This is a genomic window from Pseudomonas sp. NPDC088414, from assembly GCF_044753325.1.
GTDB lineage: Bacteria > Pseudomonadota > Gammaproteobacteria > Pseudomonadales > Pseudomonadaceae > Aquipseudomonas.
The window spans coordinates 56,308-107,564 of record NZ_JBIVMY010000014.1 but is presented as its reverse complement, the minus strand read 5'-3'; the positions used below and the strand labels follow the sequence as shown (position 1 = coordinate 107,564).

The following is a 51,257-nucleotide window of genomic DNA, read 5'->3' as shown; positions in this document are numbered from 1 at the left end:
CGGCTCATCGGGCCCAGGTTGGAGGTGCCTTCAGTCAGCGCAGGTGGCGCGGTGGCGGAGCCAGCGGCCTGAATCTGGATGTTTACGTTCGGGTATTCTTTCTTGTAGTTCTCAGCCCACAGGGTCATGAGGTTGGCCAGAGTGTCGGAACCAACGCTGGACAAGTTGCCCGATACACCGGTGACCTTGGTGTAAGCCGGAATTGCCGGGTCAACGCCAGCGGCTACCGCGTGGGCAGTCGCAACGCCAGCAGCGACAAAAGTCATTGCCGCCATCAAACGCTTCAGTTTCATGCCTTACTCCTAGCAGATAGGGTGTGTTAATTCGGGGCCAAGTATCAGCAGGCCGTGTGAACACTCTATGGCTGAAATATGACAATTGGATGAAAGGCCAGCATCGAGGTTTTACTGAATGATTCGAGTCGCCCCATTCGCGAGCAGGCTCACTCCTACAATTGAAAATACATTCCAACTGTAGGAGTGAGCCTGCTCGCGATGGCGTCAGAACAGCCGATGCGGAACCTGAATCAGCGCCCCTTCCTCCACAGCCACGCCCCCACCAGAATCCCCATCGTGCACAGCACCGCCACATAGTAGGCCGGGCCCATCGCACTCTCTTTAAGCAGCAGGCTGACCACCATCGGCGTCAGGCCACCGAAGATCGCGTACGCCACGTTGTACGAGAACGACAATCCGCTAAAGCGCACCACTGGCGGGAACGCCTTGACCATCACGTACGGCACCGCACCGATGGTGCCGACCAGCAGACCGGTCAGGGCATACAGCGGGAACAGCCAGTTCGGGTGGTCGGCGAGGCTGTGATAAAAGGTCCACGAGCTGATCAACAAGCCCAGCGAACCGAAGACAAACACCCGGCCGGCACCGAAACGATCCGCCAGCGCACCGGAGATGATGCAACCGACGCTGAGGAACACGATCGCCAGACTGTTCGATTGCAGCGACTCGGTCGGCGTGAAGTGATAGACCGTCTGCAGCACGGTCGGGGTCATCAGGATCACCACGACAATCCCGGCGGACAGCAGCCAAGTCAGCAGCATCGAGACCGCAATCGCCCCGCGATGGTCACGCAGTACTGCGCGCAGCGGCACTTCTTCGGCCAGCGCCTTGCGCAGTTGCAGTTCGGCGAACACCGGGGTCTCGTGCAGCCAGCGGCGCAGGTACACCGAGAACAGGCCGAACACGCCGCCGAGCAGGAACGGGATCCGCCAGGCGTAATCCGCGACTTCCATCGGCGTATAAATGCTGTTGATCGCGGTGGCGACCAGCGAGCCGAGCAAGATGCCGGCGGTCAAACCGCTGGTCAGCGTCCCGCAGGCGTAGCCGATGTGCTTTTGCGGCACGTGTTCGGAAACGAAGACCCACGCCCCCGGCACCTCACCGCCAATCGCCGCGCCCTGGATCACCCGCATCAGCAGCAACAGGATCGGTGCCCACAGACCGATCTGCGCGTAGGTCGGCAGCAGACCCATGATCAGGGTCGGCACGGCCATCATGAAAATGCTCAGGGTGAACATCTTCTTGCGCCCCAGCAGGTCGCCAAAGTGCGCCATGACGATGCCGCCCAGCGGCCGCGCAAGGTAACCGGCGGCGAAAATGCCGAAGGTCTGCATCAGGCGCAGCCACTCGGGCATGTCGGCCGGGAAGAACAGCTTGCCGACCACGGTGGCGAAGAACACGAAGATGATGAAATCGTAAAACTCCAGCGCACCGCCCAGGGCCGATAGCGACAGAGTCTTGTAGTCATTGCGGGTCAGGGGGCGTGCAGGTTGCTCGGGCTGCGCGAGGCTCGAAGGCGCTGTGGTCATGGCAAGGGCTTCTCTTATAGGCGGATCTACCGCCACAACAACGCTGGCTGTGGCTTGGGCAGGTTCGGCACCATAGCAAATTGTTCGAAAAAGCACATAGAGGCGCGTATTTGCCGGTCAAAATCAGAACCCGATGGTCGTCGCGGAGTCTACCGACCGATATACTCGCAACCTTGCTCCGGTTTGTAGGGGGTTGCTGTGCGAAAACGTCGTTGGCCCGGCCTTTGAACGGGATCAGCCGGTTTCGCAGAGTTTCCCCTTTAGACGCCTATGGAAAACGTGACGAACGCAGTATGTTCGGTGCTGAATCGTTTTTCCTGAAGACGGCTACCACCAGCAATACCAACGAAGAGTCACGGGTCAGAGGCACCCCCGGCATGATAGAGCTCGAACAAGAAGATCCGATCCCGCAAGGCGACCTGGCCCTGCAAATTACCGCACTCCCGCGTGAAACCAACGGCTTTGGCGATATTTTCGGCGGCTGGCTGGTGGCGCAGATGGATCTGGCGGGCACCGCGATGGCCAGCCGCGTGGCCGGTGGTCGCGTAGCCACGGTCGCCATCGACCGCATGGCCTTTCTGGTGCCGGTCGCGGTCGGCGCGCAATTGTCCTTTTATACCCAGACCCTGGAAATCGGCCGCAGCTCGATCCAGATGATGGTCGAGGTGTGGAGCGACGACCCGCTGTCCAGCGAGTGGCGTAAAGTGACCGAGGCGGTGTTCGTCTTCGTCGCCATCGACGGCAGCGGTCGCACTCGCTCGGTGCCGCCACGCGCGCGTTAAACATCGCCGCGGTTTTGCGGTCGATAGTCGTCCCAAGTGTCTGATCGAGAGTTGCCCCATGAACACGCCCAACGTTGAAGCGGTGAAACTGGATGAACTGAACTGCTGGCGCATTCGCCACGGTCAGGCCGAAGTGCTGGTGGCCCAGCAAGGCGCGCACATCCTCAGTTACCAGATCGACGGCCAGCCGCCGATCATCTGGCTCAACGATAAGGCTGTGTTCAAGACCGGCAAGAGCATCCGTGCCGGTGTGCCGGTGTGCTGGCCCTGGTTTGGCATCTTCGAGCGCAACCCGCAAAGCGTCAAAGCGATGCGCGTCAGCGATGAGCCGGCACAGGCCCACGGCTTTGTCCGGGCGATGGATTGGGAGCTGGGCGGGATCGAAGCCGAAGACCATGGGGTCAAGGTGGAATTCAGGCTGCCGTATCCCGAAGGCGGATTCCCGGGCTGGCCGCATCAGGTCGACCTGACCCTGACCCTGCACCTGAATGATCAGCTCAACATCAGCCTGACCAGCCATAACCGGGGTGCCGAAACCGTCAGCCTCAGCCAGGCGCTGCACACCTATTACGCGGTCAGCGATGTGCGCAACGTGCACGTCGAAGGTGTTGAAGGGCTGGATTACATCGAGACCCTGGACAACTGGAACACCCACCGCCAGCAAGGCGAACTGCGCTTTGCGGGGGAAACCGACCGTATCTACCTTAACGCTCCGCCGCAACTGGGCATCGTCGATCCGGCCTGGGAACGGCGTATCGTGTTGAGCGCCAGCGGCTCACGCACCGCGGTGATCTGGAACCCGTGGATCGACCGCGCCGCCGCGTTCAGCGACATGGACAACGATGGCTGGCAGCGCATGCTGTGCATCGAGACGGCGAATGTGATGGATGATGTGGTCACGCTGGCCTCGGGGGCGAGCCATACCATGGGCGTCAGCATCGGCAGCAAACCGCTGTAACCAGCACCGCAATATCAATGTGGGTGAAAGCCTTTGTGGTGAGGGGATTTATCCCCGATGGCCTGCGGAGCAGGCCCCTGCCCTTGATGCAAAGCGGGGGTCGCTTCGCACCCCATCGGGGATGAATCCCCTCGCTACAATTGTTCAGATGTTAGAGATCGGACTCCTGCACCACCCGCACCTTGTCCGCTTCCAGCGCATACGCCGCATCAGCCAGATCATTGCTGACCTTCTCGATCTTCAGCGTGCCGGTCACCCACAGCGGCGTGTAGATATCGTCAAGTTTCAAACCTTTGGGATAACGCACCAGCACCAGTTGATTGGGTGGTGGCGGCGGCACGTGGATGCACGCGCCAGGGTACGGCACCAGGAAGAACAGCGTGCTGCGGCCCTTGGCATCGGACTCCAGCGGCACCGGATAACCACCGATACGAATGTGCTTGTCGTTCATCGCCGCCACGGTCTTGGTCGAATACATCACCGCAGGCAGGCCCTTGGCCTGTTTCATCCCGCCCTTCTCGGTGAAAGTGCCGGTGGCTTCCGGGGAGTTGTGGTCAATTTCGGGCATGGCCTCGAGGGCTTTCTGGTCCGACTTGGGCATCAGTTCCAGCCAGTCGGTTTCCGGCAGTTCGCCGGCGTGGGCCAGGCCGCTGCCCAGCAAAAGGAGAGTCAACAGAAGACGGCGCATGAAGGTGCTCGGTAAAAGATGCTCGGATAAAGGAAGGACGTTGAATCGCCGAGCATTCTAGCCCTCCCTGCCGCGTTGGCAGAGAGGACTTGGTCGCTTGGATCAGTTCTTTTTGATCAGGCCGTAGATCACCAGCAGCACGATCGCGCCGACCAGCGCACCGATGAAGCCTGCGCCCTGACCGGCCTGATAGATACCCAGGGCCTGGCCGCCGTAAGTGGCCGCCAGCGAACCGCCGATACCGAGCAGGATGGTCATGATCCAGCCCATGCTGTCATCGCCCGGTTTGAGGAAGCGTGCCAGCAGGCCGACGATCAAGCCGATAAAGATGGTTCCGATAATTCCCATGGCATTTCCCTCTGACTCTGAATGGTAGATATGCCAAAGCCTAGTCAGACTTTGGCATCCTGCCATGAGAGAACGGCGGCTCCCGAAGGTTCCGCCGCTGCCACATGAAACTGTTTACTCGGCGATCAGCGCTTCGACCTTGACGATCTGTGCCTGCAGCGTGGCCATGTCGGCGCAGCGCAGGTTGGCGTGACCGACCTTGCGCCCGGCCTTGAAGGCTTTGCCGTAGTGATGCAGATGGCAATCCTCGATGGCGATGACTTTCTCTACCGGCGGCACCACGCCGATGAAGTTGAGCATCGCGCTCTCCCCCACCTTGGCGGTCGAACCCAGCGGCAGGCCGGCCACGGCGCGCAGGTGGTTTTCGAACTGGCTGCACTCGGCGCCTTCGGTGGTCCAGTGCCCGGAGTTGTGCACACGCGGGGCGATTTCGTTGGCCTTCAGGCCACCATCGACTTCAAAGAACTCGAACGCCATCACGCCGACATAGTCGAGCTGCTTGAGCACGCGGCTGGAGTAGTCTTCAGCCAACGCCTGCAACGGGTGATCGGTGCTGGCAACCGACAGCTTGAGGATGCCGCTGTCGTGGGTGTTGTGCACCAGCGGGTAGAACTTCGTTTCGCCATCGCGGGCACGCACGGCGATCAGCGAGACTTCGCCGGTGAACGGCACGAAGCCTTCCAGCAGGCAGGCAACGCTGCCCAGCTCGGCGAACGTACCGACTACGTCTTCCGGTTTGCGCAGGACTTTCTGGCCCTTGCCGTCGTAACCCAGGGTGCGGGTTTTCAGCACGGCCGGCAGACCGATGGCAGCCACAGCGGCATCCAGGTCGGCTTGCGACTGAATGTCGGCGAAGGCCGGGGTCGGGATGCCCAGGTCCTTGAACATGCTCTTCTCGAACCAGCGGTCGCGAGCGATGCGCAGGGCTTCGGCGCTCGGATAGACCGGGACGAATTGCGAGAGGAACGCCACGGTTTCCGCCGGGACGCTTTCGAACTCGAAGGTCACCAGGTCGACTTCGTCAGCCAGTTGGCGCAGGTGATCCTGATCGCCGTAATCGGCCCGCAGGTGTTCGCCCAGTGCCGCCGCGCAAGCGTCCGGCGCAGGGTCGAGGAAAGCGAAGTTCATGCCCAGCGGAGTGCCCGCCAGCGCCAACATGCGGCCCAACTGGCCGCCACCGATTACACCGATCTTCATCTCAACAACCTCAGGCAATACGTGGGTCTGGATTGTCCAGGACGCTGTCTGTCTGCTCGGCACGGAAGGTTTTCAGTACCGCGTGGAACTGTGGATGCTTGGCGCCAAGGATGCTCGCCGAGAGCAGCGCGGCGTTGATCGCGCCCGCTTTGCCGATGGCCAGGGTGGCGACCGGGATGCCCGCCGGCATCTGCACGATCGACAGCAGCGAATCGACGCCCGAGAGCATCGACGACTGCACCGGAACGCCCAGCACCGGCAGGTGGGTCTTGGCCGCACACATGCCAGGCAGGTGAGCGGCGCCACCGGCACCGGCGATGATCACCTCGATGCCGCGGCCCTCAGCCTCTTCGGCGTACTGGAACAGCAGATCCGGGGTGCGGTGGGCAGAAACCACCTTGACCTCGTACGGGATGCCGAGCTTTTCCAGCATATCGGCGGTGTGGCTAAGGGTGGACCAATCGGACTTGGAGCCCATGATCACGCCAACCAGTGCACTCATCGTCGCGCCTCTTCTCTCTGGGCGCCCGCAGGCGCGTCAAAAACAACAAGCCACGCAGGATTGCGTGGCTTGATTGTACGAAAAATGGCCGGACGTACCGGCCGAAGGCCGCGCAGTATACCGCAAAGAAAGCAATAAACAGCCCCCGAAACGACCATCTGTCAAATCAGCGAAAGGCCCGGTTTTATTGACTTGAAGGTCAGCCAACAAACACCACAAATCCTCTGTAGGAGTGAGCCTGCTCGCGATGGCGGTGTATCAGTCACATCATCAGTGAATGTGCAAACGCTATCGCGAGCAGGCTCACTCCTACAAGGACTCCACGCAAGCTCAGGAAGCCTGTGCAGCGCCGCCTTCAAGCTTGCGCCACAACAACCGCACGTTGGCCTTGCGCACCAGTGCGCAGCGGTACAGGCGAATCTCCAGCGGCACGTGCCATTGCGGGCCGCCGCAGACCACCAGTTCGCCACGGGCCAGTTCGGCGCGCACGCTCAGTTGCGGTACCCAGGCGATGCCGAGGCCTTCCAGGGCCATGCTCTTGAGGCTGTCGGCCATGGCGGTTTCATAGATGGTGGTGAAGCGCAGCTGACGCTGACGCAACAAACCATTCACCGAGCGCCCGAGAAACGCCCCGGCGCTGTAGGCCAGTAGCGGCACGCTGGCCTCGCCTTCCAGATCGAACAGCGGCTTGCCATCGGCATCCGCTGCGCATACCGGAAGCATTTCGGTCTGGCCCAGGTGCAGCGACGGGAAGATTTCCGGGTCCATCTGCATCGCCGCGTCCGGGTCGTAGAACGCCAGCATCAGGTCGCAGCCGCCTTCGCGCAGCGCGTGCACCGCGTCGCCGACGTTGGTCGCCACCAGCCGCGTGGCGATGTTCAGCCCTTCATTGCGCAGTTGCGCGATCCAGCGCGGGAAGAAGCCCAGCGCCAGCGAGTGCGCGGCGGCGACCTGCATCACCTCGCCCTGCCCGCCTTCCAGGTGATGCAGATGCCGCAGCACTTCGCCGAGCTGTTCGACCACGGTGCGCGCGGTCACCAGAAACAGCTGCCCGGCTGCCGTCAGTTCGATCGGCGTGCGCGAGCGGTTGACCAGCGTCAGCCCAAGCGCCGCTTCCAGGCTGCGGATTCGCCGACTGAACGCCGGCTGAGTCACGAAGCGCCGTTCGGCCGCCTGCGAGAAGCTGCGGGTGGCGGCCAGGGCACTGAAGTCCTCAAGCCATTTGCTTTCCAGATTCATCACGTCCTCCCGGACACGCACCAAAACAGGTCACACGTCTGCCGCGCACGCGGCGTCACACGGGCATTATGCCGAATGTGCATAGGGCAGTGTTTAACAGCATTGGCCCAAAAAATCCCAGAAGCCTAGCATTCGCAGCGTTCCGGCACAGACCGGGTCCATATCGAGATGATTTCTATCATGTCCTCCGCTGCATCATTCCGCACAGAAAACGACCTGCTTGGCGCCCTCGAAGTACCGGCTCAAGCGTATTACGGCATCCAGACCCTGCGAGCGGTGAACAACTTCCGTCTCTCCGGCGTTCCGATTTCGCATTACCCGAAACTGGTTGTCGGTCTGGCAATGGTCAAACAGGCCGCCGCTGACGCCAACCGTGAGTTGGGTCATCTGAGCGAAGCCAAGCACGCTGCCATCAGCGAAGCCTGTGCCCGATTGATCCGCGGTGATTTCCACGAAGAGTTCGTGGTCGACATGATTCAAGGTGGCGCCGGTACTTCCACCAACATGAACGCCAACGAAGTGATCGCCAACATTGCGCTCGAAGCAATGGGTCACCAAAAAGGCGAGTACCAGTACCTGCACCCGAACGACGACGTCAACATGGCGCAGTCGACCAACGACGCTTACCCGACCGCGATCCGTCTGGGTCTGCTGCTGGGTCACGACGCGCTGCTGGCCAGCCTCGACAGCCTGATTCAGGCCTTCGCGGCCAAGGGCAAAGAATTCGATCACGTTCTGAAAATGGGCCGTACCCAGCTGCAAGACGCCGTGCCGATGACCTTGGGTCAAGAGTTCCGTGCCTTCGCCACCACCATGGGCGAAGACCTGGCCCGTCTGAAGACGCTGGCCCCGGAACTGCTGACTGAAGTGAACCTGGGCGGCACCGCAATCGGTACCGGCATCAACGCCGACCCGCGTTATCAAGCGCTGGCCGTTCAGCGTCTGGCGCTGATCAGCGGTCAACCGCTGGTGCCCGCCGCCGACCTGATCGAAGCCACTTCCGACATGGGCGCCTTCGTGCTGTTCTCCGGCATGCTCAAGCGCACCGCGGTCAAGCTGTCGAAGATCTGCAACGACCTGCGCCTGCTGTCCAGCGGCCCACGCACCGGCATCAACGAGATCAACCTGCCGGCGCGTCAGCCAGGCAGCTCGATCATGCCCGGCAAGGTCAACCCGGTGATTCCGGAAGCCGTTAACCAGGTGGCCTTCCAGGTCATCGGTAACGACCTGGCGCTGACCATGGCAGCCGAAGGCGGCCAACTGCAGCTGAACGTGATGGAGCCGCTGATCGCGTTCAAGATCCTCGACTCGATCCGCCTGCTGCAACGCGCCATGGACATGCTGCGCGAGCACTGCATCGTCGGCATCACCGCCAACGAAGCCCGCTGCCGCGAACTGGTCGAGCACTCGATCGGTCTGGTCACCGCACTGAACCCGTACATCGGCTACAAAAACGCCACCCGCATCGCCCGGATCGCCCTTGAAAGCGGCCGCGGCGTGCTGGAACTGGTGCGCGAAGAAGGTCTGCTCGACGAAGCCATGCTCGCCGACATCCTGCGCCCGGAAAACATGATTGCCCCGCGTCTGGTTCCGCTCAAAGCCTGAGCCGACGCGTTACTTGTAGCACCGCTCACCAGGTCGAGGGACTAGACACCTCTCACCTTTTGAGGGCTTGGGGATCAGTCCCCAAGCCCTTTTTTTTAACTTTCTGATCCTGAGACCCGTATGTCTGGGGACTGAACAATGTAGAGATAAGCCCTTGTGGTGAGGGGATTCATCCCCGATGGGTCGCGAAGCGGCCCCAAAACCTGCAATCGCGATGTAACAAGTACACCGCGTGCAATGATTTGCGACTGCTTCGCAGCCGATCGGGGATGAATCCCCTCGCCACAGGGTTTGCATCTACAGAAACGCAGTTTCCGCACAAGCCCGGCGCCGGTAACGCCGGGTGTTTCAAAGCTTCGTTTCGTCGCTTGCACCACTACCGTGCAGACGGGCGCGTCACTGATCGGTATAGTGCCGCCCCTCTTCGCGTGAGCGGTCGTCGGTAACGAGGCCATAACCCATGCGAAACCCGAACTAATAACAAACCCGCGAAATGGACCGGGACGAAACCTTCGCCTCACCTGTTGTGCCGCGCGCAAACCGGTGTAACGCGATGTTTCTGAACATCCAGCATTTGCTTACACAAAAAACAGCGAGGAAAAATCCATGCTCGAAGTCATCAACGACTTCCTCTCAGGGAAAGTACTGATCGTGCTCATTGTCGGGCTCGGTAGCTACTTCACGATTCGCTCGCGTTTCGTTCAATTGCGCCACTTCTTCCACATGTTCGCGGTGTTCCGCGACAGCCTGAAAAGCAGCGGCGGGCAACTCAGCTCGTTCCAGGCCCTGATGCTCAGCCTTGCCGGCCGTGTCGGTGCAGGCAACATCGCCGGTGTCGGCATCGCCGTGACCCTCGGTGGTCCGGGTGCGGTGTTCTGGATGTGGGTGACCGCACTGGTCGGCATGTCCAGCAGCTTCTTCGAATGCACCCTGGCGCAGGTCTACAAGCGCGCCGAAGGTGACGGTCTGTACCGTGGTGGCCCGGCCTACTACATCCAGCACGGCCTGAAACTCAAAGGCATGGCGGTGGTGTTCTCGATCCTGCTGCTGGTGACCTACGGCTTCGCCTTCATCGGTCTGCAGTCCTACACCGTGACCCACTCGCTGCAAAACGCCTTCGCCTTCGACCCAAGCCACACCGGGATCGTCCTGGCGGTGCTGCTGGCCATCACCTTCATCGGCGGCATCAAGCGCATCGCCGCGGTGTCCGACCTGCTGGTACCGGTCAAGACCCTGGCCTACATCGGCGTGACCCTGTACGTGATCGGCACCCAGATCGAACACGTACCCGCGATGCTGGAAACCATCTTCAAAAGCGCCTTCGGTCTCGACCCGGCCTTCGGCGGCCTGCTCGGCAGCGCCATCGTCATGGGCGTGAAGCGTGGCGTGTTCGCCAACGAAGCGGGCCTGGGCAGTGCACCAAACGTCGCCGCCGTGGCCTCGGTGAAACACCCGGGCGCTCAGGGCGTGGTTCAGGCCTTCAGCGTGTTCCTCGACACCTTCGTGATCTGCACCTGCACCGCGCTGCTGATCCTGTTGTCGGGCTTCTACACCCCGGGCTTCGAAGGTGACGGCATCGTCCTGACCCAGAACTCGCTGGCCGCCGTGGTCGGTGACTGGGGCCGCATCTTCGTCAGCGTCGCGCTGTCGCTGTTCGTCTTCACCTGCATCCTCTACAACTACTACCTGGGCGAGAACAGCCTGCAGTTCCTCAGCCGCAACCGCGCCGTGCTGATGATTTTCCGCGGTCTGGTTCTGGCGCTGGTGGTCTGGGGTTCGATGCAGGACCTGTCGACCGTGTTCGCCTTCGCCGACATCACCATGACCTGCCTGGCCTTCGTCAACCTGATCGCCCTGGCGATGCTGTTCAAGGTCGGCATGCGTGTGCTGCGTGACTACGACGAGCAGCGCCGCGCCGGCATCAAGCAGCCAGTGTTCGACGCCAGCAAATTTGCCGACCTGGATCTGGACCTGAAGGCCTGGCCAGTCGACGCGCCAGCCGCGGGCAAGACCGCAGCCGAGCCGCAAGGCGTGCCTGCAGCGCAACGCTGACAGGTGAATGACGGGCGCATCCCCTGCGCCCGTCAGTTATTGTGATGCAATACCTGTGGGAGCGAGCCTGCTCGCGATAGCTGTCTTTCAGCCAACATTAATGTTGAATGATGAACCGCTATCGCGAGCAGGCTCACTCCTACAATGTCATCTCTTGTGGAGACCCTCAGATGATTGCCAACACCTTCCCCGCCGCCCAACACGTCATGGTGCTCTACACCGGTGGCACCATCGGCATGCAGGCCAGTGCCAATGGCCTGGCCCCGGCGTCCGGTTTCGAAGCCCGCATGCGCGACTATCTGCACAGCCAGCCCGAACTGGTCGTGCCGCAATGGCGTTTTCGGGAAATGTCGCCGCTGATCGACAGCGCCAACATGACCCCGACCTACTGGCAGCAACTGCGCGAAGCGGTGGTCGATGCGGTGGACGTGCAAGGCTGCGACAGCGTGCTGATCCTGCACGGCACCGACACCCTGGCCTACAGCGCTGCGGCGATGAGCTTCCAGTTGCTCGGCCTGCATGCCCGTGTGTGTTTCACCGGCTCGATGCTGCCGGCCGGCGTGACCGACAGCGATGCCTGGGAAAACCTCGCTGGCGCGCTGGTTGCTCTCGGTCAGGGTCTGGCGCCGGGCGTGCACCTGTACTTCCATGGCGAGCTGCTGGCGCCGACCCGTTGCGCGAAAGTGCGCAGCTTCGGTCGGCATCCGTTCAAGCGCCTGGAGCGTCAGGGCGGCGGTGTAAAAGCGCCATCGATTCCGGCTGCGCTGAACTACAACCAGCCGAAACAACTGGCCAAGGTTGCCGTGCTGCCGCTGTTCCCCGGCATCGGCGCCGAGACGGTTGATGGCCTGCTGGCCAGCGGTATCCGGGGTCTGGTGCTGGAGTGCTACGGCAGCGGCACCGGGCCGAGCGACAATCCCGAGTTCCTCGCCAGCCTCGGTCGCGCGCGGGACAACGGTGTGGTGGTGGTCGCGGTCACGCAGTGCCATGAAGGCGGGGTCGAGCTGGATGTGTATGAAGCTGGCAGCCGTCTGCGTGGCGTCGGTGTGTTGTCCGGTGGCGGCATGACCCGCGAGGCGGCGTTCGGCAAGCTGCACGGCTTGCTCGGTGCCGGTCTGGACAACACCGAAGTGCGACGTCTGATCGAACTCGACCTGTGTGGCGAATTGCGCTGAGCCTTTTCCGGCGCCGGCGATAATCCGGCGCCCTACATATCTACCACCCATGCTGCATCGTGCCTCCCTAGCATGGAGCGACCCCGAAAGCTTGACCTCGGGATCGCCTCCATCACCAGAACGCAGGGACGCACGATGAGCTCAGCAACCACAAGCTCCACCCGGCAGACGGCCGCCGGCACCAATCCCACCGAAGCCCTGATCACTCAATTGAGTGTCGGCCCCGACTTGCGCGACGTGGCCGGCGTGCTGTTGCGCGAGCATTTGCGCAAGCTGTACCCCACGCTTGATCTGGAGCCGAGCATTACCATGATCGGCACGCCGCAATGGTCCATCGTCGACGAACAGATCGTTGCCGGAAATCCGACCTACCAGGCCTTGACCGAAATCCTCGCCAACCAGGTCGTGCAAGGCACGCCGACGCTGTATATCGAAGGTGAACACTTTCTGACGCAACAGCCGATCAGCGAGCCGGCCGTCCACCTGCCGGTACGGATCGACGAAATTGCCAGCCTGCTCAACCTGCTGGCACCGGTCATGCTCACGGCGTTTCAGGAGCAACAGCTGGCGTACTGGAACAGCGCCGACGACAGCACCGGCCCGCGCTGGCATGCGCTGTCGGACACCCTGCGCGAGATCTGGAACATCGATCAGGTGCAGGGCTGGAGCGAGAGTGACTGCGCAATGGCCCGCGCGTTGTATCGCACTGAGGGTCTGGCCAGCAGGAAAATCGATGATCCCTACCAGAGCAATGCCTGCCTGATCGCCATTGACCTGGTCGATGATGGGACCGTGAAGCACTTGAACGAAGTATCGATGGCGGTGCTGATCGGCACACAGCAGGGAAAAACGGTGATCCTCGCCCACTCGCTGCTCAAGGGCTACCAGAAGTTCGACGCTCTTGATGAACTGGGCCAATCCTTGCCTGAGCATGTCAGCAACCTCCAGCCATACCAGCAACTGAAATGGCGCTTACTGGAACCCTCGGGCAGCATCTTCGATTATCAGGCGTGCGCGCTGGTTTCGATTCAGATCGATGTGATCGGCGCGCTGGATTTTTCTCCTGCCACACCAGCCCCACTCGACAAGCCATTGTCCACGGCCACCCCGCAAGTCGACGCAGCGGCGAAAAAGCCCGGCCCGCCATTGAGCTGGTTCCAGGATGCCCTGCCTGACTGGCTCAGCGCTGCATCACTGCCGGATCTGAACAACTATTCCCGGCACTTGAAGGATCTGGCGGCGCTGCATAGCCAGAACACTGGCAAGTCCTATCTGGATGGCATCCTGCCAATCGGCGAATACGCGCTGAGCGAAATGAACATCCTGCATGCCGAGACCCTTCGCGAGCACGCCGATGCGCAGCGTGCCGACCTGGAAACAGCCCTGGAGTCGATCCAGTTGCAGGTCAAAAGTCCGGTGATCTGGGGCACCTTTACTGTTCCGGGAAAAATCGAGACTTACAATTTCAGCGTCACCGATCTGGCCTTGCAGAATCTGATTGCAGTGCCGATAGGCAACAAGACCCTGCACTCCACCCGTGGCAAGCCACTGCCGACGTGGCTGACCGTAAGCTATCTGGAGGACCTGGTAACCCGTGCGGATATCGGTACGACCTACCCGGCGCTGATCAAGAGCCAGTTGGTCGACACCACGCCAGCATCCGCCGGGCGCCAGGCACTGTTCACTCAGCACTTGCGCATCCAGTTGCCGCTGCTGGCCCTGCAATCGAAAATTCGCGGCAAGGCCGGCATCGACGCGCGCGGTTACCGCTATGTCGTCGCAGTGCTGGACCCCGACAGCAACCATCGCAGGGTCGAGGACCAGACCATCGTCATGCGGCCTCTGGCTTTCGTTCCTCAACGCAGAACAGACGGCAGCCATGACGAAGTCGCCAACATGTTCGTGATCGGTCCTGAAGACCCGAGCGCCGGACCGTGTCTGCTGTATCGACCGATGCTCGACCAGCCGTTGACCCAATACCCTTCCCCCAGCAACTTGCTGTACGCCATCCAGCAATCCGCCAGCCTGCGTGACTCGGTGCTCGCCTGGCTCCCGGACCGCGTGCGCAGCGACTACGCCAACTATGTGTTTCCAGGCACGTTGCCTTCCCCCTGGGCCGTCACCGAGTTTCTGGTGGATGCGGAAAAAATGAGGGTCATGAGCGGGCCGATCAGCCTCGGTAGAAAGGCCGTGGAGGGCGACCTGCCAGGCGCGCTGTTCAAAGCCAATGCGTCGGCGCTGGTCGAGCTGGCCGACCGCCAGTCGGTGTCAAATGCGGAAAGTCGCTGGGCCAGTTTCAAACGGGCCGGATGGACCCTGTTCAATGCCGTCCTGCCGTTCCTCGGACGCACGGTGGGGGTCGCGACGTGGATCTGGCAGGTGATGGAGCAACTGCAAGCCCTGAAGGAAGCCCGCGAGCAGGATGACTCTTCCGCGCAATGGTCAGCGTTCACCGAGGTGCTGCTCAATCTGGGGATGGCAATCACGTTGCACATCGCAGGTCGCTCCCGACCACGACTGGCCCATGAAGCAGCGGCAAGCGAAACACCGAAAAGCCCTGAACCCACGATCACGGAAATCACCGTGCAGCAACTGGAAAAAAGCGCTCCCCATGAAACCGCGGACCTGCAGCAGACCCTGAATATCAGCGGCGCCGCGAATCGCACGCCGGCAAGTCTGGGCACCGTGCTGGCGCGCTTCAAAATCCTTCGCCCGCAACATCTGGGCAGCGCCAAAACCACGCCAGGGCCGTATCGCAATCTCTACAGCTACAACAGCAAATGGTACGCCCCGGTGGGCCGTGACTGGTTCGAGGTCGCGGTGGACGAAAACGGCACCGTCATGATCATCGATCCGCAGGATCCAACCCATACCGGCCCAGCCCTGATCGGCAATCTGCGTGGCGAATGGTTCGTCGATACCCGCCTGCGTCTGCGCGGTGGCGGCTCGACCGGCCTGACCCAGCTGGCTGACGCACAACGCCGGATCGAAGCGGAAAACCTGCGCACCCGCCTGACCGCCTTTGAAAGCCGTAAAGCGGCAGCGCAAGGCGAGCTGGAACAGGTCCGCCAGGCAATGAACGCCGCCACCGCTCAGACCGCTGCGGCCCATCGCCAGCTCTTTCTCCAGTCTCTGGACAGGCAACGCGTCGCTTATGCCCAGGCTTTGAGCGATCTCAAGGCGTTGCATGTATTCTCGCCAACGGCTGACTACCAACAGAGATCCCTGGGCTACCTGAAGGCGCAGCTCGAACTGGTCCATGCGGGGATTCGCGAAGCGCTGATCCTGTTCACGCCGACATTGCGCAGCGTGCTCAATCATCTCGAAGGCCAGGCTGAACAGCCCCAGAACCGGCATATTGCCGAGACGCAGCAGATGCTTGAACTCAACCTGGACATGATCACGCGTCTGGAGCAGATCCAGGCACAACTGGAGCAACTCAAAGAGTTCGAGAGAGACGGCTTGCGCCTGATTCAACTGACCCGCAAGGCACTCCCGGCGTACTCGATCGACGATCTCAAGGCACTGCAAGTGACACTCGCGCGCAATGTCTGCCTGCCCGAACACTCGGTAGCGACCGCCGCGGATGCCTGGCTCAGTCTCGACCAGATTGTCGATACCGCCGACATCGCCGTTCAGGCACTGCGTGACACTCTGGAGGAGCGCAGCGTTTCCCGGCTCGATGAACGCATCGACTGCCTCAACGATCTGATCGAACAATTCAACGTACTCGACGAGCGCCTGGCGGACTTCAAGTCCGCGTACGCTGAAAGTGTGCAAGAGGCGCCGCTGGCAAATCTTCGCCAACAGCTTGAGCAATTCAACCGCAGCGCCCGCCACAACCTGGTGCTGTTGCTCGAAGAGCGCGACACGTTGCGTAGCCGCCCGGCGCCTCCCGTGCAACCGCCAAGGCCGAAAAAGAAGTTCATCCGCACCCGCTACAACGGCGTGCTGATCGGCGAGCCGCGCCTGACGGCACAGGGCCTGGAAACCGACCTGGTCGATATCAAGTCACCGCTCACGGACAAGGTCATCTCGACCTTTCATCAAAAAACCCCCGGGGTGTGGGTCGAACGTGTCAGCACTGCCTTGCCGACGCCGACGCCAGCGCTCGAAATCAGTCTGAACAAGGGGCAGAACCTGCTCGACGGCCTGCCGGCGTTCACCCTGCGCATGAACGAACTCATGACCCGGGACGGGCGCTCAGCGGTCGGGATCGAGTACCTGTTTCACCAGCACGCACTGCAACTGGAACACGTCAGCGCGGCCGTTGAACAGGCCCTGACCGACAGTAACGCCACCGACAGCAGCCAGCGCTCGGCTGCGGTGCTGAACAAGGCGCTGAGCGATGCCGTCGACAGCCTGTATCAGCAAGCCAAAACCGCGATGTCGCTGATGACCAGGGCACAATCACCCACGCCATCGGCTGTCGCCTGGCTTCAGGCCAATGACAGCATCCGTATTGCGCAAACCGTCAGGCGGCGCCGCCTCAGGGGCGGCAAGGCGCTCTACCTGGACGAATACACCATCACTGATCAGACCACCCGCAAAGTGCTGTGGTACGCGCACTTTCTGTATTCGACCTCGTGGGTGCCGGACAAAGCCTTTCTTTCTGCCCGGCTGAAAACCCCGCAAGAGCAGCAACTGGGATCCGAGGCCGACAGCACTCGCGGGCTGAGCCGCGCCCAACGACTGGCCTATTACCGCAGCATGATCGGCGTGGAGCAGGCCCGGCAGCTGTTTTTCAGCGCAGGCTGAGGCACCCGACGATGTGACCGTGCATGACGTCTCGCCAGCGTATGGGACGTCATGCGCGGCACGCTACTTGCTGGCACTTTTGCCAAAAACCAGCGGATGCCGCCCATGCTCCACTCCCACCTCACCACGCTCAACGCCGTCTCGCTGGTGCTCAACACCTTCAAGGCCGAAGGCTTGTCGAGCGACGCGCTGCTGGCCGGCAGCGGCATCAGTGCGGCGGATCTGGCCCGTGCCGATACGCGTATCACCACCAATCAGGAAATGCAGGTCTGCGCCAACGCGGTCGCGCTCAAGCATGACATTGGCCTGGAGCTGGGCCGGCGGATGCACGTTTCCTGCTACGGCATCCTCGGTTACGCCCTGCTTACCAGTGCCACCTTAGGTGACGCTTTGCGCCTGGCGATTCGCTATCCGGCGCTGCTGGGAACACTTTTCGAACTGCGCCTGGAAGACGATGGCGAGCGGGTCTGGTTCGTCGCCGCCGATTACCGCGAGAGCCCGTCGATGGCGGTGTTCAACGCGGAATTCTGCCTGGTGTCGTTGAAGGTCATCTGTGACGACCTGCTCGGGCATCCGCTGCCGTTGCTGGCGACACGCTTTGAACATACCGCGCCGGATTATCGCGACAGCTACGCCGAACACTTCGACAGCCCGCTGCACTTCGCCGCCAAGGACAACGCCTTCGCCTTCGACCGGCGCTGGCTCGATCAACCGTTGCCATTGGCCGACAGCATCACCCATCAGGCCATGGCCGACCGCTGCCGCAAACAGAACATCGAGTTCACCGGGCGGCAGGCGTGGCTGGGGCGGATTCGTCAGCTGCTCAGTGCGCAGCTCAACGCTGCGCCGGGCCTGGAGGGGCTGGCCCAGCAAATGAAATGTTCGCCGCGCACTTTGCGCCGGCACCTGAAGGACATGGGCAGCAGTTATCAGGAGCTGCTCGACGAACTGCGCTTCGAGCGGGCCAAGCAGATGCTGTGTGAAGATCAGTTGCCGATCTACCGCATCGCCGAGACCCTGGGCTTCAGCGAGACCGCGAGTTTCCGCCATGCGTTCGTGCGCTGGAGCGGCGTGGCGCCGAGCCAGTTTCGCCCGCACTGAGAACCTCCTGTAGGAGTGAGCCTGCTCGCGATTGCCATCCAGCATTCAACATTTATATTGGCTGACAGACCGCCATCGCGAGCAGGCTCACTCCTACAAGGATTGTGTATTGCCTGCCCATGGCAAGTGCAAACCTGCGCCAGCAAGGGGCGAATTGCGGTCAGAGTTTTTGGCCATATCGATCCCCTTTTGGCCTTTCCTGCCGTTCTCCGATTCGCCGCGCGCCGCAACACTGGGGGTAACCGAATCAGCCCCCTGCGGAGAACAACAAATGCTGACGATCTACTCGGACGATCACCACCTGCACCACGGCCGCTGCGAACTCATCGACGGCCAGCTCAAGCCGTGCTTCGAGATGCCGTCGCGCGCCGACCACGTGCTGCAACGAGTACAGCACCAGAATCTCGGTCCGGTGGAAGCACCGAAGGATTTCGGCCTGGAGCCGATCGCGCGTATCCACAGCCGTGACTACCTCGACTTCTTCAAAGGTGCGTGGGCACGCTGGACCGAATTCAACACCGACGGCGACCTGCTGCCCTACACTTGGCCCGCCCGCACGCTGCGGCAGATCAAACCGACCAGCCTGCACGGCCAGCTCGGCTACTACAGCTTCGACGGCGGCGCGCCAATCACCGCCGGCACTTGGCAAGCAGCCTACAGTGCAGCGCAAGTGGCGCTGACTGCCCAGGCGGAAATCCAGCGTGGCGCACACAGTGCGTTCGCCCTGTGCCGACCACCGGGACACCACGCCGCCAGCGACTTGATGGGCGGTTATTGCTACCTCAACAACGCCGCCATTGCCGCTCAGGCATTCCTCGATGCCGGCCACAAGAAGGTCGCGATCCTCGACGTCGACTATCACCACGGCAACGGCACCCAGTCGATTTTCTACGCGCGCAGCGACGTGCTGTTCACCTCGATCCACGGCCACCCGGAAGCCGAGTTTCCGTTCTTCCTCGGCTACGAAGATGAACGTGGCGAAGGCGCCGGTGAAGGCTTCAACTTCAACTATCCGCTAGCGGCCGGCTCCGGCTGGGATGTGTGGAGCGCGGCGCTGGAACAGGCTTGCAACGAGATCGACAGCTACGGCGCCGACATCATCGTCGTGTCGCTGGGCGTCGACACCTTCAAGGACGATCCGATCTCGCAGTTCAAGCTCGACAGCCCGGATTACCTGGCCATGGGCAAACGCATCGCCGCCCTCGGCAAACCGACGCTGTTCGTCATGGAGGGTGGTTACGCGGTGGAGGAAATCGGCATCAACGCAGTGAACGTGCTCGAAGGGTTCGAACAATGAACCGACTCAAGCACCGCATTGCGCCAGCCCTGTGCGCGGCGCTGCTCAGCGGCGCCGTCCACGCCGAAGAACGCACCCTGCGCGTCTACAACTGGTTCGACTACATCACGCCCAAGGCGCTGGAAGACTTCAAGGCACAGAACACCCAGACCAGACTGGTCTACGACATCTTCGACACCAACGAAGCGCTGGAAGCCAAGCTGCTGACCGGCAACTCCGGCTATGACGTGGTGGTGCCGTCCAATGTATTCCTCGCCAAGCAGATCGAGGCCGGGGTGTTCCAGCCGCTGGATCGCAGCAAGCTGCCGAACTGGAATCACCTCGATCCGAAACTGATGAAGCTGATCGAGGCCAACGATCCGGGCAACAAGTTCGCCGTGCCGTACATGTACGGCACCATCCTGATCGGCTTCAACCCGGCCAAGGTCAAGGCCGCGCTGGGCGAGAATGCGCCGGTGGACAGCTGGGACCTGATCTTCAAAGAGGAGAACCTCAGCAAGCTCAAGCAGTGCGGCGTCGCCCTGCTCGACTCGCCGTCGGAGATCCTGCCGCTGGCCCTGCAACACCTCGGTCTGGATCCCAACAGCAAAAACCCGGCGGACTATGCCAAGGCCGAAGCACTGCTGATGAAGATCCGGCCGTACATCACCTACTTCCACTCATCCAAGTACATGGCTGATATCGCCAACGGTGACATCTGCGTCGCGGTCGGTTATTCCGGCAGCTTCTCGCAAGCGGCCAACCGCGCCAAGGAAGCGAAGAACGGTGTCGTGGTCGACATGCGCCTGCCCAGGGAAGGCGCACCGATCTGGTTCGACATGCTCGCCATTCCCAAGGGCGCGAAGAACCCGGAGGACGCCTACACCTTCATCAACTACCTGCTGCAACCGGCGGTGATCGCGCCGGTCAGCGACTTCGTCGGGTATCCGAACCCGAACAAGGACGCCACGCAACGGGTCGATCCGGCGATCCGCAACAACCCCAACCTGTACCCGACCGATGCGGCGATGGGCACGCTTTACACCCTGCAACCGCTGCCGCGGGATGCCGAGCGGGCACGCACCCGGGCCTGGACCAAGATCAAGTCCGGCACCTGAGCCGACGCTGACGACAAGACCCGCCGCCGTGCGGGTCTTTTTTTGCTTGCGATATCTATCTACCACCCGAGGCCAGCAACCCAGTCCTACCTTGGCTGCATCCGGCCCTGCGCCCGCAGGCCGCCAACGTCAGACAAGGATATGGTCATGCCCGAAAGTACCGCGCCCAGCGCTGTCGACATACTCACCCAACTGGTGAGTGGCCCCTCCCTCACCGAAGTCGCTTCCAATGCCTTGAAGCCCGCCCTTACGCGGCTGTACCCGCAGCAAGCGATCGACCCGGAACGGGTCGTGGTCGGTACGCCGACCTGGGTGATCAAAAAACAACGGATCGATGTCGGCCCCTGCCAGTTCGAATCGCTGACCGATATCCTGGTCAGGCTGGCCCTGTCCGGCACGACGGTCACGCTCATCGATGGCGAACACTTCCTCACCGAACAACCCGGCGTCGAGACTGCAATCCAGCTGCCGGTGAAAATGGAAACCGTGGGTGCGCTGCTCAACGAACTCGCCCCCTTGCTGTTCAAGTCTCTGCAAGAACAACAGATCGATTACTGGAACGAAACCGTCAGCCCCGCCGTACCCCGCTGGCACCAGCTGTCGCGCACCTTGCAGCAGGTATGGAATGTCAGCGCTGACAACGGCTGGGATGCGGATCAACGGGCAATGGCCCGCGCCGTGTTCAACCAGCCGGAGAAAACCCTGCGCTTGCCTGCCGACACCTACCAGACCCGCGCCTGTCTGATTGATCTGGATCTGGATGAGAGCAATCAGCGCAGCCACTTGAGCGTCCTCGACACCGCCGTGCTGGTCGGCACCGTGGGTCAACGCACGTTGATCCTCAGCCACTCGATCACTCAGGGTTTCCAGAGCTTCAACAGCTTCGAGGAACTGCAAAAGTCACTGCAATGGCCGGTCGAGACAGGTGTCGACGGAATCGACATCAGGTGGCGATTGTTCGAGCCGCCGGGCAACTTTTTCGATCAGCAAGCCTGCGCGATGATTGCGCTGGAAGCCCAGGCAATTGGCGATATCGATTTTTTCCGGCGACCTGCCGACGCCGTGTTTCTTCCGCGCCATGGCGCGCCCGACGATTCAGACGTTGGCGCGCAGCAAGCTCCTGCGCGGTTTACGGTTACCCAGCATTCGTTGCCGCCATGGCTCGATAACGCCGCACCCGCCGACCAGACCCGTTACAGCCGTCACTTGCTGGATCTGGTCGCCATGCAACAGCAGAACGAGGGAAGCACCTTTCAACAAGAGCTCCCCGGCATCCAGGCCTTCACTCTGGGCAAACTGAACAGCGCCATCCGCCAGACCCCGGCGCAGAACTTCAGGTTGCAGGACGTGGAAATCACCGTCACCAGCGTGGTGGTCTGGGGTACCTTCGTTCCGCCCGAACAGGAGCAGACCCTGACCCTGTCACTGGTCGAACTCGCCTTGCAGAATCTGGCCGGCCTGCCGCTGGGCAACATTGCGGTGCGCTACCGCGAGGGTGCGAGCACAGTACCGGCCTGGATGACCCCGACCTATCTGGAAAACCTGGTGACCACGGTCGATATCGGCAAAACCTATCCGGATGAGCTCAAAAACAGGCTGCTTGATGACCCGTCCCGGTCTTTGCGCCTGCGACAACTCTACAGCCGCCAATTGCCCCTCGAGCTGCCGCTGCTGGCGTTGCAGTACAAAATCCGCGGTCAGGCCGGGCTTGATGAGCTCGGCTATCGGTATGTCCTGGCAGCCTTGGCCAGCGCGCCGGTGGACAGGCGCGTCGACGGCCAGGACATCGTGATTCGCCCGCTGGGGTTCGTCACCGGCGGGCAGACCGACGAAGTGCTCAACATGTTCGTGATCGGCCCGCGCGACATGAGCAAGGGCCCCTGCCTGCTCTACCGGCCACTGCTCGACGCACCACTGCTGCAATTCCCGTCAACCGCGAACCTGCTGTATGCCATCCGCCATTCACGCACCCTGCGCCAGTCGGTCCTCGCCTGGCTGCCGGACCGCGTGCGTTTCAATTACTCGCAATATGTCTTTCCCGGTGCGCTGCCTTCGGTATGGACGATACCGCAGCTGCTGGTCGACCCGACGTCGGCACCGGCACCGACCGCCGCCCTGACGCTGGGCAACCGAGTCATCGAGCAGGATCTGCTGGCGACCCTGTACAAGGCTAATGCCGACGCGCTAATCGCGCAGGCTGATCGCAGCGCTGTGTCCAATGCTCAAGCGCGTTGGGCCACGCTCAAACGTGGCGGCTGGGCATTGTTCAATGCCGCCCTGCCGTTTCTCGGACGCGGCGTCGGCACTGCAGCGTGGATCTGGCAGATCATGGATGACCTGCAAGAAGTCAGCGACGTTCAAGAACAACAGCAGGCTCTGGACTGGACTGCACTGACCGACCTCCTGCTGTCGCTGGGCATGGCGCTCGCCCACCGCGCGGCCACGCGCAAAAAACCGCAACGCAGTGCCTCCACGATTACCCAGCCAACCCGAGAAGTCAGCAAGCCGCCCAAGCCAGACGCCCTTCGCGTCGCGCGATTACCTGATATCGTCGGGCATGAGTTGCCGGACCATCACACGCCGGCGCTGCACACCCAGGGCGCATTGTCGGCCGGCTCTCCTTCGAGCCTGGGCCTGTTGCTCGACAGCCTCAAGATCAGCCAACCCGAGGGCCTGAGCCCGGCAGCTGCCGACGGCGCGTACCGTCACCTGCGCACGGCGGGGGAAAAATGGTACGCCGAGGTCGGCGCGCGCTGGTTCGAAGTCGCGCTCAACGACAATGACGACGTGCAGATCATCGATACCCGTCAGCAACCGCCACGCCGCGGGCCGTTGTTGATCGCCAATGCGCGGGGACAGTGGATGGTCGATCTGCGCTTGCGCCTGCGCGGTGGTGGGCTGAAAAGTCGGCGCAAACAGTTGCAGCAACACAACGCCGAATCGTTACGCCAGAAAAAGCAGGAAATCGCAGCATTCGATGCCGGGCTGGCAGACAAACGCAGCCAGTTGGTCTCGGTACGCCGCGCCATGCTGGAAGCCACGCCGGAAACTGCTGCAAGCGCCCGTCAGCAGTTTCTCGATACGCTCGACTCACAGGTCAAGGCGTACACCGTCCACATCGACAGCCTGAAGGCCCTGAACATCCTCGAAGCGGTGCCCAACTACCGCACCGCGATGCTCGACCGGATTTCCCTGCAACTGTTCCTCATGCAGGCCTGGATCGATGAAACCTACTCGGCATTTCGCCAAAGCCTGGAAGTGACCCTGGTGCTGCTCGATGCGCCGGGCAATGAAACGGATACCGCGCGTTCGGAGCCCTTCGATAAAATGTCCGACCTGACCCGAGGGATCATCGACAAGATCGAATTCGCCCACACCCGTTTTGCCGAACTGAGCCTGCTGGGCAAAGAGGCCGTAGAGGTGACTCGCCAGTACAAGGCCCGGCTGCCAACGTTCTCGCTGGAGGACCTGAAGCTGCTGCAAATCACTCTTGGCCAGGAGCTGTGCCTCAATGAACAAACGGGTGAGTTTCGCGAAGGCGCCCGTGTCGCGCTGGAAACCCTGATTGAAGACGCATCGCTGAACATTCAGAGCGCTCTGGATCTGAGCGCCGAACAGGGCCTGGAGCAACTCGGCGAACGCGTCGAGGCGATGAATAATCTGGTGGAACAATTCGACGTCATCGACCAGCGATTTGTCGACCTCGTCGCCGAGTATCCGCAGCACCTGAATGCCGAGCGTCTTGAAAGCGTGAAGCGCCACGTTGCCGAATTCCATCAGGACGCGATGCAACATTTGTCGACCCTGCTGCGCGAGCAGCGCCTGGTGGAACCGGTCGCCGGGCCGTCCAGGTCACCGGTCACACCGGCGCGCAAAATCATCAAGACCCGTTACAAGGGCACACTGGTCGGGCAACCCCGTCGCAGTGCCGGCGGACAGGACGGTGACCTGGTGGATGTGATCGCCCCGTTGACCGGAAAAGTGATTGCCACCTTCCACGAGAAATCCCCGGGCAACTGGGTGGAACGGGTGCCGGCCAAACCTTCGGTATCACCACGTCCCGGCCCCGACCTGCCGAAAAGCACGCAGGCTGCACAGGTGTTGCTCAATGGTCTGGCAGACTTCAGAAAACGCACTCAGGCGCACATTGCCCGGGCGCAACGCAATCCGACGGAGATCGAGGAAATTTACTACATACATGCCACGCGACTGCGCGAGGCCATGGAGAAAATCGATCAGGCCTTGACCGCCGGAAATCACACCGACGGCAAAACGTCCACGGCCAGCAGCCTGCGTCAGCAACTCGACAACGAAGCCACTGCCCTTTATGCCGAAGGTCGCGCCGCCAGAATCGACATCACCAAACAGCAGCCGCCCACTGCTGCACGGGTCCAATGGCTGTTCGCCAAAGGCGAAGTGACGATCAGTAAAACCACCGAGCGCCGCCGACTCAAAGGCCCGCGCAAGGATTATCTGCTGGAATATCCGATACTCGACCACAAGAGCGGAAAAGCCCTGTGGTACGCCCATTTTCACTACACCAACCCGGCGGATCCGTTGCCATCCTTCACTGCCGCGCATCTGAAAACCGTTGAGCAACGGCGCCTGGGCGGCGCCTTTGTCGAGCGCGAGAATCGCAGTAACCAGGAGCTGATCGCGATCCATCGCAGCAGCATCAGCCGCTCACAGGCTGAAGCGCTGTTCTTCTCCTGATCGCCGGTTCCTCGACGCAAGCCCGCCACGCGCGGGCTTGTTTCAACCTATACATATCTACCACCCGAGGGCCTGGACCGCTCGCTACTGTCGGTTGCACACGGCAATTGCCGCACTCTCCACCTGCCCAACGGTTGCGATCCCATGAGTGAAACAATCCGCACGAACATTGCTCCCCAACTCTTGAACAAAAGCCGCCTGGTCGAACAGACCAGCGGCGGACCGGTCTTGCACGACGCCGCAGCACAACTTTTGCGCAAGGCGTTGACTACGCAGTTTCCCGATCTGCAGATCGATCCCGACACCGCCTTGCTGGCGACCCCGGTCTGGCAGGTACAGGGCGAAAGTCTGGTCAGCCATAGCTGTCGTTACGAATCGCTGACTCACATGCTGGCGCGCCTGGCGTTCACCCAGACCAAGGCCAACTGCATTGAAGGTGAGCATTTCCTGACCTTGTCATCACAGACCGACGAGCCGGTGCATTTGCCGGCCGGCATGGATGCGCTGACGACGTTGCTCAACGAAAATGCCCCGGTACTGTTCACCGGCTTCGCGCAGAGCCAACTCGATTACTGGAATCAAACCATCGAGCAGAAACCGCGCTGGCAACAACTGGCTGACACTCTGCAACAGGCGCTGAACGTACAATCGGTGAATGGCTGGGATGCGCACGAGTGCCGCCTCGCCCGCCTCGTCGCACAACACCCGGACAACACATCGCGCGCTTCGACCAGCGCCGAACTGACGAACGTGCGCGCCCGCCTGATCGATCTCGACCTGGTGTTTGATCAGGCCGAGAGCAGCCAGACGCAGCACTTGATGCTGGCCGGCGCGCTGGTGCTCAGCGCAACGCTGGGCGGTCGCGAGTTGCTTGCGCTGTTCACCATCGAAGAAGGCTATGAATCGTTCGGTTCCATGGCGCAATTGGGCGCCACCCTGCCCGAGCGCATCGACATCGACTTGCGCGGTCAGGGTCTGAAATGGCGGCTCTATGAACCCGACGGGAATATTTTCGATGCCATGGTCCAGGCGCTGGTGAGCTGTCAGATCGACTCGATCGATGCCCTCGATCCGGGCAGTCGCTCGCCCCTGGCCAAATTCTTTTCACACCCGCGCGAAGGGGATACCGACTCCAGGACAGATGACGACGCGCGCATCGAGCAACTGGACAGGGCGATTCCGCAATGGCTGCTGGCAGGATCGCTGGACGACATCCAGACCTACAGCGGTTATCTGAGCGACCTGGGCAGCCTGCGTGGCGAGTCCGACGGCCAGTGCTTCGAATACCGCGAGGTCCCGTTGATTCTGGACTACGCCCAGCAACAGATGCGCGCCGCCATCGTTGCCGAGCGACCCGCTGCCGACACCCTGCAACTGCGCCTCGATGATGTACGGATCACCCTGACCCAAAGCTTCGAAGCCGGCGGTCTGACCCTGCCTGATCCGACCAGCGTCAGTGTCCAGACCCTCGGCGAATTCGCCTTGCATAACACCCGTCCTTACCTCGCCACGGTCGCCTACGCCGACGGCAGCGCCACGCCGGACTGGCTGACGGTAAAACTGCTGTCACGCATGGCCAGCGCGGTCAACATTGGCGAGCGTTATCCAACGCTGATCAAGCGTACCCTGATCGACGACCCGGTGCAGGCCGGGCGCCACAGGATCCGTTACAGCCGACAGTTGCCGCAGCTGCTGCCGATGCTGGCGCTGGAGTGCAAGCTCAAGCGCAAGGGTGATGTCGACGAACAGGGTTATCGTCTGGTTCGCCAATTGATCGACTGCATCGCCGCCAAATCCCCCGCCTCCGAATGGCCGGTGCAGATCCGGCCCCTGGCCTTCGTCCCGCGCTTTCGCCTGGGCAGTACGCCGGACACGGTGGCGAACATGTACATCATCGGGCCGCGCGCCGGCGCCAGTGGCCCATGCCTGCTTTACCGACCGTTGCTTGAGCAATCGCTGCGTCAGTTCCCCTCGGAACAGAACATGCTGTACGCGTTTTACCAGGCGGGTGAATTGCGCGATTCGGTGCTGGCCTGGCTGCCCACTCCGGCATTGAGTTTCGAGTACGCCCAGTATGTGTTTTCCGCCGGGCTGCCCTCGCCATGGACGATTACCGAACTGGCCTTCGAACCCTTTCTGCACCTTGACCTGACCTCCGCCGTCGACCTGGCGAATTCGCCCCTGAGCGGCGATGTGTTTTCGCAGCTGTTCGCCAGCAACAGCCAGGCCATGGCCGACCTCGCCGATCGCCAATCGACGTCCAATGCCGAGCGGCGCTGGACGCTGTTGGCTGACAGCGGCTGGGCCATCTTCGGTGTGGCCAGCAACTTTCTCGGCGGCCCGGCGGGCACGGCTGTCTGGGTCTGGCAGACCGTCAGCCAGGTCCAGCAGGCACTGGATGCCCATGAGCGTGGCAATACTGCGGTCGAGTGGTCTTCGATCGGCGACGTGCTGCTGACACTGGGCATCCTGCTCGCGCAGAAAGCGTCAGTACGGCGCATTCGACTCTCGGGGCCGCTCAACGAAATTCCACAGACGACTCGCACACACTATGCAGAACCCGCCAAAGCGCCGCTGCTCCCCGGCAACACGCCAACTATCACGCAGGACACCGCGGCGTGGGGCGCCAGCCCGCCCGAGGCGCATCGGTCCTTGCTCGCACACTCCGCGCCAGTACGGTTTGATGCACACGCAAGTTTTGTGCAACGCCTTGACCGTTTGAAAGTCCCACGGCCGGCGCTGCCGGAAAATGCACGCGTCAATGCCGCCCACCTGTATGAGGCCTCGGGAAAACTCTATGCGCGGGTCGGAACACGCTGGTTTCAAGTCAGCGCCGAGGGCGACGAACCGGTGCTGATCGTCGATCCGCACAACGCGGGGCATTCCGGTCTGTGCATTCGTTTCGATCCCGAGACCGCTCTGTGGAACTGGGATCTCAGGCTGCGCCTGCGCGGTGGCGGCCCGACCGGAAGGATCGAGGCCCTGCGGCGTGAGCGCGCCACCCGCAAGGATGAGGCATGGGCTGCATTGCACCGGTTCATCGAACAGGAAGCCCGGCGCAAGGCCAGCCTCGACGAAGCCTTGCAACCATTGGAGAACAGCGATCCGGCGGAGCCTGTGTCCGAAGCTGCCGTGATCGCGTACATCGCTAAGGCCGACGAACTGGCCAGTGCCTACGGTCAGGCTCTGCAGGATCTGGAAAAGTGGCGGGAGGCCGGTGGTGCCGGGGTGTTCTACCAGTCGCAACTGATGCGTTTCTCGGTCGAACAGCATCGCTATCTCAGCGGCTGGATGCGCATGAAGTTGCGCGAATACGCGCGCATCGTCGCGCCGCAGCTGAGCACCTCGGAACCACCAGAAACCCGCTCGCGGGCGACTCAGATGCAGGCCGCACGCCAAGCCATCGCCGTCAGTGACGAGATGGTCGAGCGCCTTGCGCAGTTGCACACCTCGCTGGAAAGACTCGACCAACATACCGGCGCAACCCGCAAAGTGGCGACTGAGCTGCGCAGACTGATGCCCTCGTTCACCCGTCGCGATTTGCACGCCAATGAAATCGGCATGTCCACCGAGCTGTCGCTGCGCGACGCACCGGACAGCGTCCTCGATCCACTGCGGCAGCTGATCGTTCCGGTGTTCGAGGGGGCTGCCGAGGCCGGCCATCTGCTGGTGGAACGGCGCAACAGCCGGGCACTGGATGTCGAGCAACTGAGCGCCGTGGTCGACCGTCTGGCCGATGCCCAGCGCCGCTTGCAGGAGGTGTTGGCCAGCGCCTCCGCGCAACTTGAAGTGAACCGCTTCCAGCGGGTTCAGCAATTGGTCGAAGACTTTCACCAGTTGGCCCGCAAGCGTCTGCTGATCGCCCTGCCGGAACCGGAAGAGGTTCCCACCGCAGCCATGGCCAGACTCGATCCGGCACCGTCGACATCGCGCGGGGTCGGCAAGGTGAGCAAGTCACGGCCGCGCATCATCGAAACACCACGGGCAGCGTCCCCTGACAAACCCCAGGCGACGGAAGACATGCCGGTGATCCGCTCCGTCATCAAGCGCCCCGCCGTCGTCCCGACGCTGGACGATGCGCAGATGATCGGCAATGCGATGACCCTGGTCGCGGAACTGGACGCCTTCATCAAACGCCTGCGCACCGATGCGCAGCGGCCTTCGCGCATCCCGGCCGACATGCAGGATCTGTTCGATCAACAGGCAACCCGTTTCGATCAGGCAGCGGTAAACGTTCAGGCAATACTTGTCCGAAAAAGCGCTGAATTTCCAGTCGGCAGACTGACGACCGACTTGCGAGAAGCCGCTGCCCGCCTGCGTCGTGAAGGCATCAACGTCTACGGCAGCATGCTCACCGCGCGCAAACCCCGGGAGAGCTATCTGAAATGGCTGCACGAACACCATCTGGTGCAAATCGTCAAAGACCCGCGCGGACGCATCCGCACCCGGCAGCGCAAGGACTTCTTTCAGGAGTACCGGATCCTCGACAAGACGCGCAACGACCAACCGTTGTGGGTCGCGCACTTTCATTACGACACGCTGACCGATCCGAGCGACCGCTTCACGGCTGCTCACCTAAAGGTTGCCGATGGCTTTTTGCAGGAGCTGCCAGCGAAAGTGCGCCAGGAACTGGACAGCTTCGATGCCGTGGATAACGTGCTGCGCCGGATCACTCGTCCGGCGGTGCGGGATCTGTTCCTTCACCCACGCCATGCGGGAGCCGACGAAAGCTGACGCTCAGTCGCACCAGACGCTGCGGAGCCGTGCCAGAGCGCCCTGGATATCGACCTCCGGCACGGCGGCAAATCCCAGCACCAGACCGGCGCGCTGATCCGCCGGGGTTTGGGAGTCGGGTAGCCAATAGCTGCTCAGGCCATTGACCTCGACCCCGACACTTTCGGCTTTGGCGATCAGCTCACGCTCGCGGGCAACGTTGTCCACTGCGACCGTCAGGTGCAACCCGGCAGCCACGGCGGGCAGGCCTGCGACGCCCTCGACGTTGTCCGGCCAATGCGCCAGCAGGCAGTTGCGCCGACTCAGGGCGGCGCGCCGCATGCGCCGGATATGCCGTTGAAAATGTCCGGCCGCCATGAATTCGGCCATCACCGCCTGGGTACTGACTTCCGAATGCCGCACGTCCACCGCGCGGCGCCGCGCGAAGGCTTGCACCAGTCCCGTCGGCAATACCAGATAGCCCAGACGCAACGCAGGAAAAGCGACCTTGCCGAACGTCCCGACGTAGAGCACCCGGCCCTGACGATCCAGCGCTGCCAACGGAGCCAGCGGTGCGCCGCTGTAACGGTACTCGCCGTCGTAATCGTCTTCGATGATCCAGCCCTGGCTGCGCTCGGCCCAGGCCAGCAGCTCAAGCCGACGGGCGAGGCTCATGACCACGCCGGTCGGGTACTGGTGGGAAGGTGTGACATAGGCCAGCCGGCAGTCGGCAATTTGCCCCAGCGCTGTGCAATCAATGCCGTCCTGATCCACAGGTACCCCGTGCAACCGGCCGCCGGCCACCGCAAAGGCATGGCCAGCCGCGCGGTATCCCGGATTCTCGATGCCCACCGCAGCGCCCGGCTCCACCAGCAGCTGTGCACAAAGGCTGATGCCCTGCTGCGCGCCACTGGTGATCACAATTTGCTCAGCGGTGCATTGCATGCCGCGTGAGCTGCGCAAATACGCAGCGATCAATCCACGCAGGCGCTGATCTCCGGCCGGATCGCCGTAACACAATTGCTGCAGATCGGGTTTGCGCCAGAAAGCCGCGTTGAGCTTGGCCCAGACCTCGAACGGGAACAGATCGAAGGCCGGAACACCGACCCTGAACGCCTTCGGCGGACCACTGGGGGGCAACGATAAATGGTTGTTTTCCAGGCGCTGCACAGCACCGCTGTGGATAACCTGACTGGATGAAATCACAGGTAAATCCAGCCAATTTGTGGATAAGGCTGTGGGTAAGCCTGTTGAAAACCCTGTGGATACTTTTGTGGATAGTTTTTTCGTGGGCAATGCACTTTGCGGCAATTGGGCGACATAGGTGCCGTCCCCGACCCGGCCTTCGATGAAGCCTTCGGCGTACAACTGATCGTAGGCGCGCACCACGCTGTTGCGGGAAATCGCCAACGCCGCCGCCAGATCACGGCTGGCCGGCAGCCGTGTGCCACTGGCCAGACGCCCGTCCAGCACGCGCAGACGCAGCGCTTGGTAGAGCTGGCGGCTCAAACCCTGACGGCGGTCAAGCGCAATACCGGCCGGATTGAACGGCATGGACAGCGTGGGCGATTCGGGCATGGCAATGGACCTATGAAATTGCTCATCAATGGCTCTTACAACAGACCAATAGCCTGCCTAGGATGCAGGCATTCGCCAAGGAAAATCTCTCCATGTACACGCCCCGCGCCTTTGCCATCGACGAACTGTCGCAACTGCACGAACTGATCCTGTCCAGCCGTCTCGCGATTCTGGTGAGTAACGGTGAAAACGGTCTGCAAGCCAGCCATGTGCCGGTGCTGCTGCACCGCGAACAAGGCCCGAACGGCACGCTGTACGGGCACCTGGCCAAAGCCAATCCGCAGTGGAAAGACCTGCGCGACGGCGCTGAAGCGATGCTGATTTTTGCCGGCCCCGACGCCTACGTCAGCCCGGGCTTTTACCCGAGCAAGGCCGAGCACGGCAAAGTCGTGCCGACCTGGAACTACGTCGCCGTGCACGCCTACGGTCACGCCGAAACCTTCAGCGACGGCGGGCGCCTGCTCGACATCGTCAGCACGCTGACTGATCGCCATGAAGCCGGTCGCGCGCAACCGTGGAAAGTCGACGACGCGCCGGCCGACTACATCGACGGCATGCTCAAGGCCATCGTCGGTTTCGCCATTCCCATCGACCGCCTCGAAGGCAAGCGCAAGCTCAGCCAGAACCGCAGCGCCGAAGACATAGCCGGCGTGCGCGAAGGCCTGACTGCCAGCCCCGACATCAATGACCAGACCCTCGCCCACTTGATGCGTTAAGGAAATCAGCATGAGTCAGATCCAGATCCGCCCGGTGACCGCCGGTGATCACGCCGCCTGGTTGCCGTTGTGGCAGGCCTACCTGCGCTTTTACAGCAGCGAGTTGCCGGACGCCGTCACGCACAGCACCTGGCAACGTTTCCTCGATCCAGGCGAACCGACCCACGCCGCCCTCGCCTGGGCCGACGGTAAAGCAGTGGGCATGGTGCATTTCATCTATCACCGCTCGAATTGGAGCATCGAAAACTCCTGTTACCTGCAGGACCTGCTGGTGGCACCGGAGACCCGTGGCACCGGCGTCGGTCGCCTGCTGATCGAACACGTCTACGCCACCGCCAAGGCCGACGGTTGCTGCAAGGTGCATTGGCTGACCCACGAAACCAATGCCACCGCGATCCAGCTCTACGAGCGCATCGCCGAGCGCCCGGGATTCATCCAGTTTCGCAAAGCCATTTAAGGAGCCGCGTACATGACCACTTCACTTGCCGACTGGAAAGGCGTCCCCGCCCCCACCGCGACCTTGCTCGAAGGCCGTTTCATCCGTCTGGAACGACTCGATCCGGCACGCCACGGCGACGATCTGTTCAATGCCCTCGAAGGCCCCGGCGCCGACCCGAAGCTGTGGGATTACTTGCCCTATGGGCCGTTCCCCGAGCGCAGCGTTTTCAATGACTGGCTGAACAATCATGCGGCCAGCAGCGATCCATATTTCTTCAGCGTGATCGACCGCGCCACAGGCCAGGTGCAAGGCATCCTCAGCCTGATGTCGATCGTCCCGGCGCAGGGGCGCATCGAGATCGGCCACGTCACCTTCGGTGCGCCGATGCAACGTTCACCGAAGAGTACCGAAGCGGTTTACCTGTTGGCCAAATACGCCTTCGAACAGGGCTACCGTCGCCTGGAGTGGAAATGCAACAACGGCAACGCCCGCTCCAAATACGCCGCCGAACGCCTGGGCTTCAGCTTCGAAGGCGTGTTCCGCCAGCACATGGTGGTCAAAGGGCAGAACCGCGATACCGCGTGGTATTCGATCCTGGATTCGGAGTGGCCGGCAATTGCCGCAGGGTTCGAGCAGTGGTTGAGCGATGCCAACCAGACGCCGACCGGGCAGGTGAAAGGTTTGGTCGAGTGCCGTAGTTAAATCGCCAAAGCAAAAGATCGCAGCCTTCGGCAGCTCCTGCAGGGTGAACATCAATCCCATGTAGGAGCTGTCGCAGGCTGCGATCTTTTGATCTTCAACCAATATCACGGCGGATTTTTACAACACCCATCTTCATCCCGAACGGACCAAATACCGCGTTCAGCGACTTCAGCGTCTGGTTACCTTCACCATGCTCGATATGCACCAGCGTGCGGACCGAGATTTTGCACATCTTCGCGAACTGGGCTTGATGCAGCCCGGTGACTTCCACCCGCAAACGGCGAACGGCTTCGCCGATCTCCAGTGTCCCTTGAGTCAGCGCTTCCTGAATGTTTTCGATGAGCACAGTGCGCTCGGCAACCGTCATGCTCATTTCATATCCCACTCTTTCAAACGCTGCTCCAGATTTTTCAGATGAACGCCCGGATGGTTCATGGTTCTGTCAGGCAAACCGCTGGCAGTCAGAATGTCCGGCAGCGCAGCCAGGTGTCGTGCGTCTTCGCGCAGCCGTTCGAAAAGGACGGACGCATCAGATAGCGCCGCCATTGGCTCGTCCGGTTCGACGATATCCGCCAATGCGCGGCAAACTCCCAGCCAGTCGACGTCTCCCGCCCTTTCCAGATCTTTTGGCCATTTGGTCGTACGGGTCACACCTTCGTCGTCCATGACCATGGGGGCCAGGTCGTAAATCGGTGCGAGGCGAAATGTATTTGCCTGACGGATAATTGCGGTGTTTCGACCATGGTTATCCGAGTTACCGAGGATCTTGTTGATCAAGTCCCTACGCAAGTAATCAGCTACGAGATCAGGTACCTGACTTGCTTGCCCCGCTTTACGCCAGAGCCCGGCCAGCATGCGGATAACCTCCATATGATTCATCGCGCTTCCCGGTATCGTCACTTGGGCCAGGGAATAGATCGACTCGACGGCAAGACGCGACACGCATCCGTCATCCACTCTGCGATCGAAGCGCTGCATCCACAAACTTGGCTTGTTCGACTCTTCCAGCGCCAGGCCCTCGACCGCGATCGTTTCGATACCCAGTTTCTGAAGCGCCCTGTAGTAATGAAATTCGCTTCGCAGGATGTCCTGATCAGTCAGACCTCCCCGGTTTCTGGAAAACTTCACAAACCAGTGCTGTCGGACTTCTTCGTCGCCCAATACTGCATCGGGGTACAGAAGACCGGCCTTGTTCTCGGCCAACAACAGCTTCGGTGCTTCGCCACCAGCGCCCGTAGCACCGCTAATCGCCGCACCCAGTTCGTAGGCGTATTCAAGAAAACGGTTATCGCGATGAATGACATCCTCACGCTTGAATCCGATGGGCTTACGCTCATCTACGGCCTCGGCCGACTCTTTGATTCGCATGTTGCCGATAGGAGCGGGAGTGCTACGGCCAAGCAGATATAGATCGGCATTGATATCGGCCGGCTTTTCTTGCCCCAGTCGCGCAAGCAAAAACCGCTTGGCCGCGCCTGCAGGAGCGATGTCGTGCACAAAGGCTGGCGTGCCGGAGCGCCGACCTTCCCAGTCCAGAGGGTACAGCGCACTGACTGCCTGCGAAAACGGCGACCCTATGGCGTCAATATTTTCGACAAGGTATGCCGCTTCGTAACCAAAACTGCAGCGACTTTCAAAACCCTTTTCGGGATCATCGAAGCTCAGCACCATGGCGTCGTGCCATTCACTGGCCGTATATATTTGCAATGTCAGCTGGTACATGCCTTTCACCTGCATTTAAATGCATTTCTACATGGCTAGCTTTGATAGAAGATGCAATATAGTGCATTCCATCAGTCGGCAGAGAAATTAAATCTGCAACAAAATGCAGATTCAACCGCTTCCCATGCAGCCAATCCGCAAAATAATGCAGACAGGGCTCAATACATCATTCTGTAAAAACCCTTCGCTATACAGGACGGCCCGCTTATAACAAAAGGCCGTTCACTTATGACCTTCCCGCCGCAGCGCTTGTCCCTCGCCGCCGTTCTGCTGATCACCGCTGGCACCGCCCACGGCAAAACCGTGCAGATCGACAGCGCCACTACAGCTTCGCAAACCCTTGGCGGCAGCGACACGCTGACGATTTCGGCACCGGGCAACATCACCAGCAGCGGCAAGGCAGTGAGCCTGAAGGATCAGACCAGCGGCGTCGGTGTGGTCATCGATAACGCGGGGAAAATCGTTTCGACCGGGGGCCGGGCCATCGACAGCAGTGGTGACGAAACCAAGGCGCGTAATTACACGATCTACAACCGCAGCGGCGGGCAGATTCTCGGTGCCAACGACACGCTGCGTATCGACAGCAATTTCGTCAGCGGCAGCCTGTTGATCGACAACAGCGGCGTGATTCGCTCCACCACCGGCCAGGGTCTGGACCTCGATGCCCTGCGCAGCGACGGGGTCAGGACCAGCATCATCAACCGCGCAGGTGGGCTGATTCGCGGCGATGCCAGCGACGGCATGAAGACCGGCGCCAACGCGAGCATCACCAACTACGGCGAAATCTCCACCGGTGACTCGCACAACGCCGACGAGAAATTCGACGGTATCGACATCGACTCAGCCAGCGGTGTCAGCGTGACCAACTACGGAGTGATTTCCGGCGGCCGCCATGGCATCACCACTGACCTGGGGGCGACGCTGGTCAACTATGGGCAAATCACCGGGCGCAACGGTTCCGGGTTCGGCTCCGACGGCGACGGCACGGTGATCAACCACGGCACCATTACCGGCGCCTACTCTGGACTGCAGGCGAACGGTGATGGCGACGGCGTGGACATCGACAAAATCGCTCACATCGAAAACTACGGCACCATCCAAGGCGTCGGCGCCGGGGGCGTGGACAAGGGCGGGTTCGCCAACGGCAGTGAGGGCATCGCCCTCGGCGGCGGCTATATTCTCAACGCCAATGGCGCACTGATCAGCGGCGCCAACAGCGCCATTCTGGTGGACGACGGCAGCGGCGGTTCAGGGCTGGCGGCGACCACTCTGGAGAACTACGGCACCATTCGAGGCCTCGACGGCTTCGGCGTGAAATTCGTCGGCGAGTTCGCCGACACCGTGATCAACGGCGGCACTATCAGTGGCAGCAACGGTCTGGCGCTGGACCTGGGCGGCGGCAATGACAACCTGACCCTGCGCAATGGCAGTCGTTTCGTCGGCGTGGTCGATGGCGGCAGCGGCTACGACCGGTTGGTGATGGACGACGCGGCGGGCGGCAGCTTCGGCGCCAGCCGCGATTTCGAATGGCTGGAAGTCCGGCAAGGCGCGTGGACACTCACCGGCAACGGCGATTTCAGCGACGGCGGTGCGGTGCGCAATGGCGCCACTCTGATCAATCAGGGCGGCATCGCCGGCAACCTGACGGTAGACGCCGGCGGTGTGTACGCCGGTGGCGGCTCGGTGGGCAGCCTCAACGTCAACGGTACGCTGCGTACCGACACCGGCCTCGGTCGCGCAAGCATCGTGCATGACTTGAACATGGGCAGCGGATCGACCCTTGCCTACGGCGTCAACGCCGACGGCAGCAGCGCCCCGGTGCAGGTCGGCGGCATTGCCTTTCTCAACGGTGCGACCCTGGCGGTGAATCCCGGCAGCGGCACCTATCCGTGGCAGAGCCATTACACCGTGCTGCAAGCGGCCAGCGTCAACGGCACCTTCGGCAAGGTCACCAGCGATTACGCATTCCTCACGCCCACCCTGGCCTACACCCCGACGCAGGTCGATCTGACCTACACCCGCAATGACGTGGCCTTCAGCCAATTCGCGGCAACCGGCAACGGCAGCAACGCGGCCAGCAGCCTCGCTTCAATGGGCAACAACAACGCGCTGTACAACGCCTTGCTCAACACCACCCAAAGCACCGCTGGCGCGGCGATCGAGCAACTGGCCGGCGCCAGCAATGCCAACCTGACCAGCGCTACCCTCGGCGCCAGCAGTCAGGTCGGCAACAGCATGCTTGCGGCGATGCAGCAGATGGGTGGCGGCCCGGGATTGATGGTCGGCCTCGATCAGCGCGAAACACCGGTGCTGGCGGCCAATGGCGTACCGACCGAGGCGCGCAATCTGAATGATCCGAATGCGCGCGGACGCCTGTGGCTGCAAGCCATCGGCGGCTACGGCAAGCTCGACGGCGAGCATGGCAACAGTGGCCTGGAGCAACGCACCAAGGGCAGCGTGCTGGGTGCCGACTGGGCGCTGAACCCGCAATGGCGCCTCGGTGTGCTCGGTGGTTATTCGAAGACTGATCTGGACGCGACCGGTGTCGATGGCAACGTCGAGAGCTGGCACGCCGGCGTCTACGCACTGCGCCAGAGCGGCCCGTTTTCTCTGCGCCTTGGCGCGGCGTACAGCGGCCATCAGGGCGAAAGCAAACGCACCGTGGCGTTCAACGGTTTCAGTGATCGGCCCAAAGGCGACTACGACGCCGACAGCCAGCAAGCCTTCGCCGAACTCGGCTACGCCATGGGCAGCGGCCGTCTCAGCGCCGAGCCGTTCGCCAGCCTCGGCTACCAGCGCTACCACCGCGACCGTTACCAGGAAAAGGGAGGTGCCGCCGCACTGGACGTCGACAGCCAGACCCAGGACAACTTCAGCAGCACCCTCGGCCTGCGCCTGGCGCACCTGAGCAGCCTCGACAACGGCATGAGCCTGACCCCGCGCTTGGCCGCAGGCTGGAAGCACACCTACGGCGATGTCAGCAGCTCGACGCGTCAGGCATTCGTGGTCGGCGGCACGGCATTCAATGTTGATGGCAGCGCGCTGGATCGCGACAGCCTGGTACTTGAAGCAGGGCTGGATGTGGGCATTTCGGCACGACACTCCCTGGCGCTGGGCTATAACGGCGAGATCGGCAGCAACAGCCGCAACCATGGACTGATCGGGCAGTGGCAGATGAGTTTTTGATCCTTGAACAGCCGGCGGCGTCTGGATCTGGTGTAGGAAAAGGCCCCGCGGGGTTCGAGTAAAAACACCGATCGCAGGTCTTGCGATCCTTTTCTACGGTGAAGCTCCGATGTCGCCTGCAAGGCTGCGAGAAGCAGCCGACATCGGATTTTTTGCAGCAAAAATAGAGTGTGGTCTCCTATCCAGAGAGGCCCGACTCATGCCCGGACACTACCAGCTTCGCCCCCTCCAACTCGCCGTGGCGATTGCACTGGCAATCGGATGGAGCAACGTTTCCATCGCCCAACAACCGGAGATTCCGGTCGTCGAAACTGCAGTAGAAGCCAAGCCCAAAAAGCCGCGTAAAACAAAGCCAAAGCCGCCCGTCGAGTCGGGCGGCCTCTCCACGATTGAAGAAGTTATCAGTCCAAGTCCAGCCCAAACTGCCATCGAACCATTGGCGGGCAGCTCTTCCAGCAATGGAGAACATCGCACACCCGATCAAGGGATGCCGGTTGAGCCTTTGCATGACAGGCCTCTGGAGCATCTGGCAAACAGCACGAATGCTCAGAAACTTGCAAAAAGCCTTGAAGGAAATTCCGTTCCACCACAGCAACCGCAGCAACCGCAGCAACCGCAGCAACCGCAGCAACCGCAGCAACCGCAGCAACCGCAGCAACCGCAGCAACCGCAGCAACCGCAGCAACCGCAAGAGCCTGGGACATTGCCCCAACCAGTGCAGCCCGAAACGCCTGCCGCGCAGTCAAATATCGCCATCAGCGCCCTGCTTGACGCCAGCACACCAACGGCGAGCCTGGCACTCGAACAACTTGCCGCCGGCAGCAACGCCAACCTCGCCAAAGCCACACTGAGCAGCGCCGCTCCGGTCAGCACCAGCATGCTCTCGGCGATGCATCAGCTGGACAATCGCAAAGCTGATGGTTCCGGGCGAGTCTGGCTGCAAGCTCTGGGACATGGCGGCACGGTCGATCGTGATTACGACAGTGCCCTCAAACACTCCACCCAAGGTTTGGTCCTGGGGGCCGACTGGCAATTCGACGAACAGTGGCATGTCGGCCTGATAGGGGCGAAAGCGCAAACCCGGCTTGATGCCCAACAGTTTGACGGTGATCTCGACAGCTGGCATCTCGGCGCCTACGCGCTGCGGCAGGACGGACCGTTTGCCCTGCGCCTGGGGGCCTCGTACGGCAGTCATGACGGTAGCGGCAAACGTCGCGTTGCCTTCGAGGGTTTCAGCGACAGGCTCAAAAGCCGCTATGACGCCAGCACCCAGCAGATGTTTGCCGAAGTCGGCTACAACCTCGGTCGTGGCAACGTCAGCTTCGAACCGTTCGCCAGCGTCGGTTATCAACGCTACCAGCGTGATGGTTACACCGAGAAAGGTGGCGATGCGGCGCTCAAGGTTCAGGGGCAAACCCGGGCGAACCCGAGCAGCACCATCGGCCTACGCCTGGCGAAAACCAGTCACCTGACCAACGGCATGCAGTTGACGCCGCGCCTGAGCGCGAGCATGAAACACACCTACGGCGAGCTCGATAACGCAACGCGCCAGCAACTGGTCAAAGGTGGCAAAAGCTTCGAGGTGATCGGTGCCGGGATGGATCGCAACCTCTTTACCCTGGATGCAGGTCTGGACCTGACGCTGTCCACTCGCAACACCCTGGGCGTCGGCATCAGCGGCGACGCCGGCTCTGATAGCCGCAGCTACGGCGTGACCGGCCAGTGGCGAATGGAGTTCTGATACAACGCTCGTGTAGGAGCTGCCGCAGGCTGCGATCTTTTGACTTTGCTCTTGAAGGTCAAAAGATCGCAGCCTGCGGCAGCTCCTACAGAGGACGGTCAATTGCAGGCGAAAAAAAAGGGGAGCACATGCCCCCCCGAGGTTTAAAACGTTGAATCGCGGCAGTTATCTCAGCCTTCGATCTCGATCAGGATTTCACCCGGATTCACCCGGTCGCCCTTCGCCACATGAATGGCGGTGACCTTGCCGGCAATCGCTGCCTGGACTTCGGTCTCCATCTTCATCGCTTCGGTGATCAGCACGGCCTGGCCAGCCTTGACGGTGTCGCCTTCCTTGACCAGCACATCGACGATGTTGCCCGGCATGGTGGTGCTGACGTGGCCTGGTGCCGACGCTTGCTTGCGTTTGCTGCTGCCGCCGCCGACGAATTCGTTGAGCGGCTCGAACACCACTTCTTCCGGCATGCCGTCGATGGACAGGTAGAAATGACGCTTGCCTTCAGCCTTCACACCGACACCGGTGATGTCGACGCGATAGGTTTCGCCGTGGACATCGATGACAAACTCGGTTGGCACGCCTTCGCCGCCGGCCTTGGCCACACCACCGGCCTCAGGGATCGGCAACAGCACTTCCGGAACGAGGGTGCCGGCGGCACGCTCTTCGAGGAATTTGCGGCCGATGTCCGGGAACATGGCGAAAGTCAGTACGTCTTCTTCGGACTTGGCCAGTGCGCCGATGTCGGCACGCAGCTTGGTCATTTCCGGCTTGAGCAGATCGGCCGGACGTACGTCGATCACCTCTTCGCTGCCGATGGCCTGACGACGCAGCTTCTCGTTGACCACGCCCGGCGCCTTGCCGTAGCCGCCTTGCAGGTAAAGCTTCACTTCGTTGGTGATGGTCTTGTAGCGCTCGCCGGCCAGCACGTTGAAGAACGCCTGAGTGCCGACGATCTGCGAAGTGGGGGTCACCAGCGGCGGGAAGCCGAGGTCTTCACGCACCCGCGGGATTTCCGCCAGCACTTCGCCCATGCGATTCAACGCGCCCTGCTCTTTCAACTGGTTGGCGAGGTTGGAGATCATCCCGCCCGGTACCTGGTTGACTTGCACACGGGTGTCGACGGCAGTGAATTCGCTTTCGAACTGGTGGTACTTCTTGCGCACGGCGTAGAAGTACAGACCGATTTCCTGCAGCAGCTCCAGGTTCAGACCGGTGTCGTACTCGGTGCCCTTGAGCGCAGCGACCATCGACTCGGTGCCCGGATGGCTGGTGCCCGAGGCGAAGCTGGAGATGGCGGTGTCGATGTGGTCGGCGCCGTTTTCAATGGCCTTGAGCTGGCACATGGCAGCGAGGCCAGCGGTGTCGTGAGAGTGGATGAACACCGGCAGCGACTGCTCGGCTTTCAGTGCGCGAACCAGTTCGCCGGTGGCGTACGGTGTCAGCAGACCGGCCATGTCCTTGATCGCCACCGAGTCGCAACCCATGGCTTCCATCTGCTTGGCCTGCGCCACAAACGCGTCGATGGTGTGCACCGGGCTGGTGGTATAGGCGATGGTGCCCTGAGCGTGTTTGCCGGCAGCCTTCACTGCTTCGATCGCCACGCGCAGGTTACGCACGTCGTTCATTGCGTCGAAGATGCGGAACACGTCGATGCCATTGACCGCGGCCTTGGCGACGAACGCTTTGACCACGTCATCGCTGTAATGGCGGTAGCCCAGCAGGTTCTGCCCACGCAAGAGCATTTGCAGGCGGGTGTTGGGCAGCGCGGCGCGCAGTTGACGCAGGCGCTCCCATGGGTCTTCTTTCAGAAAGCGTACGCAGGCGTCGAACGTCGCGCCGCCCCAGCACTCCAGAGACCAGTAGCCGACTTTGTCGAGCTTGTCGCAGATCGGCAGCATGTCTTCGGTGCGCATGCGGGTGGCGAGCAGCGATTGGTGAGCGTCGCGCAGGATGGTATCGGTGACAAAGATCTTCTTGGACATTGTTGTATTCCTCACAGGCCTGCGTGGGCGGCGATGGCGGCGGCGATGGCCAGGGCCAGCTCTTCGGGTTTGCGCTTGATCGAGTAGTTGGTCAGTTCAGGATGGCTTTCCACGAAGCTGGTATTGAACTGGCCGCTACGGAATTCCGGGTTGCGCAGGATTTCCTGGTAGTACGCGGCGGTGGTTTTCACGCCTTGCAGACGCATGTCGTCCAGCGCCCGCAGACCCCGGTCCATCGCCTCTTCCCAGGTCAACGCCCAGACCACCAGTTTCAGGCACATCGAGTCATAGAACGGCGGAATGGTGTAGCCGGTGTAGATCGCTGTGTCGGTGCGCACGCCCGGGCCGCCGGGGGCATAGTAACGAGTGATCTTGCCGAAGCTCGGCAGGAAGTTGTTCTTCGGGTCTTCGGCGTTGATGCGGAACTGCAACGCGAAACCACGGTGCTGGATGTCTTCCTGCTTCACCGACAGCGGCAGGCCTGAGGCGATGCGGATCTGCTCGCGAACGATGTCGATCCCGGTGATTTCTTCGGTGATGGTGTGTTCCACCTGCACCCGGGTGTTCATCTCCATGAAGTACACCTCGCCCTCGGCGAGCAGGAACTCCACGGTGCCGGCGTTCTCGTAACCCACGGCCTTGGCCGCACGCACCGACAGGTCGCCGATGTAGGCGCGCTGTTCCGGGGTCAGTTGCGGGCTCGGGGCGATCTCGATCAGCTTCTGGTTGCGGCGCTGAATCGAGCAGTCACGCTCGAACAGGTGCACCACGTTGCCGAAGCTGTCACCAAGGATCTGCGCTTCGATGTGCTTGGGATTGACGATGCATTTTTCCAGGAACACTTCCGCCGAACCGAAGGCCTTGGTCGCTTCGGAGATCACCCGGGGGAAATTCTGTTCGAGTTCTTCACGACTGTTGCAGCGACGGATACCGCGACCGCCGCCACCGGACGTTGCCTTGAGCATCACCGGGTAACCAATGCGGTCGCCCTCGGTCAGGGCTTCTTCGATACCCGACACGTTGCCTTCAGTGCCCGGGGTGACCGGCACGCCGGCCTTGATCATGCTGCGCCGGGCTTCGGTCTTGTCGCCCATGCGGCGAATGACTTCCGCCGACGGGCCAATGAATTTGATTCCGCGTTCGGCGCAGATGTCTGCCAGCTCAGCGTTTTCCGAGAGGAAGCCGTAACCGGGATGCAATGCATCGCAACCGGTTTCCACCGCCAGGTTCACCAGCTTGCGCGGGTTGAGGTAACCGGCCAGTGGCTCGGCACCGATGCTGTGGGCTTCGTCCGCACGCTTCACATGCAAGGCATGGCGGTCGGCGTCAGAAAAAATCGCTACCGAGCGAATGCCCATCTCGGCGCACGCCCGCACGATTCGTACGGCAATCTCACCACGGTTGGCGATCAGGATCTTTTTTATCACTTGGAAATTCCCTTGAGCCGGTGGCACCACGACCTGCTAGATCCAGGTCGACGCGTGACCAAATGTTTCAATCTGGTCGCGACTCCACACTAGCGCCCGCAAGGGATTAACAAAAATGAATAAAAATTGGGACAGGCATAAGCAAAGACTTATAGTTAAACCATCAGCCCGCCGTCAGAGCCTATAAGAAATGCGTAAGTCCTTGATGCGTATGACATTACGTCAATTGCAGATCTTCAACGAAGTGTGTGATTTACGCTCCTACAGCCGCGCCGCCGATGAAATGTCGCTCACACAACCGGCCGTCAGCCTACAGATTCGTCAGCTTGAAGAGCTGATCGGCCAGCCATTATTCGATTATGTCGGCAAAAAACTCTACATGACCGAGGCTGCCGAAGCCTTGCAGCGCGCCAGTCGGGACATTTTCGGGCGCCTGGAAAACCTCGACATGCAGCTTTCTGACATGCAAGGTTCGCTGCAGGGCCAGTTGAAACTGGCAGTGGAATCCAGCGCCAAATACTTCGTGCCGCACCTGTTCGCCGCCTTCAAGCGCCAGCACCCGGAAGTGAACTTGCAACTGACGGTGGTCAACCGCGGCCAGGTGATTCGTCGCCTCTCGGACAACCGCGATGATCTGGTGATCATGTCGATGGTGCCGCAGGACATGGGCCTCGAATTTCTGCCGTTTCTGAACAATCCGATTGTTGCCGTGGCGCGCCCGGACCATCCGTTGGCACACATGGGGCCGCTGCGTTTGCAGGATCTTGAACCTTACACGCTGCTGATCCGCGAACCGGGTTCGGGCACACGCCTGGCGTGCGAAGAATACTTCAAGGAAAAACGCGTGCACTTCACCCAGACCCAGGAAGTGGCCTCGGCCGAAGCCCAGCGTGAATGCGTGGTGGCGGGTCTGGGCCTGGCGCTGTTGACGCGCCACGCCCTGAACCTGGAGCTGGCGACCGGCGGCCTGGTCGAGCTGCCGGTCGAAGAGTTGCCGCTGTTTCGCAGCTGGTGCCTGGTGCAAGCCAAGGCCAAACGCCTGTCACCGGTGGCGCACGCCTTCCTGGCGTTTATCCGCAGCGAACGGGTGCAGATCAGCGCACTGGTTGAGCGCTTCGACGGGAAGCTGCCGGTGCGGCCTGCCAGTAATTGAGTTCAACGTCCTCGGGAAAATCGCTGATTTCGCTTTGAAGCTGACGAAGTTCGAAGCGATCTTCGATGGCGCGACGGAATTCCATGCGGCGCTGGTCTTCCTGCTGACGACGGGTTTTCGCGGCGCTGTTGCGTTCTTCGTAGGGCTGAGCCATTTCGAGTCTCCCAAGGCGAGTACGGGAGTTTCACGATAGGCGTGAGGGATGACGGTTTGGCTGCGCGAGGATGACAGTGCGATGAAACTTTGCCGATTGCGTTTCATTGTGGCGAGGGAGCTTGCTCCCGCTGGACTGCGAAGCAGGCCCGGCCTTTCAGGGCCGCTGCGCGCCCCATCGGGAGCAAGCTCCCTCGCCACAAAAGCAGGCTTCAGTCATCCAGGGCTTTCACGGCCTTGGGCGACAGCCGCAAGCTGCGCAGACTACGCTTCACGCTCTTCAGGTGATTGACCAGACTCGGCCCACGCGCCATGGCCACGCCCATTGCCAGCACGTCGATCACCACCAGGTGCGCGATGCGCGAGGTCAGCGGCGTGTAGATTTCGGTGTCTTCGTGCACATCGATCGCCAGGTTGACGGTCGACAGCTCAGCCAGCGGTGTCTGGCTCGGGCACAAGGTGATCAGCGAAGCGCCGCTCTCGCGAACGAGGTTGGCGGTGATCAGCAGGTCCTTGGAGCGCCCGGACTGGGAAATGCAGATCGCCACGTCGGTCGGCTTCAACGTCACTGCCGACATCGCCTGCATGTGCGGGTCGGAGTACGCCGCCGCCGTCAGCAGCAAACGGAAGAACTTGTGCTGCGCATCCGCCGCCACCGCGCCTGATGCACCAAAGCCGTAGAACTCGACGCGCTGCGCCTGGGACATCAGCGTCACCGCGCGCTGCAATTCCACCGGATCGAGCTTCTCGCGAACCTCCATCAGGGTGTGCAATGTGGTGTCGAAAATCTTCAGGCTGTAGTCGGCGACCGAGTCGTCTTCGTGGATCGCGAACTGGCCGAAGCTGGCACCGGCGGCCAGGCTTTGCGCCAGTTTGAGTTTGAGATCCTGAAAGCCGGAACAGCCAATGGCCCGGCAGAAACGCACGATGGTCGGCTCGCTGATACCGACACTGTGGGCCAGATCGGCCATGGAACTGTGCATCACCGCCGCAGGGTCAAGCAGCACGTGGTCGGCGACCTTGAGCTCCGACTTGCGTAACAGGTGACGTGACTGGGCAATGTGTTGCAGCAGATTCAAGGGGCTGGACTCTTCTTATGGGCAAGGATGTAGCACGCTTGTAGTTATACTACATGAATTGGCTTTTTGCCTGCTCAATGCGTAACTCCATGTCCCCGTATCAGGCGCGATGGGGTGCATGTAGCCCTAAAGCGGATTTCCCTGTTCACGCAACAGCCCGGCCAGACGCTCGGCTTCCACCGGACGACTGATCAGATACCCCTGCACTTCGTCGCAATACTCGGCCCGCAAAAATTCCAGCTGTTCCTGCCGCTCTACACCTTCTGCAACCACCTTCAACGACAGCCCGTGAGCCATGGCGATGATCGCCCGAGTGATCGCCGCATCCTCACTGCCCTGCCCCAATCCGCGAATGAACGCCTGATCGATCTTCACGTAATCCACCGGAATCCGTTTGAGGTAACTCAGCGACGAATAGCCGGTGCCGAAGTCATCGATCGCCAGCTTTACTCCCAAGTCGCGCAACTGCTGGAAGGTCGCGATGATGTGTTCGACGCTGTCGAGCAACTGGCTCTCGGTGAGTTCCAGTTCGAGGTAGTGCGGCGCCAGCCCGGTTTCCTCCAGCACCTGGCGCACCAGACTGACCAGTTTGCCCTGCCGCAGTTGATGCACCGACAGATTTACCGATACCCGAATCGGCTCCAGCCCTTGCCGTTGCCATTCGCACGCCTGCCAGCAAGCCTGGCGCAGCACGAATTCGCCGATCGGCCCGATCAGCCCGGTTTCCTCGGCCAGACCGATAAAGTCCCCCGGCGGCACCCGGCCCATGGTCGGATGATCCCAGCGCACCAGCGCCTCCGCCGCATTCAGGCGCCCGGTTTGCAGACACAGCTTCGGCTGGTAGAACACCTTGAGCTGCTTGTCTTCGATGGCTTTGCGCAGTTGGTTTTCCAGTTGCAGGCGCTCAAGGGTGCTGGCCTGCAGGCTGTCGGTGTAGAACTGGAAATTGTTGCCGCCCAGATGCTTGGCGTGCTGCATCGCCATGTTCGATTGACTGACCAGCGCAGAGATTTCCCGGGCGTTGTCCGGCAGCATGCTGATGCCCATCGAGGCGCTGACCACCAGTTCATGCCCTTCGACCGTCAGCGGCAGACGCAGCTTGCTCGACAGCCGCGTGGCGACCCGCGCCAGGCTCGACAGGTTGCCGTAGGCATCGAACAGCACCGCAAACTCATCACCAGACAGTCGAGCAATGGTGTCGGCCTCCGGCAAGGCGTTGACCAGACGTCGGGCCATTTTCTGCAGCAACTGATCCGCCACCTCGTGACCGAGACTATCATTGAGCAGCTTGAAGCGATCCAGGTTGATGTGCAGCAGCGCCAGACTGCGGCGCCCGCCCTGACGCACGCGCTGATGGGCTTCGTGCAGGCGTTCGCGGAACAGCGAGCGGTTCGCCAGCCCGGTCAGCTCATCGTAATGCGTCAGGAAGCGCATGCGCTCTTCGGATTCGCGCCGTGCGGACAGATCGGCGAAGAAGCCGACGATATGACTCACTTTTCCCCGACTGTCGCGCACTGCGTTGAGTTGCAGCCACTGCGGATACAGCTCGCCGTTCTTGCGGGTTTCCACCAGTTCGCCCTGCCAACTGCCGTGCTGCTCCAGCGCGTGGCGGATCGAAACGTAATGTCGCCGCGCATCACGACTGCACGGCAGTTCGACGACGTTGCGCCCGAGCATGTCTTCGATGTCATAACCGGTGACCCGGCTGAACGCCTGATTGACCGCAATCAAGGCGTAGTTCGGATCAAGAATGACGATGCCTTCGCTGGCCGCTTCGAACACCGTGGCCGCCAGTCGCTGTTGTTCTTCGAGGCTTTTGCTCACGCTGATGTCGCGCCGGGTACCGACCATGCGGATCACCTGCCCGCTATCGCTGCGCTCCACCGCGCGGCCGCGGTCTTCGATCCACACCCAATGACCGTCGCCGTGACGCACGCGGTATTCGATCTGATAATCCTCTGTGCGGCCCTTCAGGTGCTCGATCAGCGCCTGCTTGAGCGACGGCACATCCTCGGGGTGCAGGCGCGGCTTGAGGTCGCGCAGGATCGCCGTGACGTATTCCGGCGCGAGACCGAACAGTTCCTGAATCTGCGTATGGTGGACTTCGTCGGTCTGCAGGTTCCAGTCCCACAGCCCCAGCTCACTGGCCTTCAACGCCAGGGCCAGCCGGGCTTCGCTTTTGCTCAGCGCCTGATTGGCCACGTCCAGTTCACGGCTGCGCTGGGCCACGCGATCTTCCAGCTCGACCTGCGCCTCACGCAATTGGCCTTCGGCACAACGCCGCTGTTCGATCTCCTTGGCCAGCGCCTGATTGAGCTGCTCGCTGCGGTTCTGCGCTTGCTGCAGATGTTCGATCAGGTGCTGGTTCTGAAAGCGCCGCAGCAAGCTGCGATCAATCAGTCGATTGACCTGCCAGGCCACCACGCTCAGCGAACCGAGCAGAATCAGCCCGAGCCAGCCCCAACCACGTGCCTGTTCATCACCGCCCCAGAACAGGTAGCCGATCGCCGGCAGCAGGCACGGCAAGGTAAAGGACAGAAACGCTGGCAGGCTGACGGCATAGGCGACGCTGGCCGATAGCGTCGCGGCACCGATCAGGCCGAACACCCAGGCTTGCTGCATGAAGTTGTCGGCGGGCACCAGCGCGATGCCGGCGCCAGCCAGGGTCAGACCGGTCATGGTCGAGCCGAGCAGGAACATGCGGAACCAGATCGGCTGGGCCTGACGGTCCGGGATCGCCGAATCGAACGCCGCAACCTGTATCACCCGTAGCGCCACCAGCGACAACAACCAGACCAGCCAGATGCTGACCACGAAATAGCGCTGCGGGCTCCAGAGCAAAGCGGCGCAGACCAGGCCATTGAGCAACATGAACATCGTCGGCAGCAGCGAGCCCTGATACAGCAGGCGCGTGCGTTCAACCGCCATTTCGATGGCGTAATGCTTGCGGATGACCCGGGGTTCCACAGAGGGGCCCGACAGGTCTGAGCTGAGGGTCTTGTGCAATGTTGTTGTTCTTATAAGAGTGAGCATGGGCCCGAAACGTGGACGGAGCATACACAAGCCGATCCCGTTGCCAAACTGCTCCAGATCATAATTTGAACGAAACTTTCCCCCGCCCGATCACCGGCAAAACCCGCAGAGTGAGGCGGGCCGAAGCCTGTAGCCAGTGACCGACCGGTCGTCATCGGCGGCACTTTCATCGGCTAATGCAAAGCTCGGTTTGCCCGGGCCTGCGGCGCACCCTAGAATGCCCCGATGCGCGATGATCTCTCCCTTCTGCTGAACTCCCTCAACGATGCCCAACGCCAGGCCGTAGCAGCCCCCGTTGGCCGTCAGTTGGTCCTGGCCGGTGCCGGTTCCGGTAAAACCCGAGTGCTGGTGCACCGTATCGCCTGGTTGATCCAGGTCGAAAACGCCTCGCCCCACTCCATTCTGTCGGTGACCTTCACCAACAAGGCCGCTGCCGAGATGCGCCATCGCATCGAGCAGTTGCTGGGCATCAACCCGGCCGGCATGTGGGTCGGCACCTTCCACGGCCTGGCGCACCGCCTGCTGCGGGCGCACTGGCAGGAAGCGGGCTTGAGCCAGACTTTCCAGATTCTCGACAGCGACGACCAGCAACGGCTGGTCAAGCGGGTGATCCGTGAGCTGGGGCTGGACGAGCAACGCTGGCCAGCCCGTCAGGCGCAGTGGTTCATCAACGGGCAGAAAGACGAAGGTCTGCGTCCGCAACACATTCAGGCCAGCGGCGACTTGTACCTGGCGACCATGCGCGGCATTTACGAAGCTTACGAGGCGGCCTGCCAGCGGGCCGGCGTCATCGACTTCTCCGAACTGCTGCTGCGCGCCCTCGATTTGTGGCGCGATCACCCGGGCCTGCTGGCGCACTATCAGAAGCGCTTCCGGCACATTCTGGTGGACGAGTTCCAGGACACCAACGCCGTGCAGTACGCCTGGTTGCGTCTGCTGGGCAAGGGCGGCGACAGCCTGATGGTGGTCGGCGACGACGACCAGTCGATCTACGGCTGGCGCGGGGCGAAAATCGAGAACATTCATCAGTACTCCTCCGACTTCCCGGATTCGGTGACCATTCGCCTGGAGCAGAACTACCGCTCCACCGCCGGCATCCTCAAAGCGGCCAACGCCTTGATCGCCAACAACACCGGACGCCTCGGCAAAGAGCTGTGGACCGACGGTGGCGACGGTGAAGCGATCAATCTGTACGCCGCGTTCAACGAACACGACGAAGCACGCTACGTTGTCGAAACCATCGAAAGCGCGCTGAAAACCGGCCTGGCCCGTAGCGATATCGCGATTCTCTACCGCTCCAACGCCCAATCGCGCGTTCTCGAAGAAGCCTTGCTGCGCGAGCGCATCCCGTACCGCATTTATGGCGGCCAACGCTTCTTCGAGCGCGCGGAAATCAAGAACGCCATGGCCTACCTGCGCTTGCTCGAAGGTCGCGGCAACGACGCGGCGCTGGAGCGGGTGATCAACGTCCCGGCCCGTGGCATTGGCGAGAAAACCGTCGAAGCGATCCGCGACCATGCACGCCACAGCGATGTGTCGATGTGGGAAGCGATGCGCCAACTGGTCGCCAATAAAGGCCTGACCGGTCGTGCTGCCGGTGCGCTGGGTGCGTTTATCGAGCTGATCGAAAATCTCGCCGCCAAGTGCATGGAAATGCCGCTGCACCTGATGACCCAGACCGTCATCGAGCAATCGGGACTGATCGCCTATCACGAAGCGGAAAAAGGCGAGAAAGGCCAGGCCCGGGTGGAAAACCTTGAGGAACTGGTCAGCGCCGCGCGCAACTTCGAAAACACCGAAGAAGACGAAGAGCTGACGCCCCTGGCGGCGTTCCTCGGCCACGCATCGCTGGAAGCCGGCGACACTCAAGCCGACGAGCACGAAGACAGCATTCAGCTGATGACCCTGCACAGCGCCAAAGGCCTGGAATTCCCTTACGTGTTCCTGGTGGGCATGGAAGAAGGCCTGTTCCCGCACAAGATGAGCCTGGAAGAACCGGGGCGCCTTGAGGAAGAGCGGCGTCTGGCCTACGTCGGCATCACCCGGGCCATGCAGAATCTGGTGATGACCTATGCTGAAACCCGGCGCCTGTACGGCAGCGAAACCTACAACAAGGTCTCGCGTTTCGTACGGGAAGTGCCGAAGGGTCTGATTCAGGAAGTGCGCCTGTCGAACAGCGTCAGCCGACCGTTCGGCGGCAATCAGTCGATGAGCGGCAGCAACCTGTTCAGCGGCAGCGAGATTCCGGAAACCGGCTTCAGCCTGGGTCAGGCGGTACGTCACTCGATCTTCGGCGACG

At 61.6% G+C, this 51,257-nt stretch carries 34 protein-coding genes (1 of these 34 running past the window's edge); 18 read left to right on the top strand and 16 right to left on the bottom strand.

What is annotated here, in order from left to right; all coding sequences use genetic code 11:
- Window positions 1-293 (bottom strand): substrate-binding domain-containing protein (locus ACIP8I_RS14600; protein WP_400762004.1); only part of this gene is annotated, 293 nt, incomplete at its 3' end.
- 233 nt (window positions 294-526) lie between these two features.
- Complete coding sequence (locus ACIP8I_RS14595; RefSeq protein ID WP_400762002.1) at window positions 527-1,825, bottom strand: MFS transporter; 1,299 nt, start codon at window positions 1,823-1,825, stop codon at window positions 527-529.
- 377 nt (window positions 1,826-2,202) lie between these two features.
- On the opposite strand from ACIP8I_RS14595, the gene ACIP8I_RS14590 reads away from it, so the two are divergent.
- Both ACIP8I_RS14590 and ACIP8I_RS14585 read left to right on the top strand, forming a co-directional pair.
- The gene (locus tag ACIP8I_RS14590) at window positions 2,203-2,607 is read left to right on the top strand and encodes an acyl-CoA thioesterase (RefSeq protein ID WP_003229628.1); all 405 of its coding nucleotides are present in this window, start codon (window positions 2,203-2,205) and stop codon (window positions 2,605-2,607) included.
- Window positions 2,608-2,665: 58 nt separating this feature from the next.
- Window positions 2,666-3,565 (top strand): D-hexose-6-phosphate mutarotase, encoded by a 900-nt coding sequence (locus ACIP8I_RS14585; RefSeq protein ID WP_400762000.1) that lies wholly within the window; start codon window positions 2,666-2,668, stop codon window positions 3,563-3,565.
- A gap of 151 nt (window positions 3,566-3,716) precedes the next feature.
- Here ACIP8I_RS14585 and ACIP8I_RS14580 read toward each other — a convergent pair whose 3' ends face one another.
- The 5 genes from ACIP8I_RS14580 to ACIP8I_RS14560 form a co-directional block, all read right to left on the bottom strand.
- The gene (locus ACIP8I_RS14580) at window positions 3,717-4,253 is read right to left on the bottom strand and encodes a DUF3299 domain-containing protein (protein ID WP_400761998.1); all 537 of its coding nucleotides are present in this window, start codon (window positions 4,251-4,253) and stop codon (window positions 3,717-3,719) included.
- A gap of 102 nt (window positions 4,254-4,355) precedes the next feature.
- Window positions 4,356-4,601, bottom strand: a complete 246-nt coding sequence (locus tag ACIP8I_RS14575) for a GlsB/YeaQ/YmgE family stress response membrane protein (protein ID WP_003229635.1) — start codon at window positions 4,599-4,601, stop codon at window positions 4,356-4,358.
- A gap of 114 nt (window positions 4,602-4,715) precedes the next feature.
- Complete coding sequence (locus ACIP8I_RS14570) at window positions 4,716-5,798, bottom strand: 5-(carboxyamino)imidazole ribonucleotide synthase (protein WP_201236259.1); 1,083 nt, start codon at window positions 5,796-5,798, stop codon at window positions 4,716-4,718.
- Between the two features lie 10 nt (window positions 5,799-5,808).
- Window positions 5,809-6,300 carry a 5-(carboxyamino)imidazole ribonucleotide mutase gene (purE, locus tag ACIP8I_RS14565; protein WP_003229641.1) on the bottom strand — a complete coding sequence of 164 codons (492 nt, stop codon included), beginning with the start codon at window positions 6,298-6,300 and terminating at the stop codon, window positions 5,809-5,811.
- Between the two features lie 330 nt (window positions 6,301-6,630).
- The gene (locus ACIP8I_RS14560; RefSeq protein WP_007962273.1) at window positions 6,631-7,539 is read right to left on the bottom strand and encodes a LysR substrate-binding domain-containing protein; all 909 of its coding nucleotides are present in this window, start codon (window positions 7,537-7,539) and stop codon (window positions 6,631-6,633) included.
- A 180-nt stretch (window positions 7,540-7,719) separates the two neighbouring features.
- On the opposite strand from ACIP8I_RS14560, the gene aspA reads away from it, so the two are divergent.
- From aspA to ACIP8I_RS14515, 9 genes are all read left to right on the top strand, one after another.
- A complete protein-coding gene (gene aspA, locus ACIP8I_RS14555) occupies window positions 7,720-9,144 on the top strand; it encodes an aspartate ammonia-lyase (RefSeq protein WP_027610364.1) in 1,425 nt (474 codons plus the stop codon).
- A 606-nt stretch (window positions 9,145-9,750) separates the two neighbouring features.
- Window positions 9,751-11,196 (top strand): sodium:alanine symporter family protein, encoded by a 1,446-nt coding sequence (locus ACIP8I_RS14550; protein ID WP_007962272.1) that lies wholly within the window; start codon window positions 9,751-9,753, stop codon window positions 11,194-11,196.
- 170 nt (window positions 11,197-11,366) lie between these two features.
- Window positions 11,367-12,371, top strand: a complete 1,005-nt coding sequence (locus ACIP8I_RS14545; protein WP_400761995.1) for an asparaginase — start codon at window positions 11,367-11,369, stop codon at window positions 12,369-12,371.
- A 135-nt stretch (window positions 12,372-12,506) separates the two neighbouring features.
- The gene (locus tag ACIP8I_RS14540) at window positions 12,507-17,129 is read left to right on the top strand and encodes a hypothetical protein (RefSeq protein WP_400761993.1); all 4,623 of its coding nucleotides are present in this window, start codon (window positions 12,507-12,509) and stop codon (window positions 17,127-17,129) included.
- A gap of 105 nt (window positions 17,130-17,234) precedes the next feature.
- Window positions 17,235-18,230: an AraC family transcriptional regulator gene (locus ACIP8I_RS14535; RefSeq protein WP_400761991.1), complete on the top strand. Its 996-nt coding sequence runs from the start codon at window positions 17,235-17,237 to the stop codon at window positions 18,228-18,230.
- A gap of 271 nt (window positions 18,231-18,501) precedes the next feature.
- Window positions 18,502-19,527, top strand: a complete 1,026-nt coding sequence (locus ACIP8I_RS14530) for a histone deacetylase family protein (RefSeq protein WP_007962268.1) — start codon at window positions 18,502-18,504, stop codon at window positions 19,525-19,527.
- Window positions 19,524-20,624 (top strand): polyamine ABC transporter substrate-binding protein, encoded by a 1,101-nt coding sequence (locus ACIP8I_RS14525; protein WP_400761989.1) that lies wholly within the window; start codon window positions 19,524-19,526, stop codon window positions 20,622-20,624. The genes ACIP8I_RS14530 and ACIP8I_RS14525 overlap by 4 nt, the downstream gene beginning before the upstream one ends.
- Window positions 20,625-20,771: 147 nt before the next feature.
- Window positions 20,772-25,337: a dermonecrotic toxin domain-containing protein gene (locus tag ACIP8I_RS14520; RefSeq protein ID WP_400761987.1), complete on the top strand. Its 4,566-nt coding sequence runs from the start codon at window positions 20,772-20,774 to the stop codon at window positions 25,335-25,337.
- Window positions 25,338-25,481: 144 nt separating this feature from the next.
- Entirely contained in the window at window positions 25,482-30,071 is a 4,590-nt protein-coding gene (locus ACIP8I_RS14515) for a hypothetical protein (protein WP_400761985.1), read from the top strand.
- Window positions 30,072-30,074: 3 nt separating this feature from the next.
- Here the strand turns inward: ACIP8I_RS14515 and ACIP8I_RS14510 are convergent, their stop codons facing one another.
- Window positions 30,075-31,628, bottom strand: coding sequence for a PLP-dependent aminotransferase family protein (locus tag ACIP8I_RS14510; RefSeq protein ID WP_400761983.1), 1,554 nt, complete (start codon window positions 31,626-31,628; stop codon window positions 30,075-30,077).
- Window positions 31,629-31,720: 92 nt separating this feature from the next.
- Here ACIP8I_RS14510 and ACIP8I_RS14505 point away from each other — a divergent pair, with 92 nt between their 5' ends.
- From ACIP8I_RS14505 to ACIP8I_RS14495, 3 genes are read left to right on the top strand one after another with little or no spacing between them, the layout of a single operon-like run.
- Window positions 31,721-32,344: an FMN-binding negative transcriptional regulator gene (locus ACIP8I_RS14505; RefSeq protein WP_400761981.1), complete on the top strand. Its 624-nt coding sequence runs from the start codon at window positions 31,721-31,723 to the stop codon at window positions 32,342-32,344.
- 10 nt (window positions 32,345-32,354) lie between these two features.
- Window positions 32,355-32,801 carry a GNAT family N-acetyltransferase gene (locus tag ACIP8I_RS14500; protein ID WP_400761979.1) on the top strand — a complete coding sequence of 149 codons (447 nt, stop codon included), beginning with the start codon at window positions 32,355-32,357 and terminating at the stop codon, window positions 32,799-32,801.
- A 12-nt stretch (window positions 32,802-32,813) separates the two neighbouring features.
- Window positions 32,814-33,485: a GNAT family N-acetyltransferase gene (locus ACIP8I_RS14495; protein ID WP_400761977.1), complete on the top strand. Its 672-nt coding sequence runs from the start codon at window positions 32,814-32,816 to the stop codon at window positions 33,483-33,485.
- 94 nt (window positions 33,486-33,579) lie between these two features.
- Here ACIP8I_RS14495 and ACIP8I_RS14490 read toward each other — a convergent pair whose 3' ends face one another.
- Together ACIP8I_RS14490 and ACIP8I_RS14485 are read right to left on the bottom strand one after the other, a co-directional pair.
- Window positions 33,580-33,858 (bottom strand): helix-turn-helix domain-containing protein, encoded by a 279-nt coding sequence (locus tag ACIP8I_RS14490; protein ID WP_400761975.1) that lies wholly within the window; start codon window positions 33,856-33,858, stop codon window positions 33,580-33,582.
- On the bottom strand, window positions 33,855-35,207 hold the full coding sequence (locus ACIP8I_RS14485) for a type II toxin-antitoxin system HipA family toxin (RefSeq protein WP_400761973.1): 1,353 nt from the start codon (window positions 35,205-35,207) through the stop codon (window positions 33,855-33,857). Before ACIP8I_RS14485 ends, ACIP8I_RS14490 begins: the two co-directional genes overlap by 4 nt.
- 228 nt (window positions 35,208-35,435) lie before the next feature.
- Here ACIP8I_RS14485 and ACIP8I_RS14480 point away from each other — a divergent pair, with 228 nt between their 5' ends.
- A complete protein-coding gene (locus tag ACIP8I_RS14480; protein ID WP_400761971.1) occupies window positions 35,436-38,393 on the top strand; it encodes an autotransporter domain-containing protein in 2,958 nt (985 codons plus the stop codon).
- Between the two features lie 178 nt (window positions 38,394-38,571).
- Here ACIP8I_RS14480 and ACIP8I_RS14475 read toward each other — a convergent pair whose 3' ends face one another.
- On the bottom strand, window positions 38,572-39,078 hold the full coding sequence (locus ACIP8I_RS14475; protein WP_400761969.1) for a hypothetical protein: 507 nt from the start codon (window positions 39,076-39,078) through the stop codon (window positions 38,572-38,574).
- Window positions 39,079-39,096: 18 nt separating this feature from the next.
- Here ACIP8I_RS14475 and ACIP8I_RS14470 point away from each other — a divergent pair, with 18 nt between their 5' ends.
- Window positions 39,097-40,134 carry an autotransporter domain-containing protein gene (locus ACIP8I_RS14470; protein ID WP_400761967.1) on the top strand — a complete coding sequence of 346 codons (1,038 nt, stop codon included), beginning with the start codon at window positions 39,097-39,099 and terminating at the stop codon, window positions 40,132-40,134.
- A gap of 170 nt (window positions 40,135-40,304) precedes the next feature.
- Here the strand turns inward: ACIP8I_RS14470 and oadA are convergent, their stop codons facing one another.
- Complete coding sequence (gene oadA, locus ACIP8I_RS14465; RefSeq protein ID WP_098966358.1) at window positions 40,305-42,113, bottom strand: sodium-extruding oxaloacetate decarboxylase subunit alpha; 1,809 nt, start codon at window positions 42,111-42,113, stop codon at window positions 40,305-40,307.
- Between the two features lie 11 nt (window positions 42,114-42,124).
- The gene (locus ACIP8I_RS14460; RefSeq protein WP_027610345.1) at window positions 42,125-43,540 is read right to left on the bottom strand and encodes an acetyl-CoA carboxylase biotin carboxylase subunit; all 1,416 of its coding nucleotides are present in this window, start codon (window positions 43,538-43,540) and stop codon (window positions 42,125-42,127) included.
- A 190-nt stretch (window positions 43,541-43,730) separates the two neighbouring features.
- Here ACIP8I_RS14460 and ACIP8I_RS14455 point away from each other — a divergent pair, with 190 nt between their 5' ends.
- Complete coding sequence (locus ACIP8I_RS14455) at window positions 43,731-44,693, top strand: LysR family transcriptional regulator (RefSeq protein ID WP_400761964.1); 963 nt, start codon at window positions 43,731-43,733, stop codon at window positions 44,691-44,693.
- On the opposite strand, the gene ACIP8I_RS14450 is transcribed toward ACIP8I_RS14455, so the two are convergent.
- From ACIP8I_RS14450 to ACIP8I_RS14440, 3 genes are all read right to left on the bottom strand, one after another.
- Window positions 44,635-44,847, bottom strand: coding sequence for a PA3496 family putative envelope integrity protein (locus ACIP8I_RS14450; RefSeq protein ID WP_400761962.1), 213 nt, complete (start codon window positions 44,845-44,847; stop codon window positions 44,635-44,637). The two genes, ACIP8I_RS14455 and ACIP8I_RS14450, sit on opposite strands and share 59 nt — an antisense overlap.
- Window positions 44,848-45,058: 211 nt before the next feature.
- Entirely contained in the window at window positions 45,059-45,925 is an 867-nt protein-coding gene (gene hexR / locus ACIP8I_RS14445; protein ID WP_007962240.1) for a transcriptional regulator HexR, read from the bottom strand.
- A gap of 126 nt (window positions 45,926-46,051) precedes the next feature.
- Window positions 46,052-48,982: an EAL domain-containing protein gene (locus ACIP8I_RS14440; protein ID WP_400761960.1), complete on the bottom strand. Its 2,931-nt coding sequence runs from the start codon at window positions 48,980-48,982 to the stop codon at window positions 46,052-46,054.
- 201 nt (window positions 48,983-49,183) lie between these two features.
- Between ACIP8I_RS14440 and uvrD the strand changes: the two genes are divergently transcribed.
- A protein-coding gene (gene uvrD, locus ACIP8I_RS14435; RefSeq protein ID WP_003229685.1) for a DNA helicase II crosses the window boundary here: on the top strand, window positions 49,184-51,257 show its 5' portion. 110 nt of this gene lie beyond the right edge of the window; the window shows 2,074 of its 2,184 coding nt (coding positions 1-2,074); its start codon is at window positions 49,184-49,186; its stop codon lies off the right edge, out of view.

Coding starts and splice junctions, on each gene's coding strand:
- ACIP8I_RS14595 (WP_400762002.1), bottom strand. CDS start 1,825: ATGACCACAGCGCCTTCGAGCCTCGCGCAGCCCGAGCAACCTGCACGC.
- ACIP8I_RS14590 (WP_003229628.1), top strand. CDS start 2,203: ATGATAGAGCTCGAACAAGAAGATCCGATCCCGCAAGGCGACCTGGCC.
- ACIP8I_RS14585 (WP_400762000.1), top strand. CDS start 2,666: ATGAACACGCCCAACGTTGAAGCGGTGAAACTGGATGAACTGAACTGC.
- ACIP8I_RS14580 (WP_400761998.1), bottom strand. CDS start 4,253: ATGCGCCGTCTTCTGTTGACTCTCCTTTTGCTGGGCAGCGGCCTGGCC.
- ACIP8I_RS14575 (WP_003229635.1), bottom strand. CDS start 4,601: ATGGGAATTATCGGAACCATCTTTATCGGCTTGATCGTCGGCCTGCTG.
- ACIP8I_RS14570 (WP_201236259.1), bottom strand. CDS start 5,798: ATGAAGATCGGTGTAATCGGTGGCGGCCAGTTGGGCCGCATGTTGGCG.
- purE (WP_003229641.1), bottom strand. CDS start 6,300: ATGAGTGCACTGGTTGGCGTGATCATGGGCTCCAAGTCCGATTGGTCC.
- ACIP8I_RS14560 (WP_007962273.1), bottom strand. CDS start 7,539: ATGAATCTGGAAAGCAAATGGCTTGAGGACTTCAGTGCCCTGGCCGCC.
- aspA (WP_027610364.1), top strand. CDS start 7,720: ATGTCCTCCGCTGCATCATTCCGCACAGAAAACGACCTGCTTGGCGCC.
- ACIP8I_RS14550 (WP_007962272.1), top strand. CDS start 9,751: ATGCTCGAAGTCATCAACGACTTCCTCTCAGGGAAAGTACTGATCGTG.
- ACIP8I_RS14545 (WP_400761995.1), top strand. CDS start 11,367: ATGATTGCCAACACCTTCCCCGCCGCCCAACACGTCATGGTGCTCTAC.
- ACIP8I_RS14540 (WP_400761993.1), top strand. CDS start 12,507: ATGAGCTCAGCAACCACAAGCTCCACCCGGCAGACGGCCGCCGGCACC.
- ACIP8I_RS14535 (WP_400761991.1), top strand. CDS start 17,235: ATGCTCCACTCCCACCTCACCACGCTCAACGCCGTCTCGCTGGTGCTC.
- ACIP8I_RS14530 (WP_007962268.1), top strand. CDS start 18,502: ATGCTGACGATCTACTCGGACGATCACCACCTGCACCACGGCCGCTGC.
- ACIP8I_RS14525 (WP_400761989.1), top strand. CDS start 19,524: ATGAACCGACTCAAGCACCGCATTGCGCCAGCCCTGTGCGCGGCGCTG.
- ACIP8I_RS14520 (WP_400761987.1), top strand. CDS start 20,772: ATGCCCGAAAGTACCGCGCCCAGCGCTGTCGACATACTCACCCAACTG.
- ACIP8I_RS14515 (WP_400761985.1), top strand. CDS start 25,482: ATGAGTGAAACAATCCGCACGAACATTGCTCCCCAACTCTTGAACAAA.
- ACIP8I_RS14510 (WP_400761983.1), bottom strand. CDS start 31,628: ATGCCCGAATCGCCCACGCTGTCCATGCCGTTCAATCCGGCCGGTATT.
- ACIP8I_RS14505 (WP_400761981.1), top strand. CDS start 31,721: ATGTACACGCCCCGCGCCTTTGCCATCGACGAACTGTCGCAACTGCAC.
- ACIP8I_RS14500 (WP_400761979.1), top strand. CDS start 32,355: ATGAGTCAGATCCAGATCCGCCCGGTGACCGCCGGTGATCACGCCGCC.
- ACIP8I_RS14495 (WP_400761977.1), top strand. CDS start 32,814: ATGACCACTTCACTTGCCGACTGGAAAGGCGTCCCCGCCCCCACCGCG.
- ACIP8I_RS14490 (WP_400761975.1), bottom strand. CDS start 33,858: ATGAGCATGACGGTTGCCGAGCGCACTGTGCTCATCGAAAACATTCAG.
- ACIP8I_RS14485 (WP_400761973.1), bottom strand. CDS start 35,207: ATGTACCAGCTGACATTGCAAATATATACGGCCAGTGAATGGCACGAC.
- ACIP8I_RS14480 (WP_400761971.1), top strand. CDS start 35,436: ATGACCTTCCCGCCGCAGCGCTTGTCCCTCGCCGCCGTTCTGCTGATC.
- oadA (WP_098966358.1), bottom strand. CDS start 42,113: ATGTCCAAGAAGATCTTTGTCACCGATACCATCCTGCGCGACGCTCAC.
- ACIP8I_RS14455 (WP_400761964.1), top strand. CDS start 43,731: ATGCGTAAGTCCTTGATGCGTATGACATTACGTCAATTGCAGATCTTC.
- ACIP8I_RS14450 (WP_400761962.1), bottom strand. CDS start 44,847: ATGGCTCAGCCCTACGAAGAACGCAACAGCGCCGCGAAAACCCGTCGT.
- ACIP8I_RS14440 (WP_400761960.1), bottom strand. CDS start 48,982: ATGCTCCGTCCACGTTTCGGGCCCATGCTCACTCTTATAAGAACAACA.